The following is a 56653-nucleotide window of genomic DNA, read 5'->3' on the forward strand; positions in this document are numbered from 1 at the left end:
GGAAGCCTCGCGGCGATCGGGTGCGCGATTCGGACGCGGCTGCCTTGGAGCGCCTCCCTGCCTGCGCGCTGGTTCTCTGGGCGTACGTCGATCCATCCGCTATCGTCCGCCCTCCGGCGTTGCGCCTTTGGCCTCGCGCAGCTGCCGAAGCGCCGACGCGATGTAGTAAGCCGTGGTAGCTAACGCCAGGACAAGGCCGGCGTACACGAACCAGATGCCCCACGAGCAGGCGTCGGCGTTGAATCCGGGCAACCAGGCGACGTCGACGATTCCCAGGCCGGGCAGCAAAGGCCAGTTCAAAAGCAAGCCGGCGAACCCGATGAACAAAAGCGTGGTAGCAACCTTGCCGGGATAGACGACCGCGACGCGAATACGGAAACGCTTGATGAGACACGCGCCTCCAACAAGAAGAAACAGGTCGCGCACGATTACCACGAGGATGATCCACAAGGGAAGGCGGCCCACCAAGAACAGGCCCAAAACGCCCGATATCATGAGGATGCGGTCGACGGCGGGGTCGAGCAGCTGGCCAAGCTTCGACACCTGGTTCGTGCGACGGGCGATCTGCCCGTCGACCCAGTCGGTGCCGGCGGCCAGGGCGTACAGCAGCGTGGCTACCAGGTTGTAGCCATTCATGAGCAGGACGAAGAAAACGGGGACGAGACATAGCCGGATGAACGATATGACGTTCGGCACGGTGAATATCTTGTCAGAAACCTGCACGTCCTCGATCGTTGCTTCCTCGCTGCGTTTCGCCATATCCTCTTCCCTCGTCGCTTGCCGATCGCGCTTCAACAAAAACCGGGCGCGTTTAAGGCAGCCCGGCTTTTCCTTTGAATTCACTGGATCATTTTAGCAGGTTTCATTCAGGCCCTCGCAGGGTTTCGCGCTTCGACAGGTTTTCCATCAGGCGCTGCCGGGCAGAGGTCCACGAGCGCCGGTGCAAAGCCGGTATCGACGTTCGCTGGGATAATGGGCGAAGCGACGGCTTCCCATGTCAAAACGGACGAGTTTTGCGGCGGTTTTTCGCCCGAACGGAGCAGCTTCGCGCAAGGCGTTTTTCATCATGCCTGGTCAAAAGCTTGCCGCCTGCTATTATCCTGGTTCGAGGACCAGCAAAACTCGTCCGTTTTGACAAAGGAGCCGCATCGTTTCCGATGCGGCTCCTCATGTTCGAACGTTTCGCCTTGGTTTCGACGCTACGCCGTCTTCTTGGTGTCGGGCACCTCGAAGGCGTCCACGTGCTTTTTGGCCGCCGGCGGAGCATACGAAGGCTCCATCGTCAGGCAGTCCTTCGGGCACTCGCGCACGCAGCTGCCGCACTGCACGCAGCGGAAGCGGTCGATGGTCCACGTGCGGCCGGGCTTGTCCACCGTGATGGCGCCGCACGGGCAGCGCTTCTGGCAGATGCCGCACAGGATGCAGTTCGCCACGTCGTTGGCCACATGCCCCTTGAGTCCCGGCGGCGGCGTTTTGGTCTGAACCGGGTACTGGATGGTCTCGGGCTGCTTGAACAACCCCCCGAGGGTCATCTTTCCAAGCTTGAAGCTTCCCATGGTCCCTCCTACCTTTCCGTGCAGCTGATGCAGGGGTCGATGGTCAGCACGATCATGTTCACGTCCGCCAGGTCGCAGCCCGCGAGTGCCGTGGTCATGCCGGCCAGGTTCTGCGACGTTGGCGTGCGCATGCGCATGCGCTCCAGGTTCTTCGAGCCGTTGCCGCGCGCATAGTAGTAGCATTCTCCGCGCGGTTGCTCCACCACGTTGGCCGCTTGCGACCCGGCCGCCGGGGCGCCCTTCACGTCGACGGCGATCTCGCCCGCGGGAATCTTGGCGATCATCTCCTCGATGATGTCGATGGACTGCAGCACTTCGAGCGCGCGCACCTTGACTCGCGCGTAGCAATCGCCCTGGCCGTCCAGAATAGGCTGGAAATCGGACAGGTACCTGTACCCGCCGCCACCGAGCATGCGAGCGTCGTAGTTGACGTTGGATGCGCGGGCGAAGGGGCCCACCATGCTCTGCGCAAGGGCGTCCTCGTGGCTGATGTAGCCCACGCCCACGGTGCGGTTCTTCACCGACGTGTCTTTGAGGAACGCGTTGCACAGCTGCGCGTAGTCGTCCTTGATGCCTTCGAGCACGCGACGCATCTCGGCGAACTGGGCGTCGTCGATGTCGCGGACCACGCCGCCCACCTTGACGACCGAGAAGATGACGCGGCCGCCGGTGGTCTTCTCGAACACGTCGAGCACGCGCTCGCGCAAGCGCCAGCAGTGCATGAACAGGCTCTCGAAGCCGAATGCGTCGGCGGCAAGGCCCATCCACAGCACGTGCGAGTGGATTCGGCTCAGCTCGTGCCAGATGACGCGCAGGTACTCGGCGCGCGTGGGAATCTCGACGCCCATGAGCTTCTCGACGGTTTCGGCGTAGCCCATGGAATGCCCGAAGGCGCAGATGCCGCAGATGCGCTCGGCCACGTAGATGAACTGGTTGTAGTCGCGCGTTTCGACGAGCTTCTCAAGACCGCGGTGGATGAAGCCGATCTGAGGGATCGCCTCGATAACGGTTTCGTCCTCCACCACCAAATCGAGGTGCAGCGGCTCGGGCAGCACCGGGTGCTGCGGTCCGAACGGGATGACGGTCGCCTTTCCCATGCTACTCACCTTCCTTTCCCGCTGCCTCGGCGTCGGCTTTCGCCTTCTCGCGCGCAGCCTTGGCCTCGAGCGCCGCCTTGACCTTAGCGGCCTTTTCGGGATCGAGGTCCTTCAACTTGTCTTCGGCTGCAGCCTGCTTGGCTGCAGCTTCCTTCTTGGCCTTGGCCTCCATGGCGGCGCGCACCTTCGCGGCTTTTTCGGGATCCATCCCGGCCAGCTTGGCCTCCATGGCCGCCGCATCGTCGGCAGCAGGCTTGTCCCCCGCCGCCGCCTTCTCCTTGGCGGCTTTCGCGGCCGCGATCTTCGCAGCCTTCTCGCGCGCAGCTTTCTGCTCGGGCGAGATGATGGTCATGGGCTCCTTCTGCGAAACGGCGTAGAAGTTGCCGCCGAAATCGATGGCGATGCCCTTGATGTCCACGCCGAACAGGTCGTGCGTCTCGTTCTCGAACACGAACGCGGCCAGGAACTGGTCGGTGATGCTGGGAACGACCGTGCCCTTCTGCACGCCCTTGATCTCGTAGTTGACCAGCAGGCTGTCCTTCATGAAGGAGTAGATGAGGTCGATGCCGTCATCGGTGTTCACTGCCAGCAGCTGCACGAAGCGCCAGCCTTCGGCCTTCTTCTCGGCCGCGAGGGCGGGCAGGCCCTCGACGGTCAACGGGATGAACTCGGTTGCAAGCGTCATGTCACGCCCCCTTCTTCTGCGCCTGGAGCGCCTTGGACTTCTCTTCCAGGATACCCAGGCCCTGCACCACGGCGTCGATGATGGCTTCGGGGCGCACAGCGCAGCCCGGTGCGTACACGTCAACCGGAATGGCCTGGTCAACGCCGCCGATCACGTTGTAGCAGTCATGGAAGATGCCCGCAGAGCACGCGCAGATGCCGCAGGCGATGACCACCTTCGGCTCGATCATCTGGTCGTAGATCTCTTGCACTACCTTGATGTTCTGCTCGTTCACGCTGCCGGTGACAAGGAAGATGTCGGCGTGCTTGGGATTGCCGGTGTTGATGATGCCGAAGCGCTCGACATCGTAGCCCGGGCAGAGCGCGGCCAGCACTTCGATGTCGCAGCCGTTGCAGCTGGAGCCGTCGTAGTGGATGACCCAGGGTGATTTGGTTGCATACGTCATAGCTGCAGCTCCTTTACAGGTACGCCAGGACCGCGATGTTCACGCCGCCCGCCACGAAGGCCACGATCCAAGCCGACTTGAGCATGAACTGCCACTTCACACGGGCGAAGTTGTTGTCGATCCAGATCTCCAGGAAGTACACGAGCAGGGCCACGACCACCGCGAGCAGGATGGACAGCGGGTTGCTCCAGACGAAGAACAGGCCGGTCCAACCCAGGAACAGGATGTTCTCGCACCAGTGCATGACCTCGACCTTGGCAAGCGTCTTGCCGCTCATCTCGGTGGTGATGCCCTTGACGATCTCCTGGTGGGCATGGTGGGAGTACGACAGGTCGAACGGAGACTTGCGCAACTTGATGGTCAGCACGAACAGGAAGCCCAGGAACACAAGCCATATATTCGTGATGACGGGCGCGTCGAGCAGCAGGGCGCCGGCCGAGCTGAACGTGCCGATGGGACCGATCAGGCTGGTGGACATGAAGAACGCCACGGCCATGAACAGGATCATGGGCTCGTACGCCATGACCTGCAGCATCTCGCGACCCGCGCCGATTTCGGCATAGGGGCTGCGCGTGGAGTACGCGGCCACGATGAAGAACAGGGCCGACAGCGTTATCACGAACACGCTCATCAGCAGGTTGCCGCCGGAGAAGAAGATGCCGCCGGCGATGAGCGTGAACACGAGAGCGCAGGTCACGTACGTGCCCTCGGTGGAGTTGACGGACACGTTGTCCTTCTCGATGAGCTTGCGCACGTCGTAGTACGGCTGAAGCAGCGGAGGGCCTACGCGTCCCTGCATGCGCGCCGAGATCTTACGGTCGAGGCCCGCGAGCAGACAGCCCAGGATGGGAGCCAGAATGGCGAAGGCAAGGGTGCCGATGAGAACGAAAAGCAAAGACATGTCGAATCACACCCTTTCCTAGAACAGTCCCGGAACGGCCACGGCCGAAGCCGCGAACGCCACGATGATGACGACGGTGCACAGCGCGGTGCCAACCGGAGAGAGGCGCTTCTCGCCGAAGTAGTCCTCCATGTACCAGTTGCGCGCGGTTGCCGTGGATTCGCCCGACAGCGAGTTGCGGAACGTGCGCGCCTCGTTGTCGCGGCTCACGCCGGCAAGGTAGATGTCGGCCTTCTTGGCCTTGCTGCGACCCAGGCCCGCGAACAGCACCACGACCACGAGCGCCGACAGGATGGAGCCGATCCACAGGTTCGTGGTGGAAATGTCCTGGCCGATGGTCCCGAACACGCTGTAGACGTACGGATCGATGACGGTCCAGGAGATCACGGGCAGGCCCACGCAGCACAGGATGACGAGCACGGCCATGACCATGATGGAAACCCACTCGCTCTTATGCACGCTGACCTCGACGTTCTCAGGCTGCGCGGCAATGCCGGAAAGCTTGCCCAGCCATTTCGCCCAGAACATGAACGTGGCGGCCGAGCCGAACGCCAAGATGATGATGAGCGCCACCTGGCCGGTTTCGGCGAACGACACGAGCGTTGCCCATTTGGCGATGAGCATGCCGAACGGAGCGATGAACATGACCATGATGCCCAGCATCATGAAGCGCGCCAAGCGGGGCATGCGCTCGAACAGAAGGTCCATGTCCTCGATGTCGCGGCTGCCGATGTGGTGCTCGGCGGTGCCGACGCACAGGAACAGCAGCGATTTCGCAATAGCATGGAACAGCACCAGAAACGATGCGGCCCACACGGCCTCGGGGGTGCCGACGCCGGCGCACGCCACGATCAGGCCCAGGTTGGCGATGGTCGAATACGCCAGCACGCGCTTGGCGTTGCTCTGCGAAATGGCCATGCACGAGCAGAACAGGAACGTGAAGCCGCCCACGAGGATGACCATGACCGCCGGAACGGGGCATGCCATCATGATGGGAGCCAGCTTGATGAGCATGAACACGCCGGCCTTCACCATGGTGGACGAGTGCAGCAGCGCCGAGGTGGGCGTAGGCGCCACCATAGCGCCCAGAAGCCAGGTGTGGAACGGCATTTGAGCGGCCTTGGTAAGGCCCGCGAACGCAAGCGCGGTCACCGGCAGGGCCACCATCGCAGGGTTCTGGATGCCGATCTGCAAGAACTCCAAAAACGACAGCGTCTGGAACTGGATCGCCATGACGAACAGCGCCACCAAGAAGGCGATGCCACCCAGAAGGTTCATGATGATCTGGCGAAACGCGTTCTTGATAGCCTCTTCGGTACGGGTGAACCCAATGAGCAAGAACGAGCACACCGTGGTGATCTCCCAGCCCGTGAACACCCACATCATGTTGTTCGAGAACACGATCAGGAACATGGCGGACAAGAAGGCGAACATGAGCGCGAAGAACATCGGTCGGCGGTCCTTGGCGCCTTCAGGCTCATGCGCCTGGAAGTCTTCCATGTACCCGAGCGCGTACACGCAGATGCCGGAGCCCACCACGCCGATGATGAACGCCATGAGCAGCGACAGCGAGTCGAGGTACAAACCTTCGGTCACCAAGATGTCATGGGCGAACCCGAACTCGAACACGAGCGACCCGACCACCTGCACACCGGCCAGGACGCATGCCCACACGTTCTTGTACTTGATGCCGAAGTACAAGATGACGACCGCGATAAGCACGCTGATCGCCATGCACGCGTAATCCGCCACGGGCGAGTAGAATTCGTACGTTATCCACGGAGCTCCTAGGTAGGCCACCACCAGCCACACGGACACCAGTCCGATGACCAGGGCCGAGGCTCCCACAATCACATTTCTCGCTCGATTGTTGCGCACGACCAACAGGACGCCTGCAACAACCAGCGGGAAAAGGATTAAAAACCCGAGCATAGCCACGTAACTTCCCCCTTCACCTTTACCGATTGCTTGCGAACAATAAAAGCGACCCGTGTCGCTTGCCTAGCACTCTATCAAAGAAAAGCAGGGAGGTCGTATCTAGGGCCGCGTCGGGGGCGTTTGCTCGGTAAAAGGGCGTTTTGGGAAAACGGCGACAGCGCAAGCGGCAACACGTCTTAGGCGAACGGTTTCAGGGAGCCGCACGGGGCGCCCGCCCCCTGAAAACCCCCTACCCTTCCAGCGTGCGCAGCCTCTTCATCTCGAAGAACAGGAACAGCGACACCAGCAACGTCGAGGTGATGTCCGACAAAGACGGCGCGAACCAAACGCTTTCCAGCGGGGTGATCGGCAGCACGGACGGAAGGAATACCGGACAAAACACCAGCAGCGGTATCAAAAACAGTATCTGGCGCGTCAACGTGAGCACGGTGGCCTTCACGGCTTGCCCCGTTGCATCGAAGTAGTTCGAACCAATAGCCTGAACAGGCAAGATGGGAACGAACACCAGGTACAGCACAAGCGCCCACGCGGTTTCGGACAGGTAGGCTTCCGGCAGGCCGAACAGATGGGCGTACATGTTCGGCGCAACGATGACGGTCAGCCACAGCGGCACGGTGATGACCACGCCCATGAGAATGGCCTGCCCCAGCACGCGCTTCATGCGCTTGAACTTGCGCGCGCCGTAGTTGTACCCGATGATGGGCTGCGCGCCCATGGCAATGCCCATAGCCGGCATGAACGTGAACAGCCCCACGGCGGAAAGCACGCGCATGATGGCCAGCGCACCGTCCACGCCCAGAGGGTCGGAAGCGCCGTAGAACACGAGCAGGTTGTTCTCGACGGCCGACGACACGGCGAAGCCCAGCTGCATGACGGAGGGGGCCACGCCGAGCGCGCAAATGCGCAGGGCGAGCCGAGGCCGAAGCTTGAGGGACGGCACGGTCATGGGCATGGGCGAGCTCTTCTTCAAGAAGAACTGCATGACGAACAGGGCCGACAGAGCCCACGAGCACACGGTGGCAAGGCCCGCGCCGCGCATGCCTCCATCCAAGACAACAATGAACAGGTAGCCGAAAACCACGTTCGCGCCGGTGCCCACCAGCATGGATCCAAGCGCACGGTTCGGATGCCCGGCAGTGCGGATGAAGTTGTTCATGCCGAACGCGATGAACTGAAGGGGGCAGCCCGCCACGATAACTACCATGAAGTCCATCGCCAGAGGCAAAACGGCGTCATCGGCGCCGGAGTAGCGCAAGACCGGCTCGAGCGCGAACGGCGCCACGATCCAGAGCACCGCAGCCGCGATCAGCAGGAGCACGAAACTGTTCCCCAGCACCTGTCGGGCGACGTCTTTTCGGCCCTCCCCCAGCCTGATGGCGGCAAGCGCGTTGCCGCCGACGCCCACCAACATGGAAGCCGCCACCATGGCGGTCATCATCGGGGTTGCCACCGTGGTGGCGGCAAGGCCGTCCGCGCCCACGGCATGGCCCACGTACACCGCGTCGATGACGTTGTAGAGCATCTGCACGATGACGCCCACCACGGCAGGCACGGAAAACTCCAGGAGCAGCTTGAACGTGCTCTCGGTGCCCATGCGGTCGATCTTGCGATCCGCCGATCCGGCGCTTTCGCAGAGCGAGGGCGCCTCCGCGCCCGATTCATGTACGGTCTTGCTCATAGGTGCTCGTCGCTTTCGATAAAACGACCACGTATACGCCCGGACGATCTGGGCGTATACGTGGTCGATAAACGTTCCGGGTTGTCCCGGCTAACGGGATCTCGGCTGCGGAGCTTCCTCGAAAGGGCTCGACGCATCGAGTCTCGGGTCATCCCGAGCAGGCATCAGTATACGGGAACGAACTTTGTCCGACAACCCGGCCGAGCGCAGGAAAACGGCCCGGCGAAACGCTGCCGGGCCGTGACGAATATCGGGCGCGCGTACCGTTGTCCGACAGTTGCGAAGCGCCCGCGGATGTGCGTTGGATCACGCGCTGTACATGAGGACCTGCGCAACCAGCAGGATGCCGCCGAACACGAGCACGAACACCACCATGGGCCACACGAACTTCAGCCACTTCGAGTACTTCATGTCCAGCATGGTAAGCGTTGCCAGCACCAAGCCCGTTGGCGCAAGGTAGAGCATGGCGTACTGGCCCCACTGGTAGGCGCACACGACCACCGAGCGAGGGATGCCCACGGTGTCGGCCAGCGGCGCCATGATGGGCATGGACAGAACCGCAAGACCCGACGACGAGGGAACCACGAAGCCCAGGAAGAAGAACACGAGCATCATGACGATGATGAACACGGGCCCCTGCATGCCCTGCACCAAGCCCGAAGACCAGTGCAGAAGGGTATCGGAGATGAGCCCCTGCTCCATGATGAGGTTGATTCCGCGCGCCAGGCCGATGATCAGCGACACGCCCACCAAGCTGGACGCTCCGTTGATGAAGGCGTCAACCACCTGCTTCTCGGCTATGCCGGAAAGGAACATGATAATGATGGCGATCGCCAAGAACGAGGCCGCCATCTGGGGGAACCACCAGCCTTGGCTGACGACGCCCCACACCATGATGGGAAACGCTATCACGAACAGCACCAGGATGGTCTTCTTGCGAAGCGTGAACCCGCTTTCCTTGGCCTCTTCGGTCTCGCCCGCTTCCACGTTGTAAAGCTGCGCGAACTTCTCACGATCTTCGTACGTGTAGGAAAACGTAGGGTCGGCCTTGATCTTGCGGCTGTACCAATACAGGTAGCCGATGACCACGAGCGCGCCCACGATGCAGCCCGCCACGCGCCATTCGATGCCCTGCGTGAAGTTGATGCCCGCCGCGTTCGATGCGATAACGACCGAGAACGGGTTGATGGTCGAGAACGTCGTTCCCATCGACCCGGCCAAGAAGATGGCGCCCACGCAGATGATGGAGTCGTAGCCGAGCGCCAGGAATATGGGCACGAGGATCGGGTAGAAGGCGACGGCCTCCTCCTCCAAACCGCAGGTGGTGCCGCCGAGCACCATGAGAACGCTCACCAAGAACACGAGCAGAAACTCGCGTCCCTTCGTCTTCTTGGTGAGAGCCATGAGACCCGATTCGAAAGCACCGCTGGCGTTGACCACGCCGATAAGGCCGCCGAGCACCAGGATGAACACCATGATGTCCGCCGCTTCGATGGTTCCCGACACCATGCTCACCGTGATGTCGGCGATGCCCTTAGGCTGCTGTTCGAGCTGTTCGTAAGTGCCCGGAACGGAAATGGGCTTGGATAGCGCGCCCGACGTGAATTGCTCGATGTCGATGTTCACGCCGATCTTGTCAAGCTCCTCTTGCGTGGCAGCCACTTCCGTAACCTGCTTCTGAGGACTGGTGATCTGCAGCACGTTGTCATCCGCGTTGTACGCGAGCTTCGCGTACTGGCCCGCGGGCACGAACCACGTTGCAGCTACCGCAACAATAGTGAGCGCGAACAGGATGGTGAACGCGGTGGGAAAGCTGAGCTTGCGGCTCTTCTTCGGCTTTCCCTCGCGCTGCCCGACGGATCGGGCGGGTGCAGTCGCTTCCGTCGACATGGGGACCCCTTTCGTAGGCATTGGACCTTGCTGCGGCACATGATGTACCGTCGGCGCTCATCCGAACAGGTATAACGCGGGGATATAGGCGGGTATAATTCGGTAATACACCCAAAGGACGATGCTCGATCAGGGCTGATGCAGCGGGAGTTTGCGCGCGCAGCGTTGCGGCATAGCCTATACTGTTGCCATTCTGCTCGACCGAGGTGGCCGACGATGGAGAACGCTTTATGGACATGGGTCTCGTGCTTTTCTACTACACGCTGTTCGTGCTGCTTGCCGTGATTCTGACGGCGGCGGCGTGTCTTGCCTCGTATTTGGTTTCGCGGACGAAAGCGCTGCTGTACGCGTTCTTCGGCTTCCTGTTCTACTTCTTCGACGTCGCCTTGGTCTTTCAGGACGACTTCATGATGCGCTGCGCCGCCGACGTGCTGTCCACGCCGTTTTTCATCGGCAGCCCCGCCGCGTCCATCGTCATCGGAGGCGGAGCGTTGATGGCTTTTTGGCTGGTGGTGTGCGAGTACATCGAGGAGCGCCGGCTGTTCGCGCAATGGATTCCGGGAGCCGCCTTCGTGCTGGGAAGCATCGCGGTGCTGCTGTTGGTCGAAGAAGGGAACGTCCAGGAGTTCCTCTTCTACAGCATGCGCGAGCTGATGATGTACTGGATGCTGGCCTACGTTGCCGTGATGTACGTGGGCGCGCAGGACGAGGTGCTGCGCCTTCGCATGCGCCGGTTTCGCAAGCTCTACCTTGCGCTGTGGATCCTGGTGACGCTCGTGCTGCTGGAAAACGTCACCTTCCTGCTGGTCATCGGACCGAGCATGGTGGCCGACGGGCTGTTCCCCTTCCTGCCGCAACGCAACTTCGCAGAAAACCTGCTGGTTCTTTGCTGTGCGTTCGTGGCATGCCGCGGATCATGGAAGAACCTTTCGCTGCGCCATGCCGACCCGCCCACGCAAGGCGGAGACTCGCTTCAAGCGTTCATCGAGCACAACCTGGGCGCGTACAGCGCCGCGCGCAACCTGTCCAAACGCGAGGAAGAGGTTTTGCGGCTGGTGCTCTTGGGAAAAGACAACCAGAACATCGCCACCGCCATGAGCCTGGCGCCCGGTACCGTGAAGGTGCACATGCACCATATTCTGCGCAAGACGGGCAAAGCGAACCGCAAAGAGCTCATGCAGGATTTCTGGGAGTTCTCTTAAACCCTTCGGGAGCACGGAATCCTCGGCGCGTCTTCTCGAAATCTTTCGCGCGGGTGTCAGGATTCGCGCATCTCGTTCGTATTGTCGGTGAAGCAGCGCTGCCGCCCGGCGACGATCGGGCCCCACACGACAGGAAGCGAACCGGATCATGGACAAAAGACGGCCGGCGCAAGCCGAAGCCGAACGGCTAGTGGACGCGTACGCGGACCTTATCCTGAGGTTGAGCTACACGTACCTGAAATCCACGCACGACGCCGAGGACATCTGCCAAAACGTGCTGTTCAAGCTCATGAGCCGCACGGATCCCTTCGAAAGCGCCGAGCACGAGAGGTCCTGGGTGATTCGCGCCGCGGCGAACGCCTGCAAAGACGTGCTGCGCAGCGGGTTTCGGCGAACGTCGGCGCCGCTTGACGAGATGGCGGACCCGCCCGCGCCCGAACCGCCCGAAAGCAACGTGCTCGACCAGGTCATGCGGCTGCCGCAGAACTACCGCGAAGCCATCTACCTGCATTACTACGAGGGATACTCCCTGAAAGAGATAGCCGAGATGACCGGACGCAGCGAGTCGGCCGTAGCGGCGCACGCAAGCCGCGGCCGCGCGAAGCTGCGCGCCATGTTGAAGGAGGAATCCGATGAACGATGAGCTTCGACGCGCACTGGACGACCTGCGATTCTCCGACAACGAGAAAGCGCACTTGGCACGCAACCTCGCGGCCGCCTGCGAAGAACCCGAGCGTTCGGGGAAGCGCGCCTTCGCAGCCTCGGCGCAACCCGGTGGAAAGCGAACCCGCCGGACGATCGTCGCCGTAGCGGCTGCCGCGTGCTTGACGGCTGCGATCTGCGGCGGCGCGTACGCGTCCGGCGCGCTTTCGAGCATGGAAGACGTGTTCGACGACGTGTTCGGGGGGCCTCCTGCGCAAACCGAGGTGATCGACAAGATAGGGCGTCCGATTGGCGTAAGCGCCACGACGAACGGCATTACCATCACGGCCGAGGCGATCGTAGGGGATGCGCGCAGCTACGCGCTGGTGTTTCGCGTCGAGAAGGACGACGGCACGGCGTTCGAAGGCATCGAGCCTCTCGAAAACGGTCTGCTGCCGCTCTGGTTCGAAAACGGCTCCATGCTGCATGTACCGGGCTTTACGGGAAGCGGAGGCAGCTCCAGCTTCCACGATCCCGATCCCGCCGACAACGCCCTTCGATTCGTGCAGCGAATGACCGTGAACACCTCCGACGGCACCATCGCGGGCAAGACGGCGCACGTCGAGCTGAGCGATCTCTGCGCGCTCGGTCCGGAAGGCGACAGGCGAATGGTGGCCGAAGGGACGTGGAAAATGAAGTTCGCCATCGACTACGAGGACACATCCGTCGCCCTGCCCGCCGGGCAGGCGCTCGACGTCGACGGCATGGACGCCACCGTCGAGGCGATCTCCCTTTCTCCCCTTTCGCTTGCCGTGGACTACACGGTGCAAGGGACGATCGGGCAAGGCGGGGGCGCTTTCGAGCAGGATCCCGCAATGCGGTCCGAGGAACTGGATCGATTCCGCGACGTGAGGATGACGGTGCGCCTGAAGGACGGAACGTCGATCGACGCGTCCAACGCCGCAAGCAGCATGCGCGAGCAGGGCTCGGCCACGGCATGCAGCAAGACGTTCATGTTCGATGCCTTCCTCAACCTTGAAGAGGTGGCGTCGGTCACGATCGGGAATGCGGAGGTTGCCTTTCCGTAGGGCGGCAAGCCCCGCGCATGCGGCCCGCCCGCTCTGCGAGGCGGGCCGTGCTTTTGCTATGACCTCTTTCCCGTGATCAGGTTGATCGCCGCCAAAAGAACGATGGACCCAATCAGCGCGACGACGAACGACCACACGTTGAGGCCGGTGAACCCCGCTTGCCCGAGGAAGTCCATGAGGAACCCGCCGACGAGCGCGCCCACCACTCCGGTAACGATGTTCTTGAGAAAGCCTCCGTCGGTTTTCATGATGAGGCTTGCAATCCAACCCGCCAGTCCGCCGATGACTACCCACACGATGATGCTCATGATCGCTCCTTTCCATCGACTGCACCATAAGCATAGGAAAGGCAGGGGGCGACCGCCCGTCAAGCGGTTAAAGGTAACCCCGTCGTTATGGAATCGTTGCCGCTGCGACGCGGCGATCGGAATCGGCGCGGCCTAGTCCTCCCCGTACACCGTCAACCCGTTTCGACCCTTCTCCTTCGTGCGGTACAAAGCCTGGTCGGCGTGCTTGTACAGCGTATCGAAGTCCGAGCCGTCGCGAGGGGCGAACGCGATGCCGATGCTCGCCGACATGTGCCACGTCTTACCGTTGCTGGCATGGTCGCGATCCAGCTCGCGCGAAAGCTCCTCGGCCTTCCTCCTGGCCCACGCCTCGTCGGGCACGGAGGCGAACGCCACGAACTCGTCGCCGCCGATACGGCCGATGACGTCGTCTTTCCTGAACGCCGAGCGGATGGAGCCGGTGAAGGACTTGATGACCGTGTCGCCGAAGGCGTGGCCGAACCGGTCGTTCGCCTGCTTGAACACGTCGATATCGAAGATGAAGAACGCGAACAGGCCCGCACGATCCTCTTCGAGCGCCTGCCCTATGACGCGCTCCGTCGCAGACTTGGTGTACAGCCCCGTCATCTCGTCCGTCATCGCAAGGCGGCGCATGTGGCCCTCGCGCAGCTTCTCGGCGTTGACGTTCTGGCGATACACCAGCATGTGCACCGCGCCGTCTTCGTCGTTTTTCACGATGCGCCCCGTGATGCGCAGCCAGTAGTACTCCCCGCCGCTCGATATCATGCACTCGTAGCGCAGCTCCTCGCGCCCGGCCTCGTACGCTTCGAGCACCTTGTCAGGAGAGAACGTGTTCAGGTAGCCGTCGCGGAATTCCTCTTTGATCTGCCTCTCCGCAATGATGGCCAGCCCTTCGCTGAACGAAGCGCCTCGAGGCGCGCCCAGGCTTTCGAAATAATCTTCGGCCGCTTCGTTCGCAGGGCGGTCGTTCGTCACGTCCAGCTCGTAGATGTCTTCGAACAGGTGCTGCGTGGCTTTCTCGAACGCGGTTCGGCGCTCTCGCTCGATCGACTGCGTCAGGTTCACGATCTTGCGGTTGAAGTTGCGGATGACCGACGTGATGACGAACAAGATGACGCCCACGATGAGGACGATCACGGCAAGCGTCTCGGCAAGCTGCAAGCGCAGATCCGTCAAAAGCTCGCTCGTGTCCCTTTCGACAACCAAATGCCAGCCGGCATCGGGCAAGAAGCGCGCGACCACGTAGTCGGATTCCACCGGGATGACGCCCGAGTTCTCACCCGCCCAGAACCCGAGAGATTCGGTTGCGGAATCCCAGCTCGTCAGCTCCGCCTTCTGCTCCTCCGTGAACGGATGCACGTCGAAGTAGTTCAGGTTCTCCCCGACGTCGTGGTTCGCGGACACTTCCACCGTGCCCGCGGCGTCTACAAGGTAGGCGTCCACGCCGAAGTCGTCGTGGTACTGCCTGAAAAGCGATTGCAGATGCTCGATGCGCATGCCCACGCCAACGACGCCGAGCGCGTTGCCTTGCGCATCGCGGATCACGCAGTTCGCGAACAGGGTGACTTCGCCGTTCGCTGCGTCGTCGTTATCCACGTTCGCCGCGTAGGCTTCGCCGCTTTTCAACAGGTCGTAATACCAATCGTTGGCAGGATCTTCAGGATTCATCGTGCGATCCGACCCGGTATAGCTGTAGTAACGCCCGGTATCCGCCGACACCAGGAACACGGATTCGTAGCCGTACAGCTCGTGGTACTCCCCCAGGTAGGTTCGGATCGTCTCATCGTAGCTAGGATCGTCCTCGCGGTCGCGCTCTTCGGAGAGCAGAAGTTTGAGCAGGCTGTCGTTCGCCATGGTGAGCGACACGTTGAGCGGCTTCGAAAACGTGGTGTTGAGCTGGTGGTACATGCTGCCCGACGCAAGGCGGGACACTTGCTCGATGTTTTGAAGGGAGGCTCCGTAGTTGGCCTGGTAGCTCAGCGCAGACGTGACGACGAATCCCCCGACGATGATCAAGCAGACCAAGACGTTGGTCCGCATGAGAATCCCTCGCCTCACCTGGCTCCCCCTTCGATACGCGAAACAGCTGACGCTTGGCCCGTCGTTGGACCGATGCGCTTCCCTAGCCGGCATCCGCATATCCGCGGTGCGGTTCCCATGGTAAACCAACGCTGCCAAAGAAACCGCGCGGAGTCGACGGTTTTTCGCGCGCTGCGCACCCTGTCGCGTATTTTACGGGCGCGAATCGCATCGATCCCGCTAATCAAGCTAGCTCCGCGACGCGCGAGCGCGCGCCATTCCACGCGAAGGCAAAGCGAGCGCTAGGGAACAACTCGCTTGTGCTTGGCCAGCAGCTCGACGGGAATATGGCAGTAATCGTCCGGGCATCGATCGAGCCTGTCCTGATGCTCGTCGGCGCTTCTGACGTACCTCGACAACGGCTCCACCTCGACGACGATCCTCGCCGCATCGTCGCGCGCTTCGATGAAGGCCCTTGCTTCATCAAGATGGCGAGGATCCTCGCTGTACACGCCGGTACGGTACTTCTTGCCGACGTCGATCCCCTGCTTGTTCAAGCTGTACGGATCGATGATCTCGAAGAAGTACCCCATAAGCCGAGGAACGGATACGACGCGCTCGTCGAAGACGGTCCTGACGCATTCCGCGTACCCGTCGTAGGGACCGTCGAGCGTGTCGGTGCTGCCGTTTGCGCGGCCCGCTTCCGTTTCGACGACGCCCGGCAAGGTCTTCATATATGCCTGAACGCCCCACAGACAGCCTCCGGCGAAATACATGGTTTGCATGACGGGTGCGCCTCCTTCTTGAACTCCGCGCCTATCATAACCGTAGAGCGACCGCCCTGCCCTGCGAACCGGAAAAACCAGAGGAGGCCGAGCGCAAGCGCGCCGTGCAGCAGCCAAGCTCTACGGGCCCTTCACGGGCCCGGGGATGCAGACCCTCCTCCCACCGACGCTCTCGATGCTCGCCTCGATGCCGTAAAGGGCGCGCATGCTTGCAGCGGTGACCACCTCGTGCGCGGGCCCCGCATGGCTTACGACGCCGCCGTCCATGATGGCAGTCGAACCCCCCAGGCTGAGCGCGTGGTCCGGAAAGTGCGTGGTCATGATCACGCCCATGCCCTGCGCGCGCAGCTGCTCCACCAGCTTGAGGAAGCGGTGCTGGTTGCCGAAGTCGAGGTGCGCCGTCGGCTCGTCGAGCACGAGCGCCTCGGGCTCCTGGGCCAAGGCCGACGCGATCATCACGAGCTGGCGCTCGCCTCCCGAGATCCGCGTGTACGGCTCGGCGCTCAGATGCGCGATGCCGAGGAAGTCCAGCTTCTCGAGCGCCGCGGCCTCGTCCGCCGCGCCCGGAGAGGAGAACCTCCCGATGGCGGACGTGCGCCCCATGGCCACCACGTCGACGACCGGGTACTCGAAGGTCGGGGCGTGCGCCTGCGGGATGTAAGCCATGCGCCGCGCGAGGTCGCGCGGCGCATACGACCCCACGGGCCTGCCGTCGATGAGCACCGTGCCGCCCGCGGGCTCGAGCGCGCCGACGACGCACTGCAGAAGCGTGCTCTTCCCCGCGCCGTTCGAGCCGAGGATGCACAACACGTCGGGCGACTCGTACGTCAGGGACAAGCCGTCGATGACCGGCCGACCCCTGCCGTAGGAGAATCTCAGGTTGTCGATGTCTATGCGCACTACCATGCGACCTTTCTGCGGTAGATGAAGTACAGGAACATGGGCGCGCCGATGATGCCCGTGATCACGCCGATGGGAATCTCGAACGCGGAAACCGTGCGGCACAGGTCGTCGATCGCGATGAGGTAGCACATGCCCAGCGACGCAGAGGCCGGCAGGAGCCGTCGGAAATCGGGCCCCACCAGCATGCGAGCCAGATGCGGCACCACGATGCCCACCCAGCCGATGATGCCCGACAGGCTCACCGTGAGCGCGGTCACCACCGAGCACGACGCGATGATGATGCCGCGGTCGCGCGCCACGTCGATACCGAACGAGCGCGCCTCCGCGTCGCCCATGCTCAACACGTTCGCCCTCCAGCGGAACAGGAACAGCACGCCCATGAACGCAAGGTACGGCGGCAGCACGCCCGAAAGGGCGTCGTAGCCCACGCCCGACAGCGACCCCATGAGCCAGTAGACGATCTGCGGCAGCTTCTCGGTGGGGTCGGCCACGAATTTGAGCAGCGACACGAGCGACGAGAACAGGGAGCCGACGAGCATGCCCGACAGGATAAGCGTCACCGTGGACGCGCGGCCCCGCGCCACGATGGCGAAGGCCAGCGCCACGGCCGCCAAGCCGAACGCAATGGCCCCGACCTGCGTGCCGAAGCCCGACAGCCCCGCCACGATGGCCAGCGCCGCGCCGAAGCCCGCGCCGTTCGAGACGCCGAGAGTATCAGGCGCTGCCAGCGGGTTCTTGAACAGCCCTTGGAACATGGCGCCCGTGACCGACAGGCCGGCGCCCACCACGGCAGCCGCCAGCACGCGGGGCACGCGAACCTCCCACACGAGGTTCGCCGCCATCGCATCCGCGCCAAGATCCCGCCCGACGATGCGCGCGAGCAGGATCCGGCACACTTCGATCGGGTCGACGGCGTAGGCGCCCAGCGCAAGCGACCCCGTCGCGAAAACGAGCGGCAGCGCAACGAGCGCCGCCGCCGTCACCGCGTCGAGGCCGCTGCCGGCCTTTGCTTTCGCAGCGCGCACGCTTACACGGTGCCCGCGAACTCGACGCCGTAGAAGTCGCGGTAGAACCGCTCGGCGTACTCGCGCACCGTGTCGGCGCTCACCTTCTCCGGATAGAACCGGTTGGCCAGCCACAGTTCGCCCAAGGCGATGGAATCGGTATCGGGATTGCCCCACGGCTTCGTCCAGTACGGCGCCAGCAGCACCTTGCCGTTCTTCACCGCAGAGAGCTCCCGGTACCTCGGATCGGTGGTGACGGCGTCGTAGACGTCCATGTAGCGGTCCTGGACGATGATGACTTCGGGGTCCCACGAAGCCAGCATCTCGAACGTGTAGGGCTTGTAGCCCTGGATGGCCTCGGCGGCCACGTTCTTCGCGCCGGCGCGCAGAAGCTGGCAGCCCACGTACTTGTCGTTGCCGTAGGTCTTCTCCTTCTCGTTGGCGACGAATACGCGGACGCGGTCGGCATCGTCCATCTTGCCTATGGCGCGGTCGACGATGGCCCGGCTCTCCAGGCACATCTTCCAGATGTCGGAGGCCTTCTGCTCGGTGCCGGTCAGACGGCCCAGCGTGGAAATGGCCCACTGGCAGCCCTCCGTGTAGGCGGCGTCGGCGTCGGCGAGGCGAGGGTTCTGGGCCTCGGCCTGCTTGCCCTCTCCTCGCAGCGAAACCACGACCACGGGAATGCCCAGGTCGGTCACCTGCTTCATCGCGTCGGGGTTGGCCTGCGACGCAGCGATCACCACGTCGGGCTTGAGGGCAGCGATGGCCTCGACGCTCCAGTCCGTCAAGTCGCCCGGGGCGGGCAGATCGTCGATGCCGGGGAACACGTCGCGCATGTAGGAGCCGAGGTCGCCTTCCCAGTTCTTCTCGACGCCCACCACCTTGCCCTGCTGGCCCAGCTGGGCGAGCATGTCGAGGGAGTGATGCTGCATGACCACCATGCGCTGCACGGGCACGCCGACGGTCACCGTGTTGCCAGCTTGGTCCTCGAAGGTCCAATCTTGCTGCGACGGAGCCTCGGCGGTCTTGGCGCCGACGTCGCCGGAGGCGTCGCCCTGCGATGCGCCCGAGCAGCCGGCGAAGCCGAAGGCCGCCGCGCTTCCGATGCCTACGAGCACGCCCTTCAGGAACGTGCGACGAGAGAGCATTTCCATGGTTTTCCTACTTTCGTTTGGAGGTTGCCTGCACTTTTATGCGTTCAGCCGGCTTTCGCCGGTCGAGAGGCCTTGCGTCACTTGCGCGCGCTCACGACGAACAGCGCGGCGCGCTCGCTCGCGCTCGCTCGCGCCGAGAAGCGGTCGCCGCCGTCGATGCCGAGCAAGCGCTCCGCGTCCCGGATGCACCGCACCTCCTGCGCGCCCAAGCCGAGCAGCACGCCCGCGTCCCAGGCCGGCCGCTGCGCGCGCGTGACCGGCAGATCGGCGGCGATGGCGTTGCGCTCGCGCAGCTGCGCGGCGCTCTGCGTGGGATGCACGGGCTCCTCCCCCGCCTCGGCGGCCGCGTTGAAGGCCCGCCCGTAGTTCGCGTCGAGGTTCACGAGCACGCCGCCCGGCCCGAGCGCGCGGAAGATACCCGCGTAGGCGGCGGCCGCATCGGGCAGCACCCACAGCACGTTGCGCGAGACAGCGAAGTCGAAGGAGCCCTCGTCGAAGGAGAGATGCTGAACGTCGGCATGAACGAGCTCGATGCCCGAAGCGCCTGCGCGCGCGACGTTGCGGGCCGCCTCGGCCAGCATATCCTCGGAGAAATCGACGGCCGTCACATCGCATCCCAGCTCGGCCAGGATGAGGGACATGAAGCCCGAGCCGCAGCCCGCGTCGAGCGCGCGCAGGGGGCGCTCCTCGACGTGTGGCATGAGATCGCGCAGAAGAGCGCGGAGAGCATCGCGAAGGGCCTCGTGGCGGGACGCCGCATGCAGCGCCGAGTACTCCTCCGCCCGTTGCGACCAGTATGCGTGTGAACGCTCGAGGAGCGCGGCGTTCGGCAGGATATCGTCCATATCGCCTCTTTCGATTTTGTCTAATTATTCTTTAACTGATATATTCTTAATTGAGAATATCACAACTCGAGCAGCGCGATCGGCAAAAAAGTCAGGGAAAGCGAACTCCCGCGACGGGCTGCACAGACAGGCAGGGCGCGTCCCGTCGAGGCTCTTTCGCCCGAACTCGGACCCGGTTTCGGGCTGAAGGGGGTTCCCCTCGCCGCGAACGGGCTGCAAAGACGGGCCCTTCATGCCTTCACGATGGAGAATTCATGGATCCGCCCAGCGTGAACCGAGCTTCGACTACCTTGGAACTACTTTAATTAGATAAGACTAACTTATATCGCCTAGCGACGGGCGCCGCCCTTTCCGCAGGTTGCGGGAATCCAAAAACCGTGCACCATCGCTTGCCGGTCGCCTCGGCGCGCGCAAAGGAAACAGCCGTCCGCACGGCTCGCGTGCGCCTTCATCCGGGAAAGAGGGGGTCTCCATGAAACTGACCGAGAACCAGCTGCCGGGCTTCATGGCCGGTCTGCGGGAGCTGTTCGACGTAGCCAGGCTTGTCGACGCATCGGCAGCCGAGGCCTGGGACGTGTCAGAGGACGGCAGGCTCGTCGCGTGCGAGGGACGATGCCACGCGATCTGGGGAAAGAGCAGGCGTTGCCGTGATTGCACGTCCGCAAGGGCGCTCTCGTCCAAAGGGCAGGCGTCCAAGTTCGAGATCGCGGACAACGAGGCGTTCTTCGTCGTGTCCACGTACGTCGAGGTCGACGGCTCGCCCTACGTGCTCGAGACCGTGAGGAAAGTGGGCGAAGACGCCCTGTTCGGCGCCAACGGCAAAAGCCGCTTCCTCGAGATGGTCGAAACCTACAGCAAAAGGCTTTGGCTCGACCAGCTTACCGGAGCATGCAACAGGAGGTACTTCGACGAGCAGATCAAGAGCCTCGAGGGCTTCGACGCAGCGGCGTTCGTCGACGTCGACGACTTCAAGTCGGTCAACGACTCGTTCGGCCATGCAGCGGGCGACTACGCCCTGAAGGAGATCGCATCCGCTCTGGCCTCGTCCGTCAGGCCCTCCGACCCGCTCGTCCGCCTCGGAGGAGACGAGTTCGTCATAGCGTTTCGAGGAATGCCCCCGGCGGCGTTGGCCGGCAGGCTCGAGGAGGCGCGCCGCAAGGTCGCGGCGCTGAGGTTCCCCGAGACCCCGGACCTTCGGGTGTCGGTCAGCATCGGCGGCGCCTGCGGAGCCGGCGGGATCGAGCAGCTTGTAGCGCGCGCCGACGAGGCCCTCTACCGCGCTAAGGAAGGCAAGGACCGCGTGGCCCTCGCCCCCGCCGGCCCGCAGTCCTGACGGGCCGAGAGCGGGCGGGGCGGAACCGGGCCGAGCCCTAGCGAGCGGGCAGCGCAATGTGCGCGGGGGGCTTGGCCGCGACGACCCGTGCATGCATCCAGAAGCCCGAGAGGTCGGACAGGAGCCATCCCGCGACCATGGGCCAACAACCAGCCTTGCCCGCATCGATGAGGCTGCATATCCCCCGGTCCCCGCAGCCTCGGAGGACGAGCCTATCCGAAGGAGACCGTCATGGGAGGATTCTACGAGAAGAAAGTCGACATGCGAATCACCCCAAACGAAAAACAGGTCAGAAGCTCTTAAGCCTCTGACCTGCTGTAATAGCTGGTCGGGTTGACAGGATTTGAACCTGCGACCCCTTGACCCCCAGAACTGCATAACCGCAGTTCAGAAGCACTATTTACGAGTAAGTACCCTATTCAGGACACAATCTAACGATAGGTAAAACTAGGTGGTTATTTGTGCATTGTGTCCTAATTGTGTCCTAAAATGTGACTCGCTTGCGAGGGTTGTTGAACGTCCTTAACCCATGAATGACGGAAGCCCCGCGCATTGAGGCGCAGGGCTTCCTAATTGCTACTGCAAGGCTACCATATCCCTTTTAAGGGGTGCTTTTAGTCCACTTCGCGTATTGTCTCATGCAAGCATGGACTAACGCCTTAAAACGCCTCAGAATAGCCGATAGGCTATGAACGCCAAGCATCCCACGATAGCAACGCCCATGAGAGCCACGGCGAGGCGGTATCTCTTGAGGGTGGCAAGGTGTTCAAGGCTCATTTCCATCATGGGGACGGTGTGGCTCGGCAAAAGTTCGCTGTCCTCCTTTATTCCTACTAGCTCGCTAGGTTTTTCTTCGGTGCGTTCTCGCTTCAAGCGTGCTTCCTCGAACTCCACTTGCAAGCCTTTTGCGCTTTCCCAAATGGTGCGCATATATGACAAGTATTCATCTTTGGCTATGGAGCCATTTTCAAAGGCCGCTTTGACCTCGTCGCGTATGCAATTGAGCGTGAGCGCATCGTATAAGATCGCTTCTTTGTCGGCCTGTAGGGGAAAATTCGTCATGTTTATGCCTCCACAATTGCAAATGATCGTGCTTTGTCGTCTGCGTCGGCCATACCAGCTAAAACCTGCAATAGAAGTGAATCGTATCCTTCTACAGGCTCGGGGTTTCTGTGACCTGATTCAGAACTTATGCGAACGGCGTTATTGAAAAGTCGTGAAGGGTCGTCAAGTATTCTAGCCACGCCATATTCAGCGACTTGATTTATTCCGCGCTCCATTGCTTCCCTGTAGGCCGCAAACGGCTCGGTAGCCTTGAAGCCGTTATCATTGGCGTATTTAATGAGCATCCGCATTTGATCGTACATCGACAGGAATTGATACTCATTCCAACACTTTTCCATATCGTGAAGATTAAGAGCAACCATACCCGAAAACGTTATTTTGTCCTTCTCGGTGATCTTCTCGGGATGAAACGCCAAAGAATCATCTGCGTATTTCTTGAATTCGTTCATTGCTTCTTGTGACGTGATGATGAAACGATCTCGAACGGCTGCAATTTCCTTTGCATATTCAGCGCACTGATCAACGTATCCTTGAGCACCGAGCCTGTTTTCGTTTTTATCCTTGATTGCTTGCTTCTGCTTCTCCTTGATGTATGCAACCTCTTTTTGAGATGCCTCAACCTCACGGAATAGATCGGTTGCAATCTTGCTTGCCTTTGAGTGGAGATTCATTTGTACCTACTTTCTATTTTGCACGAGCCTCTTGCCCGTTGCCTGCAGGATATGTGCTATCAGTGCGTGCACCGTTCGATGAAGCGTGATTCGTTGGCAAGGAAAACGAGGGGAACCTCACCACATGTCCCGAAGCGATTCTTTCTCACTGATAGCGTGACGAGCCTCTTTGACCTTGCTGCTTCCTCTGCGCGTTCGTCCTCGGTGTCGCCGTCTATGTCCAAGAAAAGCACGCATGAGGCGCTATACTCAATCTCGGATGATCCAGACAAGCTTGCAAGTTGCCTTCCGTTGCGGTTCACCCGGTTCTTGCTGCTGATGACCAGAACGGGCGTTTTGTACGTCTTGGCTAGTTCACAGAGGCCGCGCATGTTTGCCGTATGTGTCTGATAGTCGGTAGCCGAAGGGTCGCCGTCAGATGGCGGGAGAAGCTGCAAATAGTCGATAACGAGCAATGGCGGGAACTCGGCACTGGGAAGGCTCTCGTACAGCTTGCGCAAATCTGCCACGGTCACTCGCTCGTCTACGGTGGCTATGTTTGGCGCGGTCTGTTCGCGGTACGCTATTAACGCCTCCATCATGGCTTGCTTGCCGTCATTGCTGAGTTGCCGGGCGTTCATGAGCTGTCGCACGGTCAAGGGCGGCAGAGAGGGAGACAGGGCGCTGATGCGTGAAAGCGACTTTGCAAGCATCTGGGATGCTGACATCTCCAGCGAGACAAATAGCGCCTTGCGGCTGCCGAACTCGGCTATACGGTCGGCGATCTGAAGCGCGAGGGTAGTCTTGCCCGCGCCTGGTTCAGCCGCGAGTACGTAAATTTCAGGATATAGTCCACCCCCCAGCATATCGTCAAGCGACTTAATGCCTGTCCTGCCGCACGGCACCATAGATGATAGCTGTGAGATTAGTGAATCTAGCTTTTCGTCGTTCCATGCAATGCTCTTCATCTTGCACCACCGCCTAGCCGCCTGCGCTTCAATGCGCGGGGCGGCGTTGCTGCGAGTAAGTGGATGCTTCTTTGTTGTAGCACTTGTCCTCCTGTCCGCTCACCTCGGAAAGCATGGAGGCTTTCCGGGATCGCTAGTCGTTGGGTTGTTTTTCTTGTCGTAAGGTTTTCTATCCTGTCCGCTTCGCTCGGAAAGCATGGAGGCTTTCCGGCTGCGCTCTTATATGTTCCTGTTCTACGTCCGGAATCCCGAACTTCTTAAGCCGCTTAATAGATTTTCAAAATCATCTTTCTAGCAGGCTTTTCTTTCTCCGAGAAGTCCGGAATCCCGAACGCCTTGTAAGAAGTCCGGAATCCCGAACTTCTTAAACAGCCTAGAAGTTCTGAAAACCGAATGTCTTAGCTGAGGATAAAGCTATAAACGCAGCCCGTTTTAGTGCGCTCGCTGCTTATGAAGCCTGCCTGCTTCAACTCCTTGAGACCAGAGAAAACCTGTGTCCGGCTCTTCCCTGTCTTCTTCGCCAAAAGAGGCGTACCGACGACACCAGTTCGCCCGGTTTTCGCATTTCTACACGTGACGAGCGCGACATACACGCAGCATGCTGTTGGTGAGACGCTGGGGCAGACCGCATCGAATTCGGCTTGCGTCAAGTATGCGCCCGCCTTGCATTTCACCTGATCACACCCACTTTGTAAGCCGGTAGCGCAGACACGCCGTAATTGTTGGCGTATCCCTCAAAGAACCGAGCGCAGGCTTCCAGTTCACGGCGGCGACGCTCGCACTTGCGCAGTTCAGGCGGTGAATTTCGCTGCCGTGCGAGAAGTAAGACTTGTTCGTCCGCGTCGATCATCGGTCACAACCGTTCATGAAACGCTTGAGGTTCTCGTCTGACACGTACCAACGCCGCCCCACCTTGAACGCACCGGGTATTTCACCAGAAGAAAGGACATTTCGTATTGTCTGAGGCGACGCATGAAAAATACTACAAAGCGACTCGACATCGTGGACAGAAGGATCATTGGTTTTCAGCAATTGCATCATTGCGCCTCCTTAAATAAGTCATCGGGATTGCCCGCCCACTTCAAAGCATTGGCGACCTTTTGAGCCTGCGACGGGTACGGACGTAGTCGTCCGCTTTCGAAACCGCAAACGGTGGACGGATTCAACCCAGCCAACCGAGCAAGCGCGGCCTGTGACATTCCCTGTTCAACACGTAATTTTTTGAACTTGATCATTTGTGAACCTCCTTGACGTTGTGTTGCTATACGTATATACTAACGAAAGTTAACGTATACATCATCACCCACGGACAAGTTTCTGGACGACTACGATAGGAGGGCGCTGTAATGGATAAGTTGTACATGGAAAGAGATAGAAATGCTCTTGAGGAAATTAGAAAAGAGCTGATAGAGCCACTATTGAATGAGATTGATCAGTTATTTAATGAACGTTCCTTTGAAAGACCATTCTCTGAGCTTAGTTTCAATGACAAAACAGCACACCTACTCCTTTTGAACAATATTCATAACCAGTTCGCCGAGCTTAAGGACAAGCACTCAGAGTTTGCTTCAATGTCGCTAAAAGAAAAAGACGCATACGTGGAAAACGTTATAGGAAAGGAAAACGCGAAATTCCACCCGTATAGCGGTGATTCTCTTCCCTTGTTGTATGATCGTCCGTATCCTTCCGTACCTGTATATTCAGGACGACAACTACCCATTCCTCTTTCTTACTGGCTTTCGTTCACCGTTAAAGCAGATGCTTTGTATGAGTACGCTTGCAATAAAGGTGATGAAGAGCGCACGCCTGCTTTTAGCGAGCTTTCAGTAGGCTTCAAAGCTGCCTATATCGCCTTGTTGATTCGCTCTTTTTGCATTGCCGATCAGTACGAAGTGCAGAAGTTTGTCTACGGTGGGGATTATCCAACTACAAAAGAGATTGATATACAAGGTATAGAAAATCATCGCAGAGTAAGAACTGGCTACAACATTCAAATAAGGGGAATGGCACCGAGTAATGAAACATTACTGAACATTGGACATAGAATCCGCAACGTGATTGAGCCATCGAGGGTTTGCTATATGGATTCAGCCAAGAGTAAAAAAATGGAATTCTGGAAAGAAGAGCCACACAGGAGAAGTAAGAGGGAGAGTACGGAAAGGATGATTGAATACATTGAAGGGTTAGAGAAGAAACCCGATGGGCGCAAAAAGGACTGTCCATCATGGGAAGACGTAAGAGTTTCGCTTGAGAAAATGGGCATTCCCTATACAGACAAGGAGACTCTTAAGAATGCCTACTTCAAAGCAAAGAAGAGGCGTGAAGAAGAAAGCCGATAGGAAGGAGCTGAACAATGGTTAAAGGCGATGGGAGCGTTACGGAGGTAAAACGCGGCATATTTCGGGTTCGTCTCGATCTTGGGATAGACCCGATTACCAAAAAACGCAAGGTTATATCTCGCAACGTGAGAGGCACAAAAAAAGAAGCCGCTAAAGTGCGGGACGAACTAAAGGCCGAAATAGAAGCCGAGAGGGAACGAGAAAGAAAACGCGAGCTAGACAGACGGAACGGCATAGAGCCAGTAGAGGAAAAACCTCCTCTTCCTATAGGTGAACACCTAACACAGTGGGTGGCAAGTCGCAAAGCAAGCAACGACCTCACGCACGCGACAATCTCGAACTATGAACGGTATATACGCGTTTGGATAGCGCCATACCTCGGTAGCCTCGACATAGTCGAATTGAAGCCCCTGCACGTAAAGACATGGCACACGAAAGCACGCGAGGACGGCGCTTCGCCTCGAACGCTGCAAGCTGCTCATAAAGTCCTGAAACAAGCACTAAGGGATGCGGTATTCGACGAGTTGATGCCATCTAACCCATGTGACGCTGTAAGAACTCCGAAGGCAGAATCAAAAAGCCGTGGATACCTTGTACCAGACGAAGCGCGCAGGATGCTAAAGGTACTGGACGATACGAGGGAAACGGGCTTCACCGTAGCTGTAAGGCTTGGACTTGCGACAGGTGTAAGACGTGGTGAAGCGCTCGGGTTGATATGGAAGAACGTCGACCTTGAGAACGCAACAATATCAATAACTCAAAGCCTAGCGCAAGTCGATGGGGCAAAGAAGGAAGGAACGGCGGCAAAGGAGATAAAAGCACCCAAGACGGAAAAAGGAAAGAGGCGCATATCGTTAGACGATGCGACCGTGAAGCACTTGAGGGAATGGAAACGCCTACAGGCAATGGAGCTTTACAAGTCCGGAATAAGGCAGAAGCAGAGCACGCCCGTTTGCGCCTCTCTCTATGATGCGAAGATAGGCGGCATTGCTCCCTTTGTCGGCGGGTTCCTAGACCCTCAGTCGTTTTCTAAGCAGTTCGCTGAGTTTTGCGATAAGCACGGCTTCAAGTCAACCACAGGAAAACGGCTTTGCTTCCACGAACTACGCCACACGCAAGCTACTCTTCTTCTTTCAAGTGGAGAGGACATCGTGAATGTCGCTGGTCGCTTGGGTCACTCCTCCCCGAGCGTGACAAGCGACATGTACGCCCACGCAATGCCCGAGAAAGATAGAGAGTGCGCCGAAGTGATGGGTAGAATATTCGCAGAGCCAGAAAAGGCCGCTATCCTACAGGTGAAAACTGCCTAATTTGTTTCATTGTGTCCTGATTGTGTCCTGCCTTGTAAATTTGCGACCTGAAAAAAGAAGCAGGTCAGAAGCTCTTAAGCCTCTGACCTGCTGTAATAGCTGGTCGGGTTGACAGGATTTGAACCTGCGACCCCTTGACCCCCAGTCAAGTGCGCTACCAAACTGCGCCACAACCCGTTCATACTCGCTTCTTCGAACTCGCGCTCTTCCGAAGCAGCGCAGATTATATTAACCGTATCGCCCAGGCTTTGCAAGCCTGAATTTCCATCTTTTGAAAATTTCTGGCGCTTGCACTAAAAAGTTCGAGCTTCCCTTGCCCGCAGGCCAGGGAAGCTCGAACTCCCGACGCTTTACCGCAGGAACTCGACCGCCTTGTTCAGGATCGCGTCGGCCAAGCGGGCTTTCGACATGCGCGGAAGCTCCTCGATATCCTCGTCGTCAACGAACCACACCTCGTTGTCGTCGGTGCCGAAGGCCTTGCCCTCGCCCACCTGGTTCGCCACCACGAGATCGGCGTGCTTCGACACCAGCTTCTTCTCGGCGTTCGCCACCACGTCGTTCGTTTCAGCCGCAAACCCTACGACCACCTGGTGCGTTTTCCGCGCACCGAGGGTCGCCAGGATATCCGGGTTCTCGATCAGCTCCAGCACGCCCAGCTCCGCGTCCGACTGGCCCTTCTTCAGCTTTCGGTCGGCCGCCAGCTTCGGGCGCATATCGGCCACCGCAGCCGCGAACACGGCGATATCGGCGCTTTCGAACGCCTCCTCAGCTGCTGCGAACATGTCGCGCGCCGTCTTCACATGAACGACGCGCACGCCCTCGGGAACCGGAATGGACACCGGGCCGGAAATCAGCGTCACGTCCGCGCCGCGCAAGGCAGCAGCACGTGCCACGGCGTATCCGGTCTTGCCGGAAGAATGGTTGGAAATGTAGCGCACCGGATCGATGGGCTCCACCGTGGGGCCGGCCGTCACCATGACGTGCCTGCCCGACAGATCACGGCTCATGCCCAGTTCCTCGAGCACCGCCGTCACAATGTCGTCGATCTCCGCCAAACGACCGCGGCCCACGTCGCCGCAAGCAAGGTAGCCGTCTCCGGCTTCGATGATGCGCGTCCCGCGGATGTGAAGCTTGCCGATGTTGTAACGCGTGGCGCCGTTCTCGTACATGTTCACGTTCATGGCGGGTGCTATGACCAACGGCGCCGTGGTGGCAAGCGCGGTCGTGGTCAGCAGGTCGTCGGCAATCCCGTTCGCAATTTTCGCAATGACGTTGGCCGTGCACGGAGCAATCAAGAACACGTCCGCCTCTTGAGCAAGCGAGATATGATGGATGGGATCCGACGGATCGTCGAACAGCCCAACAGCCACCGGCTCATGCGTAAGCGCGCGAAACGTCGTAGGGCCCACGAACTCGGTTGCGTGCTCGGTCATGACGACCTTCACGCGTACGCCGGCTTTCTGCAATGCGCGAACGATCTCGCAGGACTTGTAGACGGCGATGCACCCCGTAACCCCCAACAACACCGTTTTTTGCGCGGGCTCGACCGCAGAGCGGCCCTCGTCTTTACCCATGGTTAGCCTCCTCGATATGCGGCCGCAGCACGTCGGATAAAACGCGCAAATGCGCTCGGCTGCGGTCGAGGCAAGGCACGTATACGAAACTATCGGAGCCAGGCGTCCTCCCCGCCTGGCGAATATGATCAAAATAAAAAGGTTTCAGCTCGTATTCGATATCGTAAAGCGTCTCCAGACAATCGACGGCGAAGTTCGGGCAAACGTAGAAAACGCGCCCCACATCGGCTTCCGCCCATCGAGCCAGCGTGTCGCGCGAAAACGGCTTGAGCCATTCCCTGCCCTTATCGAACTGGCACTGATAGCCGATAGTCCAACGGTTGCGATCAAGGCCCAGCTCGCTGGCTATCTGCAGGCTCGAGGCGCCCGTTTGCAGCTCGTAGGTGTCCCCCGCCTCGATGTCGACAAGGGGGATCGAATGATACGAGAACAGCAGGCGATCGTCTGATTCGATCTGAAAGCCCGCATGTTCGATGGAAGCCGCTATCGCGCGGATATACGTGACGTGATCGTGGTAGTTGTCGATGAAATCGCACGGGACCTTCCAGCGCGTTTTCTTGAGCGCGCGCTCAACGCTGTCGGAGACCGACCCGGTGGTGGAGTAAGCGCTCTGCGGGTACAGGGGCAGAACCACCAAACGCGTGCATCCGGCCGCCTTCATCTGCTTCACGCAGTGCCGAACCGTAGGATCGCTGTAACTCATGGCGCAGCGAACCATCACGTCGAAGCCCTCTTGCTGAAGCGATGCGTTCAGCCCCGATTCCAGCTTCTCATGCGCCACGGTGAACGGCGACCCTTCGTCAGTCCAGATCTTCGCGTACTTTTCGCCTGACGCGCGCCCGCGCTTGGGCAGAATGAACAGATGCAGAATGAACCACCAAGCCACGCGATTCATCGGAGCTATGCGCTTGTCCATCAGAAACCTGGCCAAATACGCACGAACAGCACGAGGACGCGGCTCGGCCGGCGTCCCGGTATTCACGAGGAGAACCCCGCAGCGACTACCGGCTGACACGATGCTCATCACCTTCCTGCAATTGACATGGGGTGTAACGGTTTAATTTCAAGCCCCCTAAATCTGATATAGTTTAGCCCATTGACTTATCGGAGGGCAGGTGAATGGAGAAAGAACCTCAAAATTCAAGCGTCTTCAAGGAGATAGGTCAGGAAGTCCGCGAACAGGTCAAGCCGAATTTCGGCTATTTGAAGATCGACTACTTCACATTGTTCTGGCTGTTCGTGGCCGGCAGCATGTTTGGACTTGCCGTGGAAACCATCTTCCATGCAATCGTGTACGGAGGCTACGAAAGCCGCGCCGGTCTGGTCTGGGGTCCGTTTTCCCCCATTTACGGCATGGGGGCCGTGCTGCTCACGGTGAGCCTGAATCGCTTCCACCATTCCCACAACTTGATCATCTTCATCGTGTCGATGGTGCTGGGATCGGCGATCGAATACACGGCAAGCTGGCTCATGGAAATGCTTTGGGGAGCCATAGCCTGGGATTACGCTGGCACGTTCGGGAGCATCGGAGGACGCACGAACTTCGCGTTCGGCGTCATGTGGGGCCTTCTGGGGCTTCTATGGGTTCGCAGCGCAATGCCGCTCGTCAAGCGCGCGTTCTCCCACGTGAACGCGCGAACCACGACGGCAAAAGCGCTGACCGCCACAGCAAGCGTGCTTATGGCGCTGAACATTGCCGTCACCGTGCTCGCCCTCGATCGCGAAAGCCAGCGGGCGCAGGGCGTGCCCGCCGTCACCTGGGAGCAACGCGCTTTAGACGAGTGGTTCCCGCAACCCTACATGCAGGAGCACTTCCATAACATGAGCGTCTACGGGAAGTGATGCGAAGCGAACGGGCGCTAGAGCCGACCCCGCGCCCGGATCGTGCGCCCGGCTCTAGTGCGAAAGCAGCTCGAAAACCTCTTCGCCGGCCGCCGTACGGCCCTCGCTTCGGTCGGACAGCGCGTCAAGAGCCGCCTGGAGATCCTCGGGCAACGCATCGAAGAAGCGCAGCTCCTCGCCGGTTTCCGGATGCGCGAAGCCAAGCTGGAACGAATGCAGGAACTGCCGGTCAAGCCCCAGATCGGCGGAAACGTCCTTCGGAGACCTGGACGAGTACACGGGATCTCCCACCAAAGGATGCTTCGCGTACTCCATGTGCACGCGAATCTGGTGCGTTCGTCCCGTAAACAGCTTGCAGTCGATAAGCGTGTAGCCGTCGTCTTTCGCGCGAGGCTCGAACCGCTCAAGCACGCGAAACGTGGTAATGGCCTCGCGCGCAGAAGGCGCGACGCGCACGGCCATGCGCGTGCGCTCGTTCGCAGAGCGAGCGATGGGCGCGTCCACCATGCCCGTGTCGTGCGCGACAATGCCATGCACGAGCGCCAGGTACCGACGATCGACGGCGCGATCGCGGATGTCGGCCATGAGGGCGTACCCCGCCTCGTCGGTTTTCGCAGCCAGCATGAGCCCGGTCGTATCGCGGTCAAGGCGATGCACGATGCCCAGCCGATCGTCCTCGCCCTGCACGTTGCACAGGTTCTCAGCCCCGCAATGAAACACGAGCGCGTTCACCAACGTGCCGTCATCGTGATCGACGGAAGGGTGGCACACGAGCCCCGCCTGCTTCGAAAGCACGATAAGATGCTCGTCCTCGAAGCGAATGTCCAAATCGATGGGCTGGCCCGCCAACGGACCCGCCTCGATTGCGTCTTCTACCTGGTAGACAATGGTGTCTCCAGCGGCCACGGCGTGCTTCTTCGCAACGGACGCGCCGTTCACGTACACGGCGCCGTCATCCACCGCGCGCGCAGCAGCGCTGCGGCTCGGGTACAGCCCGCGAGCGGCCAGCAGAGCGTCCAAGCGCTGGCCAGCGTCTTCGGGGGCGACGATATGGGACAGCAGGCGCGTCATCGATCGCCACCCTCCTGCACCTGATCGACATGTGCGGCCGCCAAAGCGCCCATGCGCCGCTCGCGTATCAGCAAGCCCACAATAAACAGAACGAACCCGCAGGTCACGCCGATGTCGGCAACGTTGAACACCGGAAAGTCGATGAAAACCGGTTCGATGAAATCCACTACGTAGCCCAACGCGAACCGATCGATGGCGTTGCCCAGTCCTCCGGCAACCACCAGCGCAAGGCCCAAAGCCTCAAGCGTCGAGGCGGTCGGCGAGAACCCGATCAAATACACGACGAGAACCGCGCACACGACCAGCGACATAATCCCCAAGGCGAACGTGGAGTCGCCGAACATGCCCCACGCCGCCCCGGTGTTATGAACCAGATGAAAGCGCACGATCCCCCAAAGCGAGTTCGCCGAAGCCTCCCCCACCGCGTAGTTCGCAGTGAACCAGCTTTTGGTGAGCACGTCCAGCGCAAGCCAGGCCAAGCCGGCCGCCCCGAGAATCAGGGCGCTGCGCAGGCGATGCGAGGGCGCAGCGCCTGCAACAGCCCCCTGCGCCTCAAGACGGTCGGTTTGGGCTTTGTTGTCGTCGATCAAAAACCTACTCGCTTTCCGTGAAGCCGATGGCGTCGAGCGCGTCGCCGCAACGATCGCACACGTCAGGATGGCTCGCGTTGCCGCCGAGCACGCGATAGTTCCAGCAACGCGGGCACTTCTCCGCATCCGTGCGAGCAACCGCGGCTGCAAGCTCGTCGCCTTCGACGAACGCCACGGATGCCACGATGAACAGTTCTTCGTACACGGCGGCGTCGTAGCGCTCCAGCACGTCGAGCACGCTGCGCGGAGCTGTCACCGTCACGGCGGCTTCCTGGCTCTTGTTCACAACCTTCTGGCCACGGGCGTCCTCAAGCGCCTTCGTCACCGCTTCGCGCACGCCCAGCACCACGCCGAAGTCCTCGGCCATGCGCTCGCCGCCTTCCGCGGGAATGGCGGGCACGAAGTCCGAGACTTCAGGCCAACCGGCCAGCTGCACGTTGGAGGGACGGCCTTCGTTCATGCGCTCGGCCTGCGGGTAGTGCTCCCACACCTCGTCGGTCGTGAACGTCAGGACGGGCGCCAGCACGCGCACGAGCACTTCGAGGATGTTCGCGAGCACGGTCTGCACGGCGCGGCGGCGCGGCGAGTTCGGCGCCTCGGAGTACAGGCGGTCCTTCGTCGCGTCCATGTAGACGGCCGACAGATCGTTCACGATGTAGTCGTACACGCTGCGGTACACGTAATGGAAACGGTAGCTGTCGTAGGCTGCCTCGACGTCGGCAAGCAGATGCCGCGTGCGCACCATCGCCCACTGGTCGATCGGCTCGAGCCCCTCCCAGTCGGAAACGGCGTCGCGCTCGAAGCAGAAATCGTCCAAGCTGCCCAGCAGGAAGCGGAACGTGTTGCGAATGCGGCGGTACGCTTCGCTCGTGCGCTGCAGGATCTCGTCGGAAATGCTCACGTCCTGCGAGTAGTCGACGCTGGCCACCCACAGGCGCAGCACGTCGGCGCCCGCCTTCGCCATCACGTCGGCCGGATCCACGCCGTTGCCCAGCGACTTCGACATCTTGCGGCCTTCGCCGTCCACCGTGAAGCCGCAGTGCATGACGGACTTGTACGGCGGCACGCCGTAAGCGCCCACGCTGGTCAGAAGCGACGACTGGAACCAACCGCGATGCTGGTCGGAGCCTTCCAGGTACATATCCGCCGGGAAGCGCAGGCCCTCGGCCTCGCGATGCTTGAGCACGGAGGTATGGGACACGCCGCTTTCCCACCACACGTCCAGGATGTCCTTTTCAGGCACGAGCTCGCTGCATCCGCACGTTTCGCACTTCACGTGGCGGGGCAGGTACTCGGAGGGCTTGCGCGTGAACCACGCGTCGGCCCCTTCGCGGTTGAACAGGTCGATGACCGCGTCGAACGTCTCCTCGGTAGCAACCGTGCTGCCGCACTTCGCGCACTTGAACACGGGAATGGGCACGCCCCACGAGCGCTGGCGCGAAATGCACCAGTCGGGACGGTCGGCTACCATGCTGCCGATACGGTTCTTAGCCCACGCGGGGATCCACTCCACCGTGTTCTCGATGGCGTTCAGGGCGTTCTCGCGCAGCGCGTTCTTGTCCATGGACACGAACCACTGGTCGGTGGCGCGAAAGATGACCGGCTCGTGGCAGCGCCAGCAATGCGGGTAGCTGTGCAAGATGGTCTTCTGGGCCACGAGCGTGCCGCGCTCGCGCAGCCACTCGATGATCACCGGGTTGGCCGCCTCGACGTCAAGACCGGCGAAGGGGCCCGCCTCGTCGGTCAGCACGCCGTTGTCGTCCACCGGCATGAGCAGCGGCACGTCGAATTCGAGCGCCACCAGGTAGTCGTCCTGACCGTGTCCGGGAGCCGTGTGCACGGCGCCGGTGCCCGAATCGAGCGTGACGTGATCGCCGTAGATGATGGTGCCCTTGAGATCCTGGCGGATGGGGCACGTGTAAGTCAGGCCGGTCAGCTGACGGCCCTTGAGCGCAACGGGCTCGCCGTCTTCGCCGAGCACCAGGTCATAGCTTTCCCAACCCGCGATCTCGGCCACCTGCTCCACCAGCTCGCGCGCGAAGATCACGTTGGACCCGTCGGCGCGCACCATGACGTAGTCGGCGTCGGGGGCAAGCGACACGGCCGTGTTGGCCGGCAGCGTCCAGGGCGTGGTGGTCCAGATGAGCACGTAGGCGTCGCCCTCGGCTCCGGCGGCCTCGAACACGCCCGGCATCACGTCGAGCTTGAACTTCACGAAGATGGACGGCGACGTTTCGTCGGAGTACTCGATCTCAGCCTCGGCCAGCGCGGTATGGCAGCGCTTGCACCAGTGAATGGGCTTGCGGCCGCGGTAGACCGAGCCGTCCAGGTACATCTGCTTGAACACTTCCACGTTGCCGGACTCGTAGTTCGGCGTGAACGTGAGGTAGGGGTGATCCCAGTCGGCGTTGACGCCCAGGCGCTTGAACCCGTCGCGCTGGATGTCGACGTACTTCTCGGCCCATTCGCGGCACAGGCGACGCAGCGTGGGCTGGTCGATCTTGGCCATCTTCTCAGGCCCGAGGGTCTTTTCCACCATGTGCTCGATCGGCTGGCCGTGGCAGTCCCAACCGGGCACGTACGGCGTGAAGAAGCCGCGCTGCGCGTGGGACTTGTTCACGAAGTCCTTGAGGATCTTGTTGAAGGCATGACCGATGTGAATGGGGCCGTTGGCGTACGGGGGGCCGTCGTGCAGAATGAAGGGCTTGCCGTCCTTGTTCTTTTCCAGCACGCGCTCGTAGATGCGCTCCTCTTCCCACTTCGCAAGACGCTTCGGCTCGCTTTCGGGCAAGTTCGCCCGCATTGCGAAGTCGGTCTTGGGCAGGTTCATCGTTTCCTTGTACGTATTGGCCACGGGATGCCGTACCTTTCCTCAAGAGTCCAAGATGCATGCGGCGCGCGGACCCAAAGAATCCCCTGCGGCCCGCCGCGCGTTTCAATCGTTGCAAACCGCTATAGTATAGTGGAAGCAAGGCAGGATACGGCGAGTTCGATCGCACTTTTCAAAATTGCGACATAGGAAAGCGCGCGAACCGGTATACTTCTTGTGTTTGCAATTCAAAGCGAGCGGCTTTTGTTTCCGAACATGCCGTTCGCTTGGCTTTTCAGGAAGGAAGCGACTATGTCGATGAACTTCGAAATCGTCACCGATTCAAGCAGCAACCTCGTCGAAGAGATGATCGACGATTTCGGCTTGCACGTCCTGCCCCTCACCTTCATGGTCGACGGCGAGGACGAAGTGTACCAAAGCTACCTCAAGGGCGAGCACACCGACCTATCGCAGTTCTACACCATGATGCGCGAGGGGAAGGTGTTCAAAACCTCCCTGCCGAACCTGGCCGACACCGAGCAGCTGATGCGCGGCCTGCTGGAGCAGGGTCGCGACGTCCTGTACCTGGGATTCTCGAGCGGCCTGTCCGGCACGTACGAAGCCGTGGAGCTTCTGGTGGGCCAGCTTGCCGGCGAGTTCCCCGACCGCACGGTGCTCTCCGTGGACACGCTGGCGGCCTCCGGCGGCGAAGGCCTGCTGGTGTGGCACGCGGTGCAGCGCGCTCGCGCAGGCGCCGCCATCGAAGAAGTCAGGGATTGGGTCGAAGCCAACAAGCTGAAGCTTGCCCACTGGTTCACGGTGGACGACCTCATGTTCTTGTTCCGCGGCGGGCGCGTGTCGAAAACGAGCGCCTGGGCGGGCACGATGCTCAACATCAAGCCGGTCATGCACGTGGACGACGACGGGCATCTGGTGCCTATGGAGAAGGTGCGCGGGCGCAAGAAATCGCTCAACGCCCTGGTCGACCACATGGAGAAAACGGCGATCAAGCCCATCGAGGACCAGATGGTGTTCATCACGCACGGCGACTGCCTGGAGGATGCGGAGTACGTCGCCGCGCAGGTCAAAGAGCGCTTCGGCGTGCGCGACGTGGTCATCAACTACGTCGACCCGGTGATCGGCGCGCACTCCGGGCCGGGCACGATGGCGCTGTTCTTCTTGGCTGACAAGCGCTAGCCCCTCGCGAAACGCAACCTGCCAAAAGGCCGACGGGACGCCCCGCCGGCCTTTTTCGTTCGCCCGCTTTTCAACGAGAACCCGCCCGCTACGTCCGCCCTTCCTCGACGCAGCGCTTCGGATGCGCTTCTACTTGTAGTCCGCGATGTTCTTGCTTGACGAGCCGGTGGTGTTCTTCTCGTTGCGCAGCTCATGCCCGAACCGCACGGCCGATTCGCCGAACCGGTTTCGCACAAGATCGGTGGCGTCAAGAAGGCCCCGGCGCTTGCCCTCGTCTTTGATGACGGGCGCGGCATCGTCGTCCGACGGCGCGGCCTCGGACAGGTCGAACAAGCTCTCCTGCACGGCGGCATCGGCGTCGAACCCGGTCATCGCAACGCCGATCAAGCGAACCGGCATGCCCGGACGCCACACTTCGTCCACCATACGGTATAGGATCGGCGTGTAGGCCAGCTCGTCGTCGGAGGGGTTCGGCAGCTGCCGCTGAACCGAGCGCACGCTCCGATCGTCGAATTTGACCCGCAGGCCAACCGTGCGTCCGACAAGCCCTTTGCGACGCAAGCGACGGCCCACTTTGGCAGCCATGGTGGCGATGGCCGCTTCCACATCCTGCCGATCGACCAGATCGTGCGCGAACGTCATTTCGTTGGACACCGACTTCACCGCATCGTCCTGCTCGACCGGCGCATCGTCGCCGCCGAGCGAGCGGATGTGCATGACGCGACCGTTTTTGCCCAACATCCTTACCAGCATGGTCTCGTCGGCTGCGGCCAGCTGCCCGAGCGTGACGATGCCGCGCGAGCGCAGCTTCTCCTCGGCCGCGGCCCCGATGCCGCTCATGACCCGAACGGGCAACGGCGCCAGGAAGTCCCGCTCGCTTCCCGGATACACCACGGTCAAGCCGCGCGGCTTGTCCATGTCGGAAGCGATCTTCGCCACCGTCTTGGAGGTTCCAACGCCAATCGAGCAGGTCACGCCAAGCTTTTCCACGCGCGTCTGGATGCGCTGCGCCACGAGCACCGGGTGCTCGCAGTTGACGGCGGTCGGCGTCACGTCCATGAACGCCTCGTCGATGCTCACCTGCTGCACGCGAGGGGTTTCGGCCTTCAGGATATCCATGATCTGATTGGAGACCGCCCGATAGCGATCGAAATGCCCGCGCGTCCAGATGGCCTGCGGGCACAGGCGCTTCGCCGTTGACGAGGGCATGGCGCTGCGCACGCCGAACGGCCGGGCCTCGTAGGATGCGGTGGACACCACGCCGTGCTTGTCGGGGTCGCCGCCCACGATAACGGGCTTGCCGCGCCAAGCGGGATGGTCCAGTTGCTCGACCGAAGCGAAGAACGCGTCCAGATCGACCAGAAGGATGGCAGAGCCTTCCCAGGGGGCCAACAGCATCGAGGCGCCCTGGTCGCCGCTGCAAGCCGAATCGGTATGTTCGCCCGAGAGATTCATGATCGCAATTAGTCTACCATGTCCGCTGCGCGCGTATGGAACTTGTGCTAGGATGTTCATTCCCTGCCTCTTAAGGAAGGCATGGATGCGACCGCATTCGAACGCCCGCTTCAAACGCTCACCTGGATTTCGACGTCGAGTCCATTTGCGGTTCGTTGACGACAGTCGGAAAGGAGGGACGATGGCGCTGCATGAAACCGTCGCGCGCGGGTGCGTACGCGACTGCGTGACCGCGCTTCCCGAGCAGCTGCTCTCTCCGCCCTACGAGTTGCGCACCGAAATGAACTGGATAGACTTTTCGGGCACGGCGAACCCCTTGGGCACTCCCCCTACGTTCATACGAGCTATGGAAGCGGCGCTTGCCGCCGGACAGCTGAACTATCCGCCCGACCGCGAGGCTCATACGCTGCGCAGCGTGCTCGCGCGCAGGTTCGGGCTGCCCGTGGCATCGTTTCTCGTGGGATCGACCGTCGGCGACATGGTTCGGGCGGTTGCCCAAACCTACCAGCCGTGCACAGTCGGCGTCACCGTGCCGGGACCGGCCGAGTATGCGCTGGCGGCGGGAAACGCCGGGCATCGCGTGGTCGAGATAACCAGCCCGGCAGGATTCGTCATTCCCGATCCCGCCGCAGCCGAACGGCACGGCATCTACTTCGACGCCGCCGTGCTGGCAAACCCGGGCTACCCCACCAGCCGCCTCTTGCCGCAGCCGACGCTGCTGTCGTATCTGGAGGCATGCACGTGGGTGGTGGTGGACGAACGATCCATCGAGCTTACGCTCGGCGGCGAGAGCATGGTCGAGCTCACGTCCGAACATCGCAACCTGGTGGTGGTTCGCTCCTTCTGCGAGCCCTTCGCCATGCCGGGCGTGCCCATCAGCTACTGCATAGCGCACCCCGACACCATCGCGCAGATCGCGCGCTTCTACGACAGCTCCGCGGTTCCGATGTTCGCCGAAGTGCTCGGCGAGCTGACCCTGACCGAAGTAGGGCACCTGGAGCGCACCCGCGAGTTCCTGGATTCCGAGATTCCCTGGCTTCAGTGCATGCTCAACCTGATTCCCGGTATCGACATTTTCCCCGCGGAAGCGAACTACGTCATGTGCACCTTCGATGCCGGAGCGGACATGACGTTAGGCGTCGCAAGCGCCGAAGAGCTTGCCAGCAGACTGCAGCTTGCCGGCTTCCTGATTCGCAAGCTGGAAAGCACGCCGGGCCTTGAAGACGGCCGCTACTTCTGCGTGGCCGTGCGCACGCGCGAAGACAACGAGAAATTGATCAGCGCACTGCGCGAGATCATCGTAGGCTGCTAACGCGGGAAGGGAGCCTTGCGAACGGCGGCTCCCTTCCCGCAATGCTAATCGACCTTCGTCACCTCGTATCCGGCATCTGTCACAGCGGCGGCAAGATCCTCGACGGGCACGTCCTTCCCGAGTTTCGCCACAGCGGTCTTTGCCTCCAGATCCACGATCGCCTCTTCAACGCCGTCCACCCCTTCGAGGGCCTTCTTCACGTGCGCGACGCAATGTGGGCACATCATGCCCTCCACATGCAAGGTTCTTTCCATGGCTGTCTCCTTTCTTTCGGGCGCCTCGACGCCGCCCGATTCGCTTTGCTGATCGGCAGCCTGCTGGGCCGCCGCCGTTGCCGTCCGGCTAAAGCGCGGCTCCCACCTGCGCAGCCGAAGGGCGTTCGCCACCACGCACACCGAGCTCATGCTCATAGCCGCCGCCGCGATCATGGGATTGAGGTTGATCCCGGCGAACGCGAACGCACCGGCCGCCACGGGAATGCAGACCGTGTTGTAGACAAGCGCCCAGAACAGGTTCTGCTTGATGTTGCGCAGCGTGGCACGCGAAAGCTGAATGGTTGCGGGCACGTCGAGCACGTCGCTTTTCATGAGCACCACGTCGGCGCTTTCGATAGCGATGTCCGTACCGGCTCCGATAGCTATCCCGACATCGGCGCGCGCAAGCGCGGGCGCGTCGTTGATGCCGTCGCCCACCATGGCAACCTTTCCCTGGCGAGCTAAGCGCCGGATCTCGCGCTCTTTCCCATCCGGAAGCACCCCGGCAATGACCTGGTCGGCTCCCACTTCGCGCTGAATGGCCTCAGCGGTGCGCTCGTTGTCGCCGGTCAACATGACCGTGCGAATGCCCATGGCCCGCAACTCGGTCAGCGCCGCCGCGCTCGTAGGCTTCACGGTATCGGCAACCGCCAAAACCCCCGCAAGCCGACCGCCCCATGCGAAGAAGAGCGGCGTCTTGCCCGCTTCGGCGAAACGCTGCGCGTCAGCCTCCAAAGAGGAAACGTCCACGCCCTGCTCGCGCATGAGCCGATCGTTGCCGGCCGACGCAGGCCTGCCGTCCACGACGGCCGTCAGGCCCCCGCCCGGCACCTGCGCGAACTCTTCCACGGCAAGACGTTGGACGCCGCGCCGCTCTGCCCACGCGACGACGGCCAAAGCCAGCGGATGCTCCGAGCGACCCTCGATGGACAGCGCAAGCCGAGCCAGATCGTCAAGGCCGGAATCCGGCGCGCACAGCGCGTCGGTCACGCTCGGTTCGCCGCGCGTGACGGTGCCCGTCTTGTCCAGCACGACGGTTTTCACGTCATGGGCGGTCTCAAGAGCCTCCGCCGATTTAACCAGGATGCCGCGCTGCGCGCCGCGGCCCGTGCCCACCATGATAGCCGTGGGAGTTGCCAAGCCCAGCGCACACGGGCACGAGATCACCAGCACCGTAACGGCATGCGAGAGCGCGATTTCGAGCGGAGATCCCAACGCCGTCCACGCAGCGAACGTCGCCACGGCGATCACGATGACCACGGGAACGAACACGCCCGATATTCGGTCGGCGATCTTCTCGATAGGGGCTTTCGTGGACGTGGCCTCGTCCACCAGACGAATGATGCCGGAAAGCACGGTGTCGTCGCCCACGCGGTCCGCGCGCATGGAAAACCAGCCCGTTCGGTTCATGGCGCCGCCGGTCACGGCGTCTCCCGGCCGCTTCTCAACCGGAACGCTCTCCCCCGTGATGACGGACTCGTCCACCGTTCCCGCGCCCTCGAGCACAACGCCGTCCACAGGCACGCCTTCGCCCGCTTTGACCGCCAGCACGTCGCCCACGCGCAGCTCTTCCACCGGCACGCGCTCCTCGCGCCCGTCCGTCAGGCGCACGGCCTCCTTGGGAGCCAGATCCATGAGCTTCGCGATGGCATCGGTGGTCCTGCCTTTCGCGCGCGCCTCGAAGTACTTGCCCAGCGTGATGAGGGTCAGGATCATGGCCGCAGACTCGAAGTACAGGTCCATGGACGCCGCATGCGCCGCGTGCAGGTCCCCTGCGCCCAGCGCGTACCCCATTTTATACAGAGCGTACACGCCGTACCCCGCCGAAGCGGTCGAGCCCAGCGCTATGAGCGAGTCCATGTTCGGAGCACCGTGAAAAAGCGCCTTGAACCCCACGCGGAAGAACTTGAAGTTCACGAACGCCACGGGGAGCAGCAAGAGGAACTGTGTGAGCGCGAACGGGATGACGTTCGCCTCGCCGAGCAGAAACGCCGGCAACGGCCAACCGAACATGTGCCCCATGCTCAGGTAGAACAGCGGGACCGTGAACGCCGTCGACACGGCCAGGCGCATCCTCACGTGCGCAGCTTCGGCGGCTGCGTCGACAACGGGGCTCGCCTGGGCGGCGCGAGCCCGACTACCGCCCGAAGCTCCGCCTTGCTCGACGCGTGGAAAAGCCCCGTATCCGGCCTTTTCCACGGCGGCGCTCACTTCGGCGGCAGCGTCCGAAGCCGATGAACCGTCGGCGTAGGTCACGTCCATGCTGTTTTTAAGCAGGTTGACCGACACGCCCTGCACGCCGTCCACCGACCGAGCGGCTTTCTCCACCCGCGCCGAGCATGCCGCACAGGTCATGCCCGTCACGTCAAATGTTTGCTTCATCTTGCATTCCTTTCCGGCACATGCCGAAACGCCCGCCTTGCAACCCGACGCTCCGTGAACATAGGACGTCGAAGCGCCGCGTGAGGGACTCGGCGGAAGCGGAGACAGAACCTATTGTCGCCCGAAACGTACGCTTTCGAGTTATTTTCCGTACGTTTCGGGCGACAATGACCCCGCGCGCCGGCCGTTCGCAGCGGATGTTCACGACAGCCGTTCGCGCCGGCCCTGCGCGTCGGCCCTGCGCGCTAACGCGAGAACTTCTTCAGCAGCTGCATGACCTCGTCGATAACTTCCGTGTTGCCGCGCTCGATTTGCTCGACCACGCATGTTTCCAGGTGATTGCGCAGCATAATGGCCGAAACGCTGTGCACGGCGCTTTCCGCCGCCGCAAGCTGCGTGAGCACGTCACCGCAGTAACGGTTGTCGTCGATCATTGATTTCACGCCGTTGAGCTGGCCTATCACGCGATTGAGCCGCTTTTGCAAGTCATCCTGCAACTCAGCCGAGCGCGGCGTGTCCTTATGACGGCAGCAGCACGAACCGGCGGCGGGCGCGCTTGTTTCGCCGTTGCGCTTATCGGTTGCCATGACGGTCCTTTCTCGAAGGCGCATCCATTCTGCGCATACCCCCAGGGGGCATGCGATTACGCGAAGTATATACCCGCACGGGGTATTGTCAAGCACTCTTATGGGAAATTTCGGAATACGTCGCACGGCAATGCCGGATCGTACGCAAACGCCCCGGGCTCCCTATCCGCCAAGATGCCGGAGACCGGCGCTTACGATGAACTTCTCGAATCCTCAACGATGCGCGCCACCGTCGGAAGGCTCGTGATACAATGCTCGACCACCTTCGAAAGGAGCTGGACCCATGTCGACCGTGCAGTCCGTGCAAGACATCAAGAAAAGCCGCCCGAGCGCGCGCGTGGCCATCGTCTCCATGCTGCTCATTCCCTTGGTGGGCGTCGGATGCCTGCTGTTTCCCGATATCGCCGAAGAGGTGCTGCCCTATTTTCTCGGCGTGCCCATGGTCCTTTCGGGCGCGGGCAGCATCGTCACGGTGGCGCGCGAGCGAAACGTCGATGCCGCGCAGAGCAGCGTGGGGACCGCCATCGTGCTGTGCATTCTGGGAATGACGACCATCGTCCATGGCTCGAAGTCCACCATGTTCATCGGAATCATCTGGGGTTTGCTGGGCCTGTACAAAGCAGGCGGCGAGTTCGACCAGATCATAGCGTCCATCAAAGCGAAAGAACCCTACCTTCTGCCGCTCGGCCTATGCGTGTTCCAGCTGGTGCTGGCGGTGCTTTTGATCCTCAACCCCTTCGCCAATATCGAGCATCATCTGCTGTTGCTGGGACTCGAGCTCATCGTCTACCCCTTCAAGGTCCACCGCGAGCACGGCAAGTTCAAGCTGGAAGCCGAGGCGTAAAGCCAGCCATCGCCCGGAAAGCTCGACCCGCCAAGGAGCAGCCATGTGCCACCGATTCGCCACGCTCAAGCGCGCAGACATCATGAAAGCCGCCGAGTCCATCGCAGCGGAGCTTGCGCGGGAGCGCATCGACCTCAGCATGCTCGATGCGCTCGAAACGTATCGCCAGCACCTCTTCCGCCCCGTCGATGCAGCGGAAGCCTACCCCTCGTCCACTGTTGCGGTGATTGCGGCAACGGGTCGGGGCTCGCAGCTTGCCGTCGCCGATATGGTCTGGGGATTCGATGCTCCTTGGGCCTCGTCGGGCACCGTGTACAACGCGCGCATCGAATCGATCCTCGAAAGCCAAGATAGCATGTGGGCGGACGCCGCTGCCCGACGAAGGTGCATCGTCGCCGTGCGTGCGTTCTTCGAAGCCCACCGAAGCGAAACCGTCCTCGACAAGACGACGGGGAAAAGCGCGAAGCGCCAGTACGCGTTCGAGCGCGCCGACGGGGAGCCGCTTTTCCTTGCGGCAGTTCACGAAAAAGGTCGCTTCGCCCTTGTGACCACGAAGCCGTGCTCATGCGTGGCGGACGTGCACAACCGCATGCCGCTCGTGCTGAATACGCAGGAAGCGGCTCGATGGCTGGACGGACGATACGCCGACCTGGCCGATCGAAGCCAGGTGCCCCTGCGCGCAAAGCCCGAAGACTGAGCTTGTTCGAGCTGCTCCAACGTGCAGACGAAGTTCAGAACTCCGGCGAACCTCCCGATCAGACGCAAGGATCTCGCAAGCGGCGCTCACTTTCCCCGCTCGGACAGGAAAAGCCCCGCCACCGTAAGAAGGACGCCCACCAGAACAGGCGGCGTCAACGGGTCCCCCAGTACGACCGCCGACGCCATGACGGTCAACGCCGGTACCAGGTAGATGTAGAGGCTCGTGCGCACCGGCCCCAATTCGCGCACCGCAACGTTCCAAGTCACGAAGCATAAAGCGCTCGCCCCTAAGCCCAGAAACGCCAGGTTCGCCCAGGATTGCGGCAAAAGGAGCGCAGGCCAGTCGGGCGAAAAGCCCAGCAGGGGCAGCGTCGGCACCATAAGCGCCAAGCCCCAGGCGAACGTCCGGCGCGTTGCCAGCACGCTATCGTATCCAAACGTCGAGATCTTCTTCGACACCAGGGAGTAAACCGCCCATGTAGCGGCGGCCGCAAGGGCAAGCGCCACGCCTACGACAACCTCCCCTAGCCCTGCCCTCGCTCCGGCATCCGCCGGAAGCGCCTCCGCGCCGCCGAAACTGACCAAGCACACGCCCGCCATGGCCACCAAGAAGCCGAAGAAGAAGGGCGCGTGCAACCATTCCTTGAAAACCACCGCCGAAAGCAAACCAGTGAACAGGGGTGCTGCCGCCACCACGACGCCGACGATCGATGCCGTGACGAATGTGAGCGCAATATTCTCCAACAGGTAATACAGCATGACGCCCGTAGCGCCGGCCGCGATAAACCAGCGCTCCTCGGCGAAACCGCGAACCGACAACCGTCGGGGTCTTAGGGCAACAAGCGCTAAAAAGCCCATGACGAAGCGGAAGAAAAGGATTTCCACAGGCGCGAAATGCTCCAGCAGCACCTTCGTCGAAACGAAGGTGACCGCCCATATAAGCACCGTAACGAGCGCAACCGCATGCCCGCGCGCAATGGGAGAACCGCCCGACCCGCCGGCAGTTCCCAACCGTTTTCCTCTAGACGTCCCGTCACTGCGCGCGCCAGCCTTCATGCTTCACCTTTCGTCGCAGACGAACGATAGCACGAACCGGCGCCGCGCGCGGCAAGAACGTCGATCGCTACAGCAGCTCTCCGCGCACCGACACGGTTACGACTTCGAACGGCACGTCCTTGCCGCTGAGTTCCAGCGCCGCGCGCGCCGCATGCTCGATTCCGCCGCAGCACGGCACCTCCATGCGCGCAACGGTCACCGACGCGATGTCGTTGCCAGCGAATATGGCAGCCAGCTTCTCGGTGTAATCCACGGCGTCGAGCTTCGGACACCCGATAACCGTGGTACGGCCGCGCATGAACCTTCGATGGAAATCAGCGTAGGCGAAGGCCGTGCAATCCGCTGCCACCAGCACGTGAGCCCCCTCGAAATAGGGCGCGCGAACCGGCACGAGCTTGATCTCGACCGGCCATTGAGCCAGCTGCGAAGGGGGCGTCGAGGACGCATCGGCCTCAAGCGCGACGTCGGGCTGCTGCAACGCAGGCCGAACCGGAGCAGGCTCCTCGGCTGCGAAGAACCGAGAGAGCGACCCCGGGCATCCGCCCGACCGGCCGCCTGCGGGTGCGGCGGCCATCCGCGCTTTGACGGCCGCTTCATCGTACGGGGCCGCCTCGCGCTCGACGAACGTGATGGCGCCCGTAGGGCACGCCGGCAGACAGTCGCCCAGACCGTCGCAGTAATCGTCGCGCAACAGGCGGGCCTTCCCGTCCACAAGGCCGATGGCGCCCTCGTGGCAAGCGCTCACGCATATTCCGCAGCCGTTGCAGGCCGCTTCGTCTATATGGATAACTCGTCTTATCATGGCAGCATCTTTCTCCTCATGCACAATCCGCCTAGCGTTCGCCGATCGTACCAGGACGCTGTGCTCTATTCCGTTGTATTCACAACAAAAAGCGCACTGAGCCGCCTCATTCACGTTCTGCACACGTTCACGGCAGCGCAACGGACGTCAGAGGAGCGCGGCGGCGTCAACGCTTGGCAAGGGCGCGCTCAACCTGCGCGACGTACATGCAATGGTAGTCGTGCTGGGAATACCATTGCTCATCGTTCTCCTTCGCGATGAAGTTCTCGGGCGGCATGTCCGCAGCGTAGAGCTTACGGCACACGAGCACCAGATCGGCCTCTTGAATGCCCGTCGTGCCATCTACGTAGTAGGGCGACAACCCGGCGCGCGCAAGCTTGTCGGCTTGATCGCGTCCCGACACCTTGCCGCAGTACGCAAGCGCCTTGCGATGCTCCTCGCCCAGAAACGACAGCGTGAAGCGGTCGTTGGCATCGACGAACTCTTTCGTGTAGCGCTGAGGACGCAGGTAGACGGTCGCCGCGTTCATCCCCCACAGCACGCCGAAACCGCCCCAACTTGCAGTCATCGTGTTACACCCGCGCTCGTCGCCTGCAGTCACGAGCATCCATTGGTCGCCGATCATGGTGAACGGGTTCATCTGCAGCTGAGCGACGTCGATCTCTTCGAATGCCATGCGAGCTCCTTCTCTCTTGTCCGCGGTCGCCGCCATGATACCGCATCTTGCGAGACGCTTGCAGCCCGCTCGCCGCTGCCGTTACCGGAAAAGAACGGACGAGTTTTGCAGATTGCTTCACGAACGCTTGACAGCCTCGCATGCGTCCGTATACTTATGAACAGTTGTTCACATGAAAAGAGGTTACCATGTCCACGGAAGAAGCTCCGCATCTTGCCAGCTCCCACGACGGAGGCTGCGCCTGCGGCAATGCCGAACATGCAATCGACGCCACGCTTGACTGCATGCCCGACGAGGAACTGCTCTACGACCTGGCCGACCTGTTCAAGGTATTCGGCGACACCACCCGCATCAAGATCCTGTACGCCCTCATGGGCCAGGAACTGTGCGTGGCGGACATCGCCGACGCGATCGGCGCCACGCACAGCGCGGTGTCGCATCAGCTGCGCACGCTCAAGCAGGCGCGGCTGGTGAAATTCCAGCGCGACGGCAAGAACGTCATCTACTCGCTTTCGGACGATCACGTGCACACGATGCTCGCCCAAGGCATGACCCATATCTGCGAATAAAGCCGAACCAAGAACGAAAGGACAGCGACATGCGCAAAGCGTTCAAACTCCAAGACCTCGAATGCGCGAACTGCGCCGCTAAAATGGAAAACGGAATCAAGGAAATCGACGGCGTGCAAAGCGCCACGATCAGCTTCATGACCTCCAAGCTGGTGATCGAAGCAGACGAAGGTCGCTTCGATGCCGTCCTTGCCGAAGCCCAGCGCATCTGCAGCAAGTACGAACCTGACTGCGTGATCGTGCGCTAGCCCCTCCAGACAACCCAGGTGCACCACGGCGCCGATCGACGCCGGGCATCGTGCGCCCCGAAACGCGAAAAGAAGGACCCTATGAACAAAAAGCAGAGACGGACAAGGAACCGCATCGTTGCAGCCATCGTGCTGTTCGTCCTCGTCTACGCTGCCGTCGAAACGCTTCCGCTAGCCACCTGGCTCGGCAGCGAAACGAACGCCTTTTGGATCGAGTTCATCCTGTTCCTTGTCCCCTACCTCATCGCCGGCTACGACGTTCTGCTGCGCGCAGCCAGGAACATCGGGCGCGGGCAGGTGTTCGACGAGAACTTCCTCATGACGGTAGCGACCATTGGCGCGTTCGCGCTCGTGCTGTTTCCCGACAGCGACCCGCACATGGCCGAAGGCGCCGCCGTTATGCTGTTCTACCAGGTAGGAGAGCTGTTCCAAAGCTACGCGGTAGGAAAGAGCCGCAAGTCGATCGCCGACATGATGGACATCGCCCCCGATTACGCGAATGTCGAACGCGACGGATCGCTTGCGCAGGTGGACCCCTACGAAGTGAACGTCGGCGACGAGATCGTGATCAAGCCTGGCGAGCGCGTGCCGCTCGACGGCGTGGTAGTCGACGGCCGAAGCCAGCTTGACACCGCGGCGCTTACCGGAGAATCGGTGCCGCGCGAGGTGCAAAGCGGCGACGAGATCATTTCGGGATGCGTCAACCTATCGGGCAAGCTGGTCGTGCGCGTGAGCAAGCCGTTCGGCGAGTCCACCGTGTCGCGCATTCTGGAACTGGTGGAGAACGCGGCCGAGAAGAAGGCGCGCACCGAGAACTTCATCACCCGATTCGCGCGCTATTACACGCCCGCCGTGGTGATCATCGCGGCGCTCCTGGCTGTAGCTCCGCCGCTTCTCACGGGCGCAAGCTGGTCGGACTGGGTGCAGCGCGGCCTGGTATTCCTGGTCGTGTCGTGCCCGTGCGCGCTCGTCATATCGGTCCCGCTTTCGTTTTTCGGCGGCATCGGCGGGGCGTCGCGCCTGGGCATCTTGGTGAAGGGCAGCAACTATCTGGAGGCGCTCGCATCCGCAGAAACCGTCGTGTTCGACAAAACGGGAACGCTGACCGACGGATCGTTCAACGTCGTAGCCGTGCACCCGCAAGCCGACATCGACCCCGACCGCCTGCTGTCCATCGCAGCGCATGCCGAAGCGTACTCCGACCACCCCATTGCGCTTTCCGTCAAGAAAGCATACAGCGGGACTCTTGATCGGCAGCGCATCGCGGATACGGAAGAGCAAAGCGGTCACGGAGTGCGCGCGACCATCGACGAGCACGTGGTGTACGTTGGAAACGACAAGCTCATGAGCTCGTGCGGCGTAGACTTCCGCGAATGCGACTTGACGGGGACCATCCTGCACGTGTCGCTGGACGGAAGCTATATCGGCCACATCGTCATAGCCGACGTCGTCAAGCCCGACGCCGCCCAAGCTGTCGCCGATCTGCGCGCGGCGGGCGTACGCGAAACCGTCATGCTCACGGGCGATCGCGCCGACGTAGCCGCCGCCGTGGCCAGCAAGCTGGGAATCGACGAGTACCGAGCACAGCTGCTTCCCCAAGACAAGGTGGCCGAGGTGGAGAAGCTGCTCGACCGCACGCACGCGCACGGTCGAGGACGGGGCAAGCTGGCGTTCGTGGGCGACGGCATCAACGACGCGCCGGTGCTCACGCGCGCCGACATCGGCATTGCCATGGGAGCCATGGGGTCGGATGCGGCCATCGAAGCCGCCGACGTGGTGCTCATGGACGACAAGCCGTCGAGCATCGCGCAAGCCATACGCCTTGCGCGCAAGACCATGGGGATCGTGCGGCAGAACATCGTGTTCGCCCTGGGCGTGAAGTTCCTTGTGTTGATCCTGGCTGCGATAGGCTTCGCCAACATGTGGCTAGCCGTATTCGCCGACGTAGGCGTGGCGGTTCTTGCTATCCTGAACGCCATGCGCGCCATGAACGTGGGAAGCATGAAGCGCTAGGCGCTTTCCCTATCGCGTTGATTCGAAAGGTTGCTCGCGCTTTGGCGCGGGCGACCTTTCTTGTACTATGGAACCTTGCGAAACCGAATACGAGAAGGACGACCTATGGCCTCCGACAACCCGAAGATGCGCGAGCATCCCAACGACCCGCTGCACGGCATCACGCTCAAGACGATGCTCGAGGAGCTGGTGGACGAGTACGGCTGGAACGAGCTTGCCCGACGCATCCACATCAACTGCTTCAGCAACAACCCGAACCTTAAAAGCTCGCTCAACTTCCTGCGCAAGACGCCTTGGGCGCGCAACAAGGTGGAGGAGCTGTACAAGGAATCGGGGCTCTGGAGGAAGGAGCAGGACGAGAGTCCTACTCCTTACCGGTAACGAAACGGATGCGGCTTCCATTCGAGATCACGAAGCCGCCTTCCCCAAGGTAGCATGAAGCCATGAACGCCCTCGAAGACAACGAGCTTCCTGCGAAGCGCAACCTTGCCCGGTGCGCCATAGTCGTTCTGCGCTGGGCGCTCGTGGCCGGATGGTTCGCCCTTTCCGCGCTCGTTCAGCCTGGTGCCGAAGAACTCATGCGCGCCGCTTCCCAGTCTCTTGCCTCCGCAGGACTCGCCTTCCTTTTGGTCAATGCTCTCTGGCAGCACATGCCGCTCAAGTGGGCATGCTTGGTCGGCGCGCTTGCCGCATGCAGCTTGAACCTGCTGGCGCTTTCGCCGGACTTCTGGCTCGCCATCGCCATCGGCTCTGTTGCCGGAGTGCTGGTGGGCTACCCCGTTATCCAGCGCATCGATCGACTCATCGCATCGCGCCGTTGAAGCCGGCGCGCGTCGGGCACCCTGCCCCGCTTGCGCGATCGGTTCAAGCGGAACGAACGCATCGAATGCGCGACCGGGGACACGGCGCGAAATTTATCCACAACGAGAATTAGAGCGAAGATTTCGTTTAGAATGAGATTTTCAGCGCGCGCTGCGCCAAAGCGCCGTTTCTCGACGTCCGTTCGTCCGCTATAATCTCACCAGTGAAACCAAGGCTGCGGCCGCGCGCCCGGCTTACCGACGAGAAAAAGGAGACCGCATGGATCCCAACAAGCGTCCCGACGACATGGAGCGCATCACCACGCCCGAACTGGCAAAGGCGTTCATCGACGAGCAGGTGGAGGCCATTCAGGCGCAGGTCGGCGACCAGAAGGTGCTGCTGGCCCTGTCCGGCGGCGTGGATTCGTCGGTCGTGGCGGCGCTTTTGATCAAGGCTATCGGCAAGCAGCTCATCTGCGTGCACGTGAACCACGGCCTCATGCGCAAGGGCGAAAGCGAGCAGGTTGTCGACGTGTTCCAGAATCAGTTGGATGCGAACCTGGTGTACGTGGACACGACCGATCGCTTCCTGTCGCTTCTCGACGGCGTGGAAGAGCCCGAGGCCAAGCGCAAGATCATCGGCGCCGAGTTCATCCGCGTGTTCGAGGAAGAGGCACGCAAGGTGGGCGACGAGGTAAGCTTCCTGGCGCAGGGCACCATCTACCCCGATATCCTGGAGTCCGACGGCGTGAAGGCGCACCACAACGTGGGCGGCCTTCCCGACGATCTGCAGTTCGAGCTGTGCGAGCCCGTCAAGCTGCTGTACAAGGACGAAGTGCGCGTCATCGGCCGCGAGCTGGGGCTGCCCGAAGGTATGGTCGAGCGCCAGCCGTTCCCCGGCCCCGGCTTGGGCGTGCGCTGCCTGGGCGCCATCACGCGCGATCGCTTGAAGGCGCTGCGCGAAGCCGACGCCATCCTGCGCGACGAGTTCGCGGAGGCCGGCCTGGAGGGCAAGGTGTGGCAGTACTTCGTAACGGTTCCCGATTTCCGCGCAACCGGCGTGCGCGACGGCGTGCGCGCCTTCGAGTGGCCGGCGATCATCCGCGCGGTCAACACGGTGGATGCCATGACCGCCGAGGTTCCGGAGCTGGATTGGTCGCTGCTCAAGAAGATCACCGCGCGGATTCTGGCCGAGGTCCCCGGCATCTGCCGCGTGTGCTACGACCTGACCCCGAAACCGATCGGGACGATTGAGTGGGAGTGATTTAGCCCAAAAATCACTCCTCCGCACTACCCTCCAAAACACATCATTTCCGCAGGTCAATAGTGGTGTATTAGCCCTTTTGGTACACCACAAGAAACCACAAGAAAACGCTCCTTCCGGGTTTTTTCTTCCACGAATTCTTCCATGGAAGAACCGGGGAGCGTTTTGCATGGGCGCACCTCGTGGCAAAGGGAACCCTAGTGGGTGCCAGGACAGGCGACCCGCAGACAGCAAGAACCCCGCCCATCATGCTGACGGGCGGGGTTCTTGCGCTACTTGTTCTCATGCAAATTACGGAAGCCGCATCTGCCTCCCGGAGCGGCTTCCGCAGGCTCCTTAAGACAGCATCTGGCTCCTACATGCGTCCCCATTGCTGAGCTCTCCCGCAATCACCCGACGTGCAAACCTGCCAACATCCACAATACCCGAACATTCCTTACCGAGCTCGAAGGAGACACAAACCTTTCTGATGAAGAAGCCGGGAACCTAGCTGAGCTCATTCAAACGCAACGCACACTTTATATCATTAATTGTCTTATAAATGATATTCTAACTTGTCGCGAGATACTTTGATACATTTCAAGCATGGTAAAATTCGTCAAAACTGACGCAGGCCACGCTGAAGGCTATCATCAGTTTGAGGAAATTTACTGGGGAGGTACCGCAGCATGGTTGATTTCAATGCTCTGATGAGCCGCGATACGACTTATATCACAACTAACCCGATAGATATTTTTGAAGAGCTTCCAAAATCGGGTCAAATCGACAACTTATACCATGTGCAAGCGGAAATACTGCAGAAGTGGTTTAACGACCTTCGCGACGAAAGAGATATTGTCGTTGAGTTGAATACTGGTGGAGGTAAAACACTAGTTGGCCTTCTTATGGCCCTTTCCACAATGAGGGAGACCGGAGAGGGTGTTCTCTATTTGGTGGAAAACAAACAGTTGGCGGATCAAGTCGTAGATCAGGCGGTCGATTTGGGTATTCCCGCCAGAGCGTATTGCGGTCGCATGTCCGTCGATGCAGATTTCGACAACGGCAATTCAATCCTCGTTAGCTCTTATCAAGTACTTTTTAACGGAAAGAGCGTTTTTGGCACTCGAGGTGCGTACGAAATCCAACAATTAGGTGGCATCGTGATAGACGACGCACACGCATCGCTCAATGCCATTAAAAAAGCCTTCTCACTTTCTATTCCAGCCGAGGGAGCGTCTCCTCTCTACAAAAAGATACTCGGTGAATTTAAAGAGGCTTTTAACGCCATGAACAGGTCGACAACTTATCAAGATTTTCAGGAGGGAGTAGGGAGCGGCGTAGTGGAAATCCCCATCCAGTATTGGACTGCCGCCATCGAGAGGGTGTCTTCTCTCATTCGACAAGAATGCCGCAAAAGAAGCGAGGATGACAGTGCATTTTCAAAAGACTTGATTTTTAAGTGGCCCTTAATTAAAGACAATTTAAGGTATTGTCAAGCGATTGCAAGTCGTACTCATATCACAATAGCCGCTCTTTACCCGATGCTCGAAATGACTCCCTGTTTCCAACGTGCACGCCGTCGTATTTACATGTCTGCAACGATAACGGACTACGGGGACATGGTTCGAGCTTATGACCTGCGAGGTCTGGAAGAGAGCAACATCATCGCCCCGAAAACAGTGGCCGGCGTGGGAAGACGAATGATTCTGAATCTGCCTACAGAAATTGCTCGCAGCAGTGAGTTTCTAAACTTTATTGAAAGTGAGATTAGCGCCAAACAGGGAATCGTATGTCTTACTTCTCGACAGAACATAAAGAGTGAATGGACCGGGATAAGCTTTTCCGAACCGATAGGGCATGAAGAAGTTAGCGAGGCCGTAGAAGCCCTTAAATCTAAGCGCATGTCCTCACCGGTGTCTTTTGCCAATCGATACAATGGAATAGATCTGCCCGGTGATGCTTGCCGAATACTTGTTTTACATGGCCTCCCGTCAGGCACAGATGACGTCGACGCGTTGATGTCGATTTATCTTTCCGAAAGCAATCTAATGGCACAAAGAGTGGCGCAGCGAATCGAGCAAGGTCTCGGAAGGGGCGTTAGAGGAGCTAGCGATCATTGCATAGTCCTCCTTGAAGGAGAAGACCTGATCGAGTGGATGAGACGAAAAAGAAACAGGAAGTTCATGTCGTCAGCGCTAACGGCGCAACTGGAGATTGGCGATGTAATTAGCGAAGGCCTGATCACTCCCCTCGACTACTGCGAGGCCATGAACCAGGACGTTAATTCTGATGAAAGCTGGAAGAAATTTCACGCAAGCAAGCTGGCCAAGCATGTATCTGAAGAGACCATAAACCGATTTGGCCCATCGTTTCAGGCGGCATGCGCCGAAAGAAGGGCGTTTGCACAATGGGTTGAGAACCACAATGGTGACGCCTGTCGCAAGCTCGAAGAGAAGGTAAATAGCTTTAACGGTGACCCTTCTTACCAAGGCTGGCTTCTTTATCTTGCGTCTCGTATTGCGCTTGACGGCAGTGACCCAGATAGCGCATCTACCCTGCTGCAAAGGGCGCATTCGTTAAATAATGCTATCCCCTATATCCCCTTTCATGCTAGCGATGCGATATCAAGCTGGGCTATTGACCGGGCAGATAAGATATGCACAGCAATTGCTGACAGCGGAAACGTTAGCGCAAATCAAAATTTTGACGCGGCGGTTGCCGATCTTTTGTTTTCCGCCAACAGCAAGGCCTTCGAAGAAGCGCTGATGCAGCTTGGTCTCTTCCTCGGATTTGAGTCTGCGAAAGCAGATGTCAACGGTGTTGGATCGGATGTCTACTGGTTGTCAAAAAAAGAAAACGCAGGCTTTGTATTGGAAGCAAAGAACGACAAAAAGGATGATACGCCGCTACGAAAAAAGGAGGCCGGACAACTAAGAACTGCGCATGATTGGTTGAAGCAAAAATACCCAGATATCGAGATACTTGCAGTATCCGTTCATCCAAATTCAAAAGCCGACCGCAACGCAAGCGCCAAGAATCTAAAAGTGCTTACTCCTGAAAATTTAGATCTTCTTAAAGAGGAAGCGCGGCTCCTGATCCATGACGCTGAAAGCCATCTGCCTATCGAAAGAGCACAGCGTGTTGCATACGAAATTGAGAAACGAAAACTAGGAGTTAGTGACCTTTCTAGCAAATTTTTCGTTTCATTTGAAAGCGACGAACACTAGGAGAGTCTCTTCGGTCTTCTCTAAAGACCGAAGAGACGTACGTTGCGAGGCGAACACTATTGCACAGGAATAGTACAAATCGGATAGCATAGAGAAGGTTGGCGCAGGTTAAACTGTACCTTTCGATCTAGCTCTTTCTACGTGGCGACCTTTCGGTGTCATCGAAAGGTTCCCGCTTCTACGAAATCAGTAGGCCCCAATTTGGAATAGCAAAATTGGGGCCTACATGTTGTTCATGCCGGGTTCGTCTTATGGGGCACGCAGAGCATCGCCACGTCGACCATGCCGTCCGAGAGGTGGAAGTCGATATGCCCGTTGCAGTTCCCGCCGGGATTGCTGAGCTCGTGCGGGCCGCACTCATCCGGCGCCGCGCCGATCCTCATGAGCTCCGACACCGCCGCCGCGAACTCGCCCCGCAAGCGGGGGTGCCGTCTCATGACGCAGGCGTAGTCCACTTTGAAGGCCGACTCGACCTTGATCTCGTACACAGGCTACTCCTCTTCGAGGAACGCCATGAGTCCGTCGACGTCGGCGAAGGCCGGGGCATCGTCGGAAATGAGGCCGAGCTCCTTCGCCTCCGCGGCGACCAGGGCGCGGCGGGTCTCCTCGTTCGGGATCCCGACCGCCGGGACGATCTCAAAGGGGATCCTGCGCTGGTTCACCAGCTGGCGCGTCGCCATGACGACGTAGGCGTTGTAGCTCAGCCCGACTGATCCGAGAATCTCGTTCGCCTGGGCCTTGAGGTTCTCGTCAATGCGAACCGTCGTCGGTTTCGTTGCGATGGTCATGCCGCGCCCCCTTTCCTTTTAGGGGCCATTACACCACCGATGCCAAGATGATGCCGAACGACATCTATACACCATACAAATTCGGCACTATTCGCATCTTTTGAACCTACAACCGAATAGGAGACTTCGTTTTGAAAGTCAAAATCAACCGCGAGATACGCGACTACGCCGAATTGGTCTTCTTCGGCATGAGCTTGTGCCAGTGCGCTTTCACTGCTGCTGCCTGCGTCGTCGCGTGCCACCTGCATCAAGCTGGTTCATGCGCATTGCTCGACCGGCTTTATGCGAGCATAGTGAAGATGAGCGCCTCCTCTTGGCTCAGGATGCTCTTGCATGTCCTATAACTCAACCTGCGTTCCCAAGGTGTTTCGAAGCGATCCTGTCGGACTCATTATGGATTAAGAAGTTGACTTTTGGCTGTTATTCTCGAGAATCCATACTAGAAGGTGCCTCGCGGGCAAGAAAGAAGAGGTCATTCCGAGCGCGACGGCTCGGCCCTTTGCGAAGGTGACCGCCCCGCGAACCGCATGCCGTACGGCAGGCATGTCGAAACAAGCGAATCTGCACCAGCGAGAGGCTCATGAAAAAGGGTTCGCATCATAGGCAGCCGGGCAACCATCGTCACCGAGAAGTAAGACCTTGCACTGCACCCGCATTGGACGGTGGGCGCGACAGCGTAGAGACGTTTCTGGAATATTGCGAGCCGCACGGCTTCCACTCCCCAGAATCCGACGGCTACGGATGGGCTCACCTCACACAGATCGTATGCAACTTCTTCAGGACAGACGGGCTTTCCTACGACATCCA

The 56653-nt window shown here is 60.5% G+C and carries 53 protein-coding genes and 1 tRNA gene; 18 read left to right on the plus strand and 36 right to left on the minus strand.

The features are described from left to right. Positions 1–99: 99 nt before the first annotated feature. From ACMNI9_RS01910 to ACMNI9_RS01950, 9 genes are all read right to left on the minus strand, one after another. Positions 100–759 carry a CDP-alcohol phosphatidyltransferase family protein gene (locus tag ACMNI9_RS01910; protein ID WP_114566134.1) on the minus strand — a complete coding sequence of 220 codons (660 nt, stop codon included), beginning with the start codon at positions 757–759 and terminating at the stop codon, positions 100–102. 440 nt (positions 760–1199) lie between these two features. Further along, positions 1200–1556 carry a 4Fe-4S dicluster domain-containing protein gene (locus ACMNI9_RS01915; protein WP_114566074.1) on the minus strand — a complete coding sequence of 119 codons (357 nt, stop codon included), beginning with the start codon at positions 1554–1556 and terminating at the stop codon, positions 1200–1202. An 8-nt stretch (positions 1557–1564) separates the two neighbouring features. Further along, positions 1565–2653 carry a nickel-dependent hydrogenase large subunit gene (locus tag ACMNI9_RS01920; protein WP_114566073.1) on the minus strand — a complete coding sequence of 363 codons (1089 nt, stop codon included), beginning with the start codon at positions 2651–2653 and terminating at the stop codon, positions 1565–1567. 1 nt (position 2654) lies between these two features. Next, positions 2655–3338: an NADH-quinone oxidoreductase subunit C gene (locus ACMNI9_RS01925; protein ID WP_216528491.1), complete on the minus strand. Its 684-nt coding sequence runs from the start codon at positions 3336–3338 to the stop codon at positions 2655–2657. 1 nt (position 3339) lies between these two features. Beyond that, positions 3340–3783 carry an NADH-quinone oxidoreductase subunit B family protein gene (locus tag ACMNI9_RS01930; protein WP_114566071.1) on the minus strand — a complete coding sequence of 148 codons (444 nt, stop codon included), beginning with the start codon at positions 3781–3783 and terminating at the stop codon, positions 3340–3342. A 13-nt stretch (positions 3784–3796) separates the two neighbouring features. Continuing rightward, complete coding sequence (locus ACMNI9_RS01935; RefSeq protein ID WP_114566070.1) at positions 3797–4684, minus strand: NADH-quinone oxidoreductase subunit H; 888 nt, start codon at positions 4682–4684, stop codon at positions 3797–3799. An 18-nt stretch (positions 4685–4702) separates the two neighbouring features. After that, positions 4703–6538, minus strand: coding sequence for an NADH-quinone oxidoreductase subunit L (locus tag ACMNI9_RS01940; protein ID WP_418830631.1), 1836 nt, complete (start codon positions 6536–6538; stop codon positions 4703–4705). A 313-nt stretch (positions 6539–6851) separates the two neighbouring features. Continuing rightward, positions 6852–8300 (minus strand): MATE family efflux transporter, encoded by a 1449-nt coding sequence (locus ACMNI9_RS01945; protein WP_225749146.1) that lies wholly within the window; start codon positions 8298–8300, stop codon positions 6852–6854. 306 nt (positions 8301–8606) lie between these two features. Then, on the minus strand, positions 8607–10190 hold the full coding sequence (locus ACMNI9_RS01950) for a YfcC family protein (RefSeq protein WP_114566067.1): 1584 nt from the start codon (positions 10188–10190) through the stop codon (positions 8607–8609). A 230-nt stretch (positions 10191–10420) separates the two neighbouring features. Here ACMNI9_RS01950 and ACMNI9_RS01955 point away from each other — a divergent pair, with 230 nt between their 5' ends. The 3 genes from ACMNI9_RS01955 to ACMNI9_RS01965 all read left to right on the plus strand — a co-directional run bounded on the left by ACMNI9_RS01955 (position 10421) and on the right by ACMNI9_RS01965 (position 13122). Then, positions 10421–11392, plus strand: coding sequence for a LuxR C-terminal-related transcriptional regulator (locus tag ACMNI9_RS01955; RefSeq protein WP_418830635.1), 972 nt, complete (start codon positions 10421–10423; stop codon positions 11390–11392). 148 nt (positions 11393–11540) lie between these two features. Beyond that, positions 11541–12035 (plus strand): RNA polymerase sigma factor, encoded by a 495-nt coding sequence (locus tag ACMNI9_RS01960; protein ID WP_114566065.1) that lies wholly within the window; start codon positions 11541–11543, stop codon positions 12033–12035. Then, the gene (locus ACMNI9_RS01965) at positions 12025–13122 is read left to right on the plus strand and encodes a DUF4179 domain-containing protein (protein ID WP_418830637.1); all 1098 of its coding nucleotides are present in this window, start codon (positions 12025–12027) and stop codon (positions 13120–13122) included. The genes ACMNI9_RS01960 and ACMNI9_RS01965 overlap by 11 nt, the downstream gene beginning before the upstream one ends. 56 nt (positions 13123–13178) lie before the next feature. On the opposite strand, the gene ACMNI9_RS01970 is transcribed toward ACMNI9_RS01965, so the two are convergent. The 7 genes from ACMNI9_RS01970 to ACMNI9_RS02000 form a co-directional block, all read right to left on the minus strand. Then, on the minus strand, positions 13179–13430 hold the full coding sequence (locus ACMNI9_RS01970) for a GlsB/YeaQ/YmgE family stress response membrane protein (protein WP_418830639.1): 252 nt from the start codon (positions 13428–13430) through the stop codon (positions 13179–13181). A 132-nt stretch (positions 13431–13562) separates the two neighbouring features. Then, entirely contained in the window at positions 13563–15470 is a 1908-nt protein-coding gene (locus ACMNI9_RS01975) for a diguanylate cyclase (RefSeq protein WP_418830642.1), read from the minus strand. Positions 15471–15751: 281 nt separating this feature from the next. Then, complete coding sequence (locus tag ACMNI9_RS01980) at positions 15752–16234, minus strand: peptide-methionine (S)-S-oxide reductase (protein ID WP_418830645.1); 483 nt, start codon at positions 16232–16234, stop codon at positions 15752–15754. Positions 16235–16354: 120 nt separating this feature from the next. Then, positions 16355–17140, minus strand: coding sequence for an ABC transporter ATP-binding protein (locus tag ACMNI9_RS01985; RefSeq protein ID WP_220149551.1), 786 nt, complete (start codon positions 17138–17140; stop codon positions 16355–16357). Continuing rightward, positions 17134–18162 (minus strand): FecCD family ABC transporter permease, encoded by a 1029-nt coding sequence (locus ACMNI9_RS01990; protein WP_418830648.1) that lies wholly within the window; start codon positions 18160–18162, stop codon positions 17134–17136. The genes ACMNI9_RS01985 and ACMNI9_RS01990 overlap by 7 nt, the downstream gene beginning before the upstream one ends. 2 nt (positions 18163–18164) lie before the next feature. After that, positions 18165–19298, minus strand: a complete 1134-nt coding sequence (locus ACMNI9_RS01995) for an ABC transporter substrate-binding protein (protein WP_220149549.1) — start codon at positions 19296–19298, stop codon at positions 18165–18167. 77 nt (positions 19299–19375) lie between these two features. Then, entirely contained in the window at positions 19376–20143 is a 768-nt protein-coding gene (locus ACMNI9_RS02000; protein WP_418830651.1) for a class I SAM-dependent methyltransferase, read from the minus strand. A 472-nt stretch (positions 20144–20615) separates the two neighbouring features. On the opposite strand from ACMNI9_RS02000, the gene ACMNI9_RS02005 reads away from it, so the two are divergent. Beyond that, positions 20616–21476, plus strand: coding sequence for a GGDEF domain-containing protein (locus ACMNI9_RS02005; protein WP_418830653.1), 861 nt, complete (start codon positions 20616–20618; stop codon positions 21474–21476). 669 nt (positions 21477–22145) lie between these two features. On the opposite strand, the gene ACMNI9_RS02010 is transcribed toward ACMNI9_RS02005, so the two are convergent. The 5 genes from ACMNI9_RS02010 to ACMNI9_RS02030 all read right to left on the minus strand — a co-directional run bounded on the left by ACMNI9_RS02010 (position 22146) and on the right by ACMNI9_RS02030 (position 25394). Beyond that, positions 22146–22538: a hypothetical protein gene (locus tag ACMNI9_RS02010; protein ID WP_418830655.1), complete on the minus strand. Its 393-nt coding sequence runs from the start codon at positions 22536–22538 to the stop codon at positions 22146–22148. Positions 22539–22540: 2 nt separating this feature from the next. Further along, positions 22541–23212: a hypothetical protein gene (locus ACMNI9_RS02015; RefSeq protein ID WP_418830657.1), complete on the minus strand. Its 672-nt coding sequence runs from the start codon at positions 23210–23212 to the stop codon at positions 22541–22543. Positions 23213–23271: 59 nt separating this feature from the next. Then, positions 23272–24159: a DnaB-like helicase C-terminal domain-containing protein gene (locus ACMNI9_RS02020; RefSeq protein ID WP_418830659.1), complete on the minus strand. Its 888-nt coding sequence runs from the start codon at positions 24157–24159 to the stop codon at positions 23272–23274. A gap of 846 nt (positions 24160–25005) precedes the next feature. Then, positions 25006–25200 carry a helix-turn-helix domain-containing protein gene (locus tag ACMNI9_RS02025; RefSeq protein ID WP_418830661.1) on the minus strand — a complete coding sequence of 65 codons (195 nt, stop codon included), beginning with the start codon at positions 25198–25200 and terminating at the stop codon, positions 25006–25008. Further along, positions 25197–25394, minus strand: coding sequence for a helix-turn-helix transcriptional regulator (locus ACMNI9_RS02030; RefSeq protein ID WP_418830663.1), 198 nt, complete (start codon positions 25392–25394; stop codon positions 25197–25199). The genes ACMNI9_RS02025 and ACMNI9_RS02030 overlap by 4 nt, the downstream gene beginning before the upstream one ends. Before the next feature lie 111 nt (positions 25395–25505). Here ACMNI9_RS02030 and ACMNI9_RS02035 point away from each other — a divergent pair, with 111 nt between their 5' ends. Together ACMNI9_RS02035 and ACMNI9_RS02040 are read left to right on the plus strand one after the other, a co-directional pair. Then, positions 25506–26498, plus strand: coding sequence for a hypothetical protein (locus tag ACMNI9_RS02035; RefSeq protein ID WP_418830665.1), 993 nt, complete (start codon positions 25506–25508; stop codon positions 26496–26498). Positions 26499–26512: 14 nt separating this feature from the next. Further along, entirely contained in the window at positions 26513–27808 is a 1296-nt protein-coding gene (locus tag ACMNI9_RS02040; RefSeq protein WP_418830667.1) for a tyrosine-type recombinase/integrase, read from the plus strand. Positions 27809–27908: 100 nt separating this feature from the next. On the opposite strand, the gene ACMNI9_RS02045 is transcribed toward ACMNI9_RS02040, so the two are convergent. From ACMNI9_RS02045 to hemH, 3 genes are all read right to left on the minus strand, one after another. Further along, positions 27909–27985, minus strand: a tRNA-Pro gene (locus ACMNI9_RS02045). 173 nt (positions 27986–28158) lie between these two features. Further along, a complete protein-coding gene (gene coaBC / locus ACMNI9_RS02050; RefSeq protein ID WP_114566058.1) occupies positions 28159–29382 on the minus strand; it encodes a bifunctional phosphopantothenoylcysteine decarboxylase/phosphopantothenate--cysteine ligase CoaBC in 1224 nt (407 codons plus the stop codon). Continuing rightward, positions 29375–30406: a ferrochelatase gene (hemH, locus tag ACMNI9_RS02055; protein ID WP_216528482.1), complete on the minus strand. Its 1032-nt coding sequence runs from the start codon at positions 30404–30406 to the stop codon at positions 29375–29377. Before hemH ends, coaBC begins: the two co-directional genes overlap by 8 nt. Before the next feature lie 95 nt (positions 30407–30501). On the opposite strand from hemH, the gene ACMNI9_RS02060 reads away from it, so the two are divergent. After that, positions 30502–31224 (plus strand): putative ABC transporter permease, encoded by a 723-nt coding sequence (locus tag ACMNI9_RS02060; protein WP_114566056.1) that lies wholly within the window; start codon positions 30502–30504, stop codon positions 31222–31224. Positions 31225–31278: 54 nt separating this feature from the next. On the opposite strand, the gene ACMNI9_RS02065 is transcribed toward ACMNI9_RS02060, so the two are convergent. The 3 genes from ACMNI9_RS02065 to ileS are packed head-to-tail and all read right to left on the minus strand — an operon-like array spanning position 31279 to position 35739. Beyond that, on the minus strand, positions 31279–32295 hold the full coding sequence (locus ACMNI9_RS02065) for an RluA family pseudouridine synthase (protein WP_114566055.1): 1017 nt from the start codon (positions 32293–32295) through the stop codon (positions 31279–31281). Next, positions 32292–32885: a signal peptidase II gene (lspA, locus tag ACMNI9_RS02070; protein WP_181792515.1), complete on the minus strand. Its 594-nt coding sequence runs from the start codon at positions 32883–32885 to the stop codon at positions 32292–32294. Before lspA ends, ACMNI9_RS02065 begins: the two co-directional genes overlap by 4 nt. Positions 32886–32889: 4 nt before the next feature. Continuing rightward, positions 32890–35739: an isoleucine--tRNA ligase gene (gene ileS, locus ACMNI9_RS02075; RefSeq protein WP_418830669.1), complete on the minus strand. Its 2850-nt coding sequence runs from the start codon at positions 35737–35739 to the stop codon at positions 32890–32892. A 267-nt stretch (positions 35740–36006) separates the two neighbouring features. Here ileS and ACMNI9_RS02080 point away from each other — a divergent pair, with 267 nt between their 5' ends. Further along, positions 36007–36891, plus strand: coding sequence for a DegV family protein (locus tag ACMNI9_RS02080; protein ID WP_418830670.1), 885 nt, complete (start codon positions 36007–36009; stop codon positions 36889–36891). A gap of 129 nt (positions 36892–37020) precedes the next feature. On the opposite strand, the gene dinB is transcribed toward ACMNI9_RS02080, so the two are convergent. Next, the gene (dinB, locus tag ACMNI9_RS02085) at positions 37021–38289 is read right to left on the minus strand and encodes a DNA polymerase IV (protein WP_418830672.1); all 1269 of its coding nucleotides are present in this window, start codon (positions 38287–38289) and stop codon (positions 37021–37023) included. Positions 38290–38527: 238 nt separating this feature from the next. Here dinB and ACMNI9_RS02090 point away from each other — a divergent pair, with 238 nt between their 5' ends. Next, positions 38528–39658 (plus strand): pyridoxal phosphate-dependent aminotransferase, encoded by a 1131-nt coding sequence (locus ACMNI9_RS02090; RefSeq protein WP_114566052.1) that lies wholly within the window; start codon positions 38528–38530, stop codon positions 39656–39658. Between the two features lie 44 nt (positions 39659–39702). Here the strand turns inward: ACMNI9_RS02090 and ACMNI9_RS02095 are convergent, their stop codons facing one another. Both ACMNI9_RS02095 and ACMNI9_RS02100 read right to left on the minus strand, forming a co-directional pair. Further along, positions 39703–42294, minus strand: a complete 2592-nt coding sequence (locus ACMNI9_RS02095; RefSeq protein ID WP_418830673.1) for a heavy metal translocating P-type ATPase — start codon at positions 42292–42294, stop codon at positions 39703–39705. Between the two features lie 245 nt (positions 42295–42539). Then, a complete protein-coding gene (locus ACMNI9_RS02100; protein ID WP_216528477.1) occupies positions 42540–42881 on the minus strand; it encodes a metal-sensing transcriptional repressor in 342 nt (113 codons plus the stop codon). 283 nt (positions 42882–43164) lie between these two features. On the opposite strand from ACMNI9_RS02100, the gene ACMNI9_RS02105 reads away from it, so the two are divergent. Continuing rightward, on the plus strand, positions 43165–43725 hold the full coding sequence (locus tag ACMNI9_RS02105) for a hypothetical protein (RefSeq protein WP_114566049.1): 561 nt from the start codon (positions 43165–43167) through the stop codon (positions 43723–43725). A 43-nt stretch (positions 43726–43768) separates the two neighbouring features. Next, positions 43769–44422, plus strand: a complete 654-nt coding sequence (locus ACMNI9_RS02110) for an SOS response-associated peptidase family protein (protein ID WP_418830676.1) — start codon at positions 43769–43771, stop codon at positions 44420–44422. Between the two features lie 86 nt (positions 44423–44508). Here ACMNI9_RS02110 and ACMNI9_RS02115 read toward each other — a convergent pair whose 3' ends face one another. From ACMNI9_RS02115 to ACMNI9_RS02125, 3 genes are all read right to left on the minus strand, one after another. Continuing rightward, on the minus strand, positions 44509–45480 hold the full coding sequence (locus tag ACMNI9_RS02115; protein WP_418830678.1) for a DMT family transporter: 972 nt from the start codon (positions 45478–45480) through the stop codon (positions 44509–44511). A gap of 67 nt (positions 45481–45547) precedes the next feature. Beyond that, a complete protein-coding gene (locus tag ACMNI9_RS02120) occupies positions 45548–46282 on the minus strand; it encodes an ATP-binding protein (protein WP_418830680.1) in 735 nt (244 codons plus the stop codon). Between the two features lie 166 nt (positions 46283–46448). Further along, the gene (locus ACMNI9_RS02125; protein WP_225749121.1) at positions 46449–46958 is read right to left on the minus strand and encodes a flavin reductase family protein; all 510 of its coding nucleotides are present in this window, start codon (positions 46956–46958) and stop codon (positions 46449–46451) included. Between the two features lie 188 nt (positions 46959–47146). Between ACMNI9_RS02125 and ACMNI9_RS02130 the strand changes: the two genes are divergently transcribed. The 7 genes from ACMNI9_RS02130 (at position 47147) to ACMNI9_RS02160 (ending at position 55058) form a co-directional block, all read left to right on the plus strand. Next, entirely contained in the window at positions 47147–47527 is a 381-nt protein-coding gene (locus tag ACMNI9_RS02130) for an ArsR/SmtB family transcription factor (protein ID WP_114566044.1), read from the plus strand. A gap of 29 nt (positions 47528–47556) precedes the next feature. Further along, positions 47557–47775, plus strand: a complete 219-nt coding sequence (locus tag ACMNI9_RS02135) for a cation transporter (RefSeq protein WP_114566043.1) — start codon at positions 47557–47559, stop codon at positions 47773–47775. A gap of 81 nt (positions 47776–47856) precedes the next feature. Further along, positions 47857–49788: a heavy metal translocating P-type ATPase gene (locus ACMNI9_RS02140; RefSeq protein ID WP_418830682.1), complete on the plus strand. Its 1932-nt coding sequence runs from the start codon at positions 47857–47859 to the stop codon at positions 49786–49788. 105 nt (positions 49789–49893) lie between these two features. Continuing rightward, complete coding sequence (locus ACMNI9_RS02145; RefSeq protein ID WP_418830683.1) at positions 49894–50169, plus strand: VF530 family DNA-binding protein; 276 nt, start codon at positions 49894–49896, stop codon at positions 50167–50169. A 62-nt stretch (positions 50170–50231) separates the two neighbouring features. After that, complete coding sequence (locus tag ACMNI9_RS02150; protein ID WP_418830684.1) at positions 50232–50609, plus strand: hypothetical protein; 378 nt, start codon at positions 50232–50234, stop codon at positions 50607–50609. Positions 50610–50868: 259 nt separating this feature from the next. After that, complete coding sequence (gene guaA, locus ACMNI9_RS02155) at positions 50869–51852, plus strand: glutamine-hydrolyzing GMP synthase (protein WP_418830686.1); 984 nt, start codon at positions 50869–50871, stop codon at positions 51850–51852. Between the two features lie 668 nt (positions 51853–52520). Next, positions 52521–55058 (plus strand): DEAD/DEAH box helicase, encoded by a 2538-nt coding sequence (locus ACMNI9_RS02160; protein ID WP_418830687.1) that lies wholly within the window; start codon positions 52521–52523, stop codon positions 55056–55058. 233 nt (positions 55059–55291) lie between these two features. Here the strand turns inward: ACMNI9_RS02160 and ACMNI9_RS02165 are convergent, their stop codons facing one another. From ACMNI9_RS02165 to ACMNI9_RS02175, 3 genes are read right to left on the minus strand one after another with little or no spacing between them, the layout of a single operon-like run. Next, positions 55292–55546: a type II toxin-antitoxin system YafQ family toxin gene (locus ACMNI9_RS02165; RefSeq protein ID WP_216528468.1), complete on the minus strand. Its 255-nt coding sequence runs from the start codon at positions 55544–55546 to the stop codon at positions 55292–55294. 3 nt (positions 55547–55549) lie between these two features. Beyond that, complete coding sequence (locus ACMNI9_RS02170) at positions 55550–55846, minus strand: type II toxin-antitoxin system RelB/DinJ family antitoxin (RefSeq protein WP_216528467.1); 297 nt, start codon at positions 55844–55846, stop codon at positions 55550–55552. Beyond that, positions 55843–56097, minus strand: coding sequence for a hypothetical protein (locus ACMNI9_RS02175; RefSeq protein ID WP_418830688.1), 255 nt, complete (start codon positions 56095–56097; stop codon positions 55843–55845). The genes ACMNI9_RS02170 and ACMNI9_RS02175 overlap by 4 nt, the downstream gene beginning before the upstream one ends. Positions 56098–56653 lie beyond the last annotated feature (556 nt).

It is taken from the genome of Paraeggerthella sp. (assembly GCF_048427265.1).
GTDB classification, from domain to species: Bacteria; Actinomycetota; Coriobacteriia; order Coriobacteriales; family Eggerthellaceae; genus Paraeggerthella; species Paraeggerthella hominis.

Bases quoted from the DNA above. Each gene is read 5' to 3' on its own strand.
- ACMNI9_RS02145 (WP_418830683.1), top strand. From the start codon at position 49,894: ATGGCCTCCGACAACCCGAAGATGCGCGAGCATCCCAACGACCCGCTG.
- ACMNI9_RS02150 (WP_418830684.1), top strand. From the start codon at position 50,232: ATGAACGCCCTCGAAGACAACGAGCTTCCTGCGAAGCGCAACCTTGCC.
- coaBC (WP_114566058.1), bottom strand. From the start codon at position 29,382: ATGGGTAAAGACGAGGGCCGCTCTGCGGTCGAGCCCGCGCAAAAAACG.
- ACMNI9_RS01915 (WP_114566074.1), bottom strand. From the start codon at position 1,556: ATGGGAAGCTTCAAGCTTGGAAAGATGACCCTCGGGGGGTTGTTCAAG.
- ACMNI9_RS02140 (WP_418830682.1), top strand. From the start codon at position 47,857: ATGAACAAAAAGCAGAGACGGACAAGGAACCGCATCGTTGCAGCCATC.
- ACMNI9_RS02000 (WP_418830651.1), bottom strand. From the start codon at position 20,143: ATGGACGATATCCTGCCGAACGCCGCGCTCCTCGAGCGTTCACACGCA.
- ACMNI9_RS02030 (WP_418830663.1), bottom strand. From the start codon at position 25,394: ATGATCAAGTTCAAAAAATTACGTGTTGAACAGGGAATGTCACAGGCC.
- ACMNI9_RS01970 (WP_418830639.1), bottom strand. From the start codon at position 13,430: ATGAGCATCATCGTGTGGGTAGTCATCGGCGGACTGGCGGGTTGGATT.
- ACMNI9_RS02135 (WP_114566043.1), top strand. From the start codon at position 47,557: ATGCGCAAAGCGTTCAAACTCCAAGACCTCGAATGCGCGAACTGCGCC.
- ACMNI9_RS02125 (WP_225749121.1), bottom strand. From the start codon at position 46,958: ATGGCATTCGAAGAGATCGACGTCGCTCAGCTGCAGATGAACCCGTTC.
- guaA (WP_418830686.1), top strand. From the start codon at position 50,869: ATGGATCCCAACAAGCGTCCCGACGACATGGAGCGCATCACCACGCCC.
- ACMNI9_RS02095 (WP_418830673.1), bottom strand. From the start codon at position 42,294: ATGAAGCAAACATTTGACGTGACGGGCATGACCTGTGCGGCATGCTCG.
- ACMNI9_RS01995 (WP_220149549.1), bottom strand. From the start codon at position 19,298: ATGGAAATGCTCTCTCGTCGCACGTTCCTGAAGGGCGTGCTCGTAGGC.
- ACMNI9_RS02060 (WP_114566056.1), top strand. From the start codon at position 30,502: ATGGAGAAAGAACCTCAAAATTCAAGCGTCTTCAAGGAGATAGGTCAG.
- ACMNI9_RS02110 (WP_418830676.1), top strand. From the start codon at position 43,769: ATGTGCCACCGATTCGCCACGCTCAAGCGCGCAGACATCATGAAAGCC.
- ACMNI9_RS02065 (WP_114566055.1), bottom strand. From the start codon at position 32,295: ATGACGCGCCTGCTGTCCCATATCGTCGCCCCCGAAGACGCTGGCCAG.
- ACMNI9_RS02015 (WP_418830657.1), bottom strand. From the start codon at position 23,212: ATGAATCTCCACTCAAAGGCAAGCAAGATTGCAACCGATCTATTCCGT.
- ACMNI9_RS02035 (WP_418830665.1), top strand. From the start codon at position 25,506: ATGGATAAGTTGTACATGGAAAGAGATAGAAATGCTCTTGAGGAAATT.
- ACMNI9_RS02115 (WP_418830678.1), bottom strand. From the start codon at position 45,480: ATGAAGGCTGGCGCGCGCAGTGACGGGACGTCTAGAGGAAAACGGTTG.
- ACMNI9_RS02105 (WP_114566049.1), top strand. From the start codon at position 43,165: ATGTCGACCGTGCAGTCCGTGCAAGACATCAAGAAAAGCCGCCCGAGC.
- ACMNI9_RS01930 (WP_114566071.1), bottom strand. From the start codon at position 3,783: ATGACGTATGCAACCAAATCACCCTGGGTCATCCACTACGACGGCTCC.
- ACMNI9_RS01925 (WP_216528491.1), bottom strand. From the start codon at position 3,338: ATGACGCTTGCAACCGAGTTCATCCCGTTGACCGTCGAGGGCCTGCCC.
- ACMNI9_RS01960 (WP_114566065.1), top strand. From the start codon at position 11,541: ATGGACAAAAGACGGCCGGCGCAAGCCGAAGCCGAACGGCTAGTGGAC.
- ACMNI9_RS02040 (WP_418830667.1), top strand. From the start codon at position 26,513: ATGGTTAAAGGCGATGGGAGCGTTACGGAGGTAAAACGCGGCATATTT.
- ACMNI9_RS01910 (WP_114566134.1), bottom strand. From the start codon at position 759: ATGGCGAAACGCAGCGAGGAAGCAACGATCGAGGACGTGCAGGTTTCT.
- ACMNI9_RS01980 (WP_418830645.1), bottom strand. From the start codon at position 16,234: ATGCAAACCATGTATTTCGCCGGAGGCTGTCTGTGGGGCGTTCAGGCA.
- ACMNI9_RS01985 (WP_220149551.1), bottom strand. From the start codon at position 17,140: ATGGTAGTGCGCATAGACATCGACAACCTGAGATTCTCCTACGGCAGG.
- ACMNI9_RS01935 (WP_114566070.1), bottom strand. From the start codon at position 4,684: ATGTCTTTGCTTTTCGTTCTCATCGGCACCCTTGCCTTCGCCATTCTG.
- ACMNI9_RS01975 (WP_418830642.1), bottom strand. From the start codon at position 15,470: ATGCGGACCAACGTCTTGGTCTGCTTGATCATCGTCGGGGGATTCGTC.
- ACMNI9_RS02130 (WP_114566044.1), top strand. From the start codon at position 47,147: ATGTCCACGGAAGAAGCTCCGCATCTTGCCAGCTCCCACGACGGAGGC.
- hemH (WP_216528482.1), bottom strand. From the start codon at position 30,406: ATGAGCATCGTGTCAGCCGGTAGTCGCTGCGGGGTTCTCCTCGTGAAT.
- ACMNI9_RS02005 (WP_418830653.1), top strand. From the start codon at position 20,616: ATGAAACTGACCGAGAACCAGCTGCCGGGCTTCATGGCCGGTCTGCGG.
- ACMNI9_RS02090 (WP_114566052.1), top strand. From the start codon at position 38,528: ATGGCGCTGCATGAAACCGTCGCGCGCGGGTGCGTACGCGACTGCGTG.
- ACMNI9_RS01920 (WP_114566073.1), bottom strand. From the start codon at position 2,653: ATGGGAAAGGCGACCGTCATCCCGTTCGGACCGCAGCACCCGGTGCTG.
- ACMNI9_RS02080 (WP_418830670.1), top strand. From the start codon at position 36,007: ATGTCGATGAACTTCGAAATCGTCACCGATTCAAGCAGCAACCTCGTC.
- ACMNI9_RS01945 (WP_225749146.1), bottom strand. From the start codon at position 8,300: ATGAGCAAGACCGTACATGAATCGGGCGCGGAGGCGCCCTCGCTCTGC.
- ACMNI9_RS01965 (WP_418830637.1), top strand. From the start codon at position 12,025: ATGAACGATGAGCTTCGACGCGCACTGGACGACCTGCGATTCTCCGAC.
- ACMNI9_RS02120 (WP_418830680.1), bottom strand. From the start codon at position 46,282: ATGATAAGACGAGTTATCCATATAGACGAAGCGGCCTGCAACGGCTGC.
- ACMNI9_RS02160 (WP_418830687.1), top strand. From the start codon at position 52,521: ATGGTTGATTTCAATGCTCTGATGAGCCGCGATACGACTTATATCACA.
- ACMNI9_RS02010 (WP_418830655.1), bottom strand. From the start codon at position 22,538: ATGACGAATTTTCCCCTACAGGCCGACAAAGAAGCGATCTTATACGAT.
- ACMNI9_RS02020 (WP_418830659.1), bottom strand. From the start codon at position 24,159: ATGAAGAGCATTGCATGGAACGACGAAAAGCTAGATTCACTAATCTCA.
- ACMNI9_RS01950 (WP_114566067.1), bottom strand. From the start codon at position 10,190: ATGTCGACGGAAGCGACTGCACCCGCCCGATCCGTCGGGCAGCGCGAG.
- ACMNI9_RS02025 (WP_418830661.1), bottom strand. From the start codon at position 25,200: ATGATGCAATTGCTGAAAACCAATGATCCTTCTGTCCACGATGTCGAG.
- dinB (WP_418830672.1), bottom strand. From the start codon at position 38,289: ATGCTGTTGGCCCCCTGGGAAGGCTCTGCCATCCTTCTGGTCGATCTG.
- ACMNI9_RS01955 (WP_418830635.1), top strand. From the start codon at position 10,421: ATGGACATGGGTCTCGTGCTTTTCTACTACACGCTGTTCGTGCTGCTT.
- ACMNI9_RS02170 (WP_216528467.1), bottom strand. From the start codon at position 55,846: ATGACCATCGCAACGAAACCGACGACGGTTCGCATTGACGAGAACCTC.
- ACMNI9_RS02100 (WP_216528477.1), bottom strand. From the start codon at position 42,881: ATGGCAACCGATAAGCGCAACGGCGAAACAAGCGCGCCCGCCGCCGGT.